Below are 56114 nucleotides of genomic sequence, written 5' to 3' on the forward strand. Positions count from 1 at the left end.
CGAACGCGCCCGCGACGCCATCAAGAACGGCCGCTTCGACAACGAGATCGTCCCCGTCGGCGACTTCTGGATCGACCAGGGCCCGCGCGAGACCAGCCTGGAGAAGATGGCCTCCCTGCCCCCGCTCGCCGAGGGCAGCCCGCTCACCGCGGCGGTGGCCAGCCAGATCTCCGACGGTGCCAGCGCAACCCTGCTCGCCTCGGAATGGGCGGTGCAGGAGTACGGGCTGAAGCCCCGCGCCCGCATCCACCACGTCAGCGCGCGTGGTGCGGACCCGATCTTCATGCTCACCGCGCCGATCCCGGCGACCAAGTGGGCGCTGGAGAAGACCGGACTGAGCATCGACGACATCGACGTGGTGGAGATCAACGAGGCGTTCGCGCCGGTGGTGCTGGCGTGGATCAAGGAGACCGGGGCGGATCCGGAGAAGGTCAACGTCAACGGCGGGGCGATCGCTTTGGGCCACCCGCTCGGCGCGACCGGCGCGAAGCTGTTCGCCACCCTGCTCAACGAGCTCGAGCGCCGCAACGGGCGTTACGGGCTGCTCACCATCTGCGAGGGCGGCGGCACGGCGAATGCGACCATCATCGAGCGCCTGGATCGCTGATCTCGGACGGTGCGGGGCTCGCAGTCGCCGGGTCCCGCACCCGAAGTTGGTGATGTCGGTCCGATCGGCCTCGCGTCAGTGTCATTCGTTATTCGCCGCTGTCCTCGGCGGGGGACATTTATCACTTTCATCCAGGGGACCAAAGCTATTCCTATGCCGGCGGGCGGCGCACCCGTCAGAATCGTTGCTGCGCAACATAAAAGCGCTGACGCTCCAACTGCTACTTGACGTGCCTCCGCACGGATACCGCTCGACATTCGTACCCCCCCTGAGGAACATTCTCGATTTCGGCATCGACCGGATCGCCTTCACTGAGCGTGAAAACGTCCCCCTTATCCACCGTCGACAAGTGGAACCACGCGAGCGAGCCGTCCGTCCGCGTCAGCACGCCGGTGCCGTTGCGGATGTTCCAGCGGTAGACCGTCGCACGCTCCATGACCCGCCCCCTCGCTGCACGGTGTGGTCGACCAGAGGCCTATCGTCGCACAGCCCCAGCTCTCCGCGGCTGGAAAACGGTCTCGAGCTGCGCGCCTGCGCCTACGACGTCAACGCCCGTGGCGCGGTGATTACACTTTGGCCGATCCCGCGCACTGAAGCGGGTCCAGTGTGTAGATCGCAGGGGGAGCCACGTGGTGATCGAGGCGGTCGTGTTCGATGTCGGCGAGACCCTGGTGGATGAGACCCGCGAATATGGCTCCTGGGCCGACTGGCTCGGAGTTCCCCGGCACACCTTCGTCGCCGTACTCGGCGCGACCATCGCTCGGGGGCTGGACTACCGCGAGACCTTCCAGGTGTTTCGCCCCGGCTTCGACCTCACCGCCGAACGGGAGGCTCGCGCCGCCGCAGGTCAGCCCGAATGGTTCGGTGAGGACGACCTGTATGCCGACGTGCGTCCCGCCCTGGCCGAACTCGGGGCAGCGGGAATTTGGGTGGGCGTAGTCGGTAACCAGACGGCGCGCGCCGGTGAGCTGCTCCGTGGACTCGATCTGCCCTGTGACTTCATCGCGACATCCGAGGAGTGGGGTGTGAGCAAGCCCGACACCGCGTTCTTCCATCGAATCATCGAGGAGGCGGACAGGCCGGCCGACGTCATCTTGTATGTCGGTGATCGTCTCGACAACGACATCGCCCCGGCCAAGGCGGTGGGGATGCGGACGGCGTTCATCCAGCGCGGTCCATGGGGGTGGATCCACCGGGACTCGCCTTCGGTGGCCGAACTGGCCGACTTCCGCATCGACTTCCTGACCGAACTCCCCGCCCTTGTTGCCGCCGAGGCCGACGTGCTCCACGCCCACTGATTCCGCAAGAACCGTGGACATTGCTCACACGCACCCGGAACTCATTGCCTGGGGCGTGGAGGGCACGTTGATTCCCGCGCCCGTTCGATGCCACGGTGATTGCCCCTGGCCGCCAGGCAGGTTACGTCCTACCGAGTGATCGGCGCCTTCTTCCGGCTCGCCAGCCAGGGAGTAGGCGCTGGCGCGATCGACGCGGCAGCGCGGCGACGAACGATTCGAATAATTGATCGAGCAGGGCGGTGACACGGCCTCGCCTCGGACGTCGAAGCGAGGCAGGCCCCCTTTGTCGGACGACGCTCCGGTACTCAGGGCCGATCGAACTGGCCGTCCCGCACGCCGGCGAGGAAGGCATCCCATTCCGCCGGGGTGAAGGTCAGCACGGGCCCACTCGGATTCTTGGAGTCGCGCACACCGACCCCACCGTTGTCCAGGTGGGCGATCTCCACGCACTCGCCGCCGCCCTGGCTGAACGTGCTCTTGAACCAGTGTGCGCCCGATAGGTCTGTGCTCACGCTGTGTACTCCTTCGCGATCTGTCCCACCAGTTCCCTGGTGCTCTCTTCGTCCAGCGCTACTCGCTGGATGCTCTCCGCAGCTGCGCGGTGGCGCTCGACCATCGCATCCTCTTCGAGGAACAGTGCGCCGGTGTAGCCCTCCACGTACACGACAGGTGGTTCCGACTCCGCGCGCGCCGACAGCGGGGGAAACTGCATGAGGACAAAGCTCTGGGTGATCAGGCCCGGGTGCGACCCCGCCGTGAAGGGGATGACTCGCACACAGACATTGGACAAGCGGCTGATCTCGATGAGGTGGTGCAACTGCTGCACCATCACATCGACGCCTCCGACCTGATGGCGAAGGGCCGCCTCGGAAAGCAGGACGTTCACCCGGAAGCTGGGTGAATCGGTCAGCCGACGTTGCCGCCGCGCGTGCAGTTCCAGCCGCCGCTCGATGTCCACTGCAGAAATCGCCGGATCGATGGTGGTGTCGGTCCATCGCCGGTAGCTGCTCGTCTGGACGAGGCCGGGCAACAGGGTCAGCTGGAAGGTGGTCAGGCGATCGCTCGCCTGCTCGAGGCTCATGTAGTGATCGAAATGCGGATTGACCACATCGGAGTACGCGCGCCACCACCCCTGCGTCGAAACGCTGTCGTTGATCGCCCGCACCTCCCTGTGCAACTCGAGCACTTCCTCTCGCTCGGCCTCGCTCGCCCCGTAGAGGTCGAGCAGTTCCCGGTACTGCGCGGTGCTGATCCGTGCGGGCCTTCCCACCTCCACGCGGCCGATCGTCTGCTTGGACACCTCGATGCGCGTGCCCGCGGCGAGCTGGCTCTTGTTCGCTCGCTCTCTGAGCTCGCGCAGCCTTCGGCCGAGCGCTCGCCTGGGAAGTGTCGAACCTGTCATCCTCCGTGCCTCCCTACCAGGGTAGGTCCACCACGCACCGGTGCGTGGTGGACCGTGCCTTCGTGGACCGGTCCTTCGTGCACCGCCCCACGATGGACGACCAACGAGTTTCGTGCGAATTGGCTTGCGAGGCACCAATTCTAGGTTGATTCAGTGTGTACTTGAGGGGCTTCGGCGGTGGGGGAAACCGGGGCTCGGCGATATCGCGGCAAATCCAACACCCTTGTGTCCAGAGGATCTGAGATGCCTGTGTACGAATTGTGTCTGCTCCTGGCGGTTCTGCCGCTGGCGGCCCTCGGCGTGCTCGTGCCGTTCCTTGCCGCGTCACGAAAATCTGCGCGACTGCTTCCATTGCAGCCCAACGAGTTACGTCGTCGACGGGCTGATGTGGTCGGTCCTTCGGTTCGGTACGACGGCCGAGTGGGCGTCGGCAACCTCGACAGCCCCAGCGTCCGATACGGCGTGAAACCGGCGGCGCCCTCCCCGTCGATCGGCCCGCACAACAGCATTACCCCCAGCAAATGCCCCATCGGACGCGGCTCGCCACCCGACGCCGACAACACTCCCCGTGTTCCGCTCTACACCGCGCAATTCGCAGCCGACCCGCACTCCGCCTACGCCCGAATGCGAGCACACTTCGGACCGCTGGTGCCGGTCTGGTTGGCACCGGGCGTTCCTGCGACCCTGGTGATCGGTTACTGGACCGCACTGAAGATCCTCAACGACCCAGAGCATTTCCCGGCCGATCCCAGCTCCTGGCAGCGCGGCATCTCCCCGGACTGCCCGGTCCTGCCGATGATGCGGCAGCGTCCGAATGCCCAGCACAGCAGCGGTGATCGGCACGCTCGGTATCGCGCGGCCGGTGTGGACGCTCTGCGCCGCGTGAACACAGCCGCGCTGCGCACCGGGGTCGAGCGCAGCGCCTTGCGGTTGATCGACGGGTTCAGCCGCGCGGGTCGGGCCGATCTGCTCGGAGACTACGCGCGCCCGCTGGTCTTCGAGGTAATCGGTGAGCTGATCGGGTGCGATCCCGATATCGGCGCGCGAGCCGCCGCCGGGATCGCGATGATGTTCGATTCCACGGTCGATGCCCCGCGGGGAGACCGGTTGGCGGTGACGGCGTTGGGCGAGCTCGTCGCCCGCAAGCGCGGCCGGCCGGGAGACGACCTCACGTCCTGGCTGCTCGCGCATCCGGCCGACCTGGACGACGCGGAAGTGATCCACCAGCTGGTCGACCTGTGCGCGGCGGCGGGTGAGCTGTTGACGAATCTGATCGCCAACACGGCGTTGTCGATGATGAGCCGCCCGGATTTCGGGGGCCGGGTCGCCGCGGGTGCGGTCTCGACCCGGGAGGCACTGACCTACGTGTTGTTCCGCGATCCGCCGTTGGCGAACTTCTGCATGTCCTACCCGCGGCAGCCACAGCTCATCGGCGATACCTGGGTGCCCGCCCATCAGCCGATCATGATCAGCCTGGCCGCCTGCAACAACGATCCGACGGTGATGGGCGGCGACCTCTTCGGCAACGAGTCGCATCTGGGTTTCGGCGCGGGTCCGCACCGCTGCCCCGCGCGGGCCCTGGTCGAGCTGATCGCCGGTGCGGCGATCGAACAGCTTCTCGACGTCCTGCCCGAAATCGGATTGGCGGTTCCCGTCGACCGGCTCCGCTGGCGGCCGGGACCGTTCCATCGCTCCCTACGAGCGCTGCCGGTCGTCTTTCCTCCCGTTCCGTCCCCGTCGGCTCCGGCCCTCCGCTGAGCGTTAGGCGATCACTCATGAACGACTCGCACGCAACCCCCGCACCTGGTCGGCCCGACCCGACCCGGCGGAGCGCGCCTACGTCCGCCGGCCTCTCGCCGATCGGCGCCGTCGTCCCGCTCGCTCGGGCATCCATTCTCCGCGCCACCGCCGACGAGCACCGCCACGACAACCCGCGTTGGCCGACGCGCTCACCTCGGGACGCCGCGAACGCACTGGAACTCCACGGCGACTGCGCGTGGCACTGCTCCACCAAGGTCGCCGCTCTCCTGGTGAGCCGGGACGACTACCGGTACTTCCGCGACCGCGACCGGACGGACGGAACCGTACGGTCGCTCCCGGACTGCTGAATCTCGCGGTCGGCGCCGAGGCGACCGGCACACGCTGGTCGAACTCGCCGCCGCGCACGGCTGCCGCGCGGGGAAGCGGCATGCCGACCACCCTCGTCAATTCAGCACCGCGGTCAGGTCGAGGCGGGCCAGACGAGCGGGGTCGGAGAGGATGTCGATCGCGGTGATGCGGTCGTTGGCGACGGTGAAGCCGATGACGGAGAACGGGGCTCCCTCGACGGTATTGACCAGTCCCGTACCGCCGTTGACCACTGCCGGGTGAACAGTGCAGAGGGTGGCCATGCGCTGGAACGTTTCGGCTTGCCCGGCCACGGCGGCCGCGCCGCGGATCACGCGCATCGCTTCGCCGGCGTCGGCGCGCAGCACCACGTCGGGGTCGAGGAGTTGCAGGAGTTCGTCGAAGTCGCCGCCGCGGGCGGCGGTGAGGAAGGCGTCCACGACGCGGCGTTGCCGGGGCAGGTCGGGATCGGGGGCCGGTGTCATGCCCTGGACTCGGCGGCGCGCCTGGCTGGCCAGCTTCTTCGCGGTCTGTGGAGTGCGGTCGACGATGGGGGCGATCTGCTCGTAGGGCATGGCGAACATGTCGTGCAGGACGAACGCGAGTCGTTCGGCCGGGCTCAGTGATTCCAGCACCACCAGCAGCGCCAGCCCCACCGAATCGGCCAGCAGTGCTTCGTGTTCCGGGTCGGAGGTGTTCTCGCCGAGAATCACCGGGTCCGGCAGATGCTCGGTCTCGAGGGGCTCCTCGTGGCGGGTCTTGCGGGCGCGCAGCATATCCAGGCAGACCCGGCCCACCACGGTGGTCAGCCAGCCGCCGAGATTATCGACATCGCCGGTATCGGTGCGGGCCAGCCGCAGCCACGCCTCCTGCACGGCATCGTCGGCATCGGAGAGCGAGCCGAGCATCCGGTAGGCGACCGCCCGCAGATGGGTGCGGTGCTCTTCGAAACGGTCGGCCAGGTACTGCTCATCGTGCACGGGGTCCTCCTCGGTTTCGTCCCGTACCGATGACGAACGGGCGACGGGAAACGTGACCCTAACCGTTTTCGCGTGCAGGCCGCCGGGGTCGTGGGCCGGGAACACGACCGGGCGGCCCCAGACCGGCTTCCCAGCGGGTCTACCTGCTGCTTCTCGTGCTGCGGTCACGTTTACCCACCGCCGTCCGTCAGTGCACCAGAAGTCGAATCGCGGCGAACTCCGGAGCCGAAGACCTCCCGCCGCGTGAACCTCATCAGCTGCTATCGAAGGGAACAGCACAGTGCAAGCGATCGAAGTACACGGCACCGTCGCCGACGGATATGAGCAGGTGCGCGCCGAGTTCGCCGCCGTCGTCGCCGAGGAGGACGGGGAATCGGGTGCGCAGCTGGCCGCGTTCGTGCGGGGCCGGAAGGTGGTGGACCTGTGGGCCGGGCGCGAGGTGTCCGGCACCACCCTCACGGGTCTGCATTCCACGAGCAAGGGCGCGGCCGCACTGGTGGTGGCGTTGCTGATCCAGGACGAGGCCCTCGATGTCGACCGGCCGGTGGCCCACTACTGGCCACGGTTCGCCGCAGCGGGCAAGGACCGCATCACGGTGCGTGACGTGCTGGTCCACCGCTCCGGAGTGGTAGGGGCCGACGGTGGTTTCACCGTCGACGAGCTCGCCGACGAGCGTGTTGTCGCCGAGCGATTGGTGGGCCAGCGACCCTTCTTCGAACCGGGGTCGGTGCACGGCTACGGCGGGTTCGTCACCTACGCCATCATCGGCGAAGTCGTGCGCGCGGTCACCGGAAACACCATCCAGGAGCACTTCGAGCAGCGCATCCGCGCACCGTACGGACTCGATGTGTATCTGGGCCTGCCGGCCGAACTCGATCACCGCTACCTGCCGATCCTGCCCTGGCGGGCCACACCGGAGATGGAGGCGGCCTTCGCCGCGAACTCGCCCAATCCGCACGGGATCGCGGGTGTCTCCTACAACCTCAACGCCCGCGGTTTCACCGCCGCCGACGTCATGGCCCTGCCCAACGACGCGAAACTGCGTCGCCTCGGCCAAGGTTCGGCCGGCGGGGTCGGCAGTGCGCACGGCGTGGCAGCGATGTACGCGGCGGCCACCACCGGCATCGGTGATCGGGAACCGCTGCTGTCGCTGGAGACCATCGCCACCATCTCCGCCATCCATTCCCACGGTCCGGATCTGGTGCGCGGGGATCGCGTCGCCTACACGCTGGGTTTCGAAGCCAAATCCCTGCTGTATCCCTTCCTGGGCGCGCACGCCTTCGGGCACACCGGCTCCGCCGGCTCCGACGGATTCGCCGACCCGCACAGCGGCTTGGCCTACGGCTACACCCGCCGCCGCGCCGCCTTCGCCTTCAACGCCCCCGAAAACGCCCGGCTCGCCGCCGCCCTGCACCGCGCCGCGACCACCACCGGTCTCGCGACCGCCGCCTGACCCCAGCGACCACCCCTCTCACTGTCTGGAGCAACACGACCATGTCCACTCGCACCACCACGATGCTCACCCGCGGCCTCGAACTCGCCCGCTGGGTCCCCGTCACCGCCGTGCTCGCCGAAACCGCCGTGGGCGCCTACTGGGATCTGGCCCGGATCTCCTACGTCCGCGAATCCTTCGACCACCTCGGCTATCCCCTCTACTTCGCCACCATCCTCGGCGTCGCGAAGACCGCCGCACTCGCCGCGATCCTGACCCCCGGGCACCCGCGGACGAAGGAATGGGCCTACGCCGGGCTGGTCTTCGTCTACGGCGGCGCCGCCGCCTCGCACATGGCAGCCGGTGACGGCCCCGACAAGTGGGCGATGCCCGTGTTCTTCGCCGCCGCCACCTTCGCCGCCCGCGCCTGGCTGCCGCGAGGCGGATCCCTCACCGCCGCACTGCGCGCCCTCGGCACCACCGCTCGCCCCCAGACCGCCTGACCACACAGTTTCACCCCAACAGAGAAAGGAAGTATCACCATGAGCATCACCACCCAGCAGCGCGACGGCTCCCGGCTGCCCAACCCCCAGCAGCTCGTCCCCGAACTCGGCGAGATCGGTGCCGCACTGTTCAAAGCCACCGGCAACGGGACGATTCCCCGGACCACCATCGGCCTCGTCCAACTGCGGGCAGGCCAGCTCGTCGGCAGCACCTACCTGGCGATCCTGCACGCCGGGAACCTGCGCGCTGCCGGGGAAACCGAGGAACGGATCGCCGCGGTCGCGACCTGGCGCGACGCTCCCTACTTCAGCGACGCCGAACGCGTCGCGCTCGCCCTGGTGGAAGCGGTGCTGCAACCGACAGCACAGGGTGAGCGGGTCCCCGAGGAGCTCTACGCCCTCGCCACCGAGTACTACGACGACAAGGCCCTTGCCACCCTCGCCATCGCCATCGGGCAGGTGAACTTCTTCGTCCCGCTGGCACTGATCGGACAGCCGCTGCCCGGCCGGGCCCCGGCCGAACAATGGACCCCCGTGTCCGCCTGACACATCGAACGTGGCGACGGGCCGCTCGGCCGTGACGGCCCGTGCCGCCATGCCGTATTCCCGCCGAATCACCGGGACGCCAACCCTGTTCGGCCGCCTTCCACCCGGCCTACCGTCGGTCGGGTGGGAGAGCAGAACACGCGTCGCAGGCCACTGAAGACCGTCACCGGGGTGAGCGGGGGAGAGGACATCTACGCGGCGGCGGTGGACCCGGCCCGATCCACGCTCGCCTCCGCGCTGGACGTCGCGAAGATCGCCGAGGACAACAGAATCGACGCGCTCTTCGCGGCCGACCTGCTCAGCTTCGGTAAGCAGGGGGCCATCGGCGCGCAGGAGCCGTTGATCTATCTGGCGGCGTTGAGCGCGGTCACCTCGCACGTGGGGCTGATCGCCACCGTCACCACCACTTTCCACCACCCCTACAACCTGGCCAGGCTGTTCGGCACGCTCGATCACGTGAGCAACGGGCGGGCGGCCTGGAACGCGGTCACCTCCTCCCTCGGCGAGGAGAACTACGGCGACGAGGGGCTGCCCAGCCCCGAGGAGCGTTATGCCCGCGCCACCGAATCGCTCGAGGTGGTCAACGCGCTGTTCGACTCCTGGCAGCCGGGGGCACTGGTCTCCGACGGCGCGGGCGGCGCGAAGTTGGACCCGGGCCTGGTCCGCCCGATCCACCACCGCGGCCGGTACTTCACCGTCGCCGGCCCGCTCAACATCCCACCGCTGCCGCAGCGCAGGCCGGTGCAGTTCCAAGCCGGACAGTCGGCGGGCGGCGTCGAACTCGGCGCGCGGTTCGCCGAAGTCGTCTTCACCTCGCTGGCCACCCTCGACGACGCCTTGAACTACACCACACGAATCCGCGCCAGAGCCAAGGAACTCGGTCGCCCCGACGGCCTGCCCCTCATCTTCAGCTCGCTGCACGCCACGTTCGGCGCCACCGAAGCCGAGGCGGCCCGCCTGGCCCGCGACCGTGACGAGGCCACCGACTTCGAGGAAGGCCGCCTGCGCCTGGCCGACATGCTCGGCGGCGGCGTCGACCTCACCGACCTGCCCCTCGACAAGCCGCTACCCGAATCCTTGCTCCCCGCCGTCGAATCGGTGAACCGCCGCCGCGGCCGGGTCGAGATCTTCACCGAACTCGCCCGCTCCGGCCGCACCCTGCGCGAACTCATCATCGCTGCCAAGGACACCGGCCACTGGGCGGCCGCAGGCACGCCCGAACAGCTCGCCGACGCGGTCGAGGAACGCTACGCGGCAGGCGTTCTCGACGTCATCGGCCTCGGCGGGCTCGGCGATCCGCGGACCAGGGATTTCGTCACCAACGGACTGCTCCCCGAACTGCGCCGCCGCGGCATCGTCGGCACCGACTACGTCGGCGGAACCTTCCGCGAGAATCTCGAACTCCCCGCCCTGCCGGATCAGCGGCACTGAACACTCGGCGCGCCACGAACCCCGCCGGGTGAGGACCCCACCCGGCGTGTGCTTGCGATTGATCGCTGCGGTCAGCTCCGGCGTTCGCTGCCCGGCAGCGCCAGGGGGACGAGCGGCCGGGTGCCTTCGGCGAGTTCGCGGAAGACCGCCTCGGTGGGTGAGCCGGGATCGGCGCAGTACACGATGATCCGCTGATCGCTGTCCGGTAGGTGCAGCACCTGGCAGTCGAATTCGAGCACGCCCAGGTCCGGATGGGTGACGCACTTGCGGTGGTTGCGGCGTTCGGCGACGTCCTGGGCGGCCCACATCTCGGCGAAACGCGTCGAGGTGCCGAGCAATTCGGTCACCAGGGCGGACAGGCGGGGATTGCCGGGGTAGCGGGCGTAGGCGGCGCGCAGGTCGGCGACGGTGGTCGTGGCGAACTGCAGGGTCTCGGGATCCGACCAGCTCGGGTCGTCGGCCGGGCGGCGGAACGCCCAGCGCACCATGTTGCGGTCGGATTCGGGGGTGTCGGTGAGGTCGGAGATGAAGAACACGGCCATGGCGTTCCAGGCCAGGATGTCGTAGCTCGCGTCGACCACATAGGCGGGCATGGTGGTCAACCCGTCCAGGATGGTGCGGACCGCGGGGGAGACAGTGCGATCGGGGCCGGCCACGACGGGCGGCGGGTGCCCCGCGGTGCGGAACAGATAGTTGCGTTCGTCGGCGGTGAGCATCAACGCCCTGGCGAGCGCGCCGACCACCTGCGCCGAGGGGTGCGGGCCGCGCGCCTGCTCGAGGCGCACGTAGTACTCGACGGAGATGCCCGCCAATTGCGCGACTTCTTGCCGCCGCAGGCCGGGGGTGCGGCGGGGGCCGGTCTGCGGCAGCCCCACATCGGAGGGTTGCAGATCGGCACGGCGCGCCCGCAGGAACGCCGCCAGATCGGTCCGGTTCGCCATGTTCCCAGTGTGCGCGCCCGCGACCGGGTCAGGGTGGTACCGGTGATACCACGCTCGCCCGGCCCTCCCCGGCCGCCGAACGCGCTGCAACCGTGGTGGCCATGACGCACAACGACACCGCCACCATCGCGCTGATCACCGGAGCCAACAAGGGCCTCGGCTACGAAACCGCCCGCGCCCTGGCCGCGCGGGGCTGCACCGTCCTGGTCGGCGCCAGGGATCCCGAGCGCGGGCGCGCCGCCGCCGAGAAGCTGGCCGCCGACGGCGGTGACGTCCGGTTCGTCCGGCTGGACGTCACCGACGCCGCCACGATCGCCGAGACCGCCGCCTACCTCGAGGCGGAGTTCGGCAGGTTGGACATCCTGGTCAACAACGCCGCCATCACCGGGGGCTTCGACACCGGCCTGCTGCCCTCGACCACCTCGATCGACATCATGCGCACCGTCTACGAGACCAACGTGTTCGGACCGGTCGCGGTCACCAACGCGCTGCTGCCGCTGCTGCGCCGCGCCGAGGCCGCGCGCATCGTCAACGTCTCCAGCGAGGTCGGTTCGGTGCAGCTGATGAACGACCAGGACGGCCCGATGTGGCCGATGGTCTCGATCACCTATCCGTCGTCGAAGACGGCGCTGACCATGATCACCACCATGTACGCCAAGGAGCTGTGGGACACCCCGATCAAGGTCAATGCCGCCAACCCCGGGTACTGCGCCACGGATCTGAACCACAACTCCGGGTTCCGGACCCCCGAGCAGGGCGCCGAGCCGATCGTGCACCTGGCCACCCTGCCCGCCGACGGCCCCACCGGTCAGCTGTGGGGCTACCGGTGGGGCGCCACCGACGGGGTGGAATACGGTCCGTTGCCCTGGTGAGGGTGCCTTGGTCGACCTGGGCGCCGGCGCCACCGTTCCCGGCCAGGGATCGGCGCGTCGGCGCTCAGACCAGCGCCGCGGCCGACCGCCCCTGCTGTGCCGAGGCCACCAGGTTGCTCTTGCCCAGCGGCGCACCCGACGCCAGCGCCGACACCCACTCCGCGGTGCCGGCGACGGCGGCGAGATTCGACTGGAACAGCACCATCAACGTCTCGTGCAGGACCTGCGCCGACACCGCGCCCGCTTCGTTGGCCAGGTGGATCGCGCCGGTCGCGTCGGAGAGGATCTCGGCGGCGAAGCCCAGACCCTCCGCCTCCACCACGGTGGCGATGTCGCAGTTGTTGGTCATGTACCCGACGACGGTGATGGTGTCGACGCCGCGTTTCCGCAACCACTCGGCGAGATCGGTGCCCGCGAACACGCTGCCGTACACCTTGTGGATGTGCTTGGTGTCCGGCGTGATCCGCTGCGCCACCTCGGGCCGCAGCGCCCAGCCGGGGGTGCCCTCGACGAACACCGGCGCGCCCTCGGGGGAGCGGTGCTGCACGACGGCGACCGGAATGTTGTGGGCCGCAGCGGCATCCATCGCGGCCACGATATTGGCGAGAGACTCCTCGCGCGGCGGGTACTGGACCTCGAGCGGGCCGCCGAAGTACTCCTGCTGAACATCGACGACGACGAGGGCGCGGTGTGCTGTGGTCATGGCTGCTTGTTCCTCCGTGAGCGTTCCGAGGTGCCGCGCGCCCCGGTGAGGCGCGCCGCTGACCGATTCTTCGGCACCCGCCGCACCGCCACGAGTGGCACGGATGCATACTTGCGATGGAATCGGGCCAACCTCGGGAGTCGCCATGCAGATCGCCGTCTACGCCTTCGACGGGTTCCCCATGTTCCATCTCGCGGTGCCGCTCACGGTGTTCGGTGAGGTCGGCAGGCTCGGGCTGGCGGCGGACTGGCAGACCCGGCTGTGGTCCGACCGCGCCGGTTCCGTGCGCACCGCCGAGGGCTACCCGATCGGGGACGTCGCCGGGCCGGAGATCCTGGCGAGCGCCGACATCGTCGTCGTGCCGTCCTGGCTGCAATCGCTCGCGCCCGCGGGGGACGACCTGAAGAACCAGCTGATCGACGCCCACCGGCGCGGCGCGACGATCGCGGGCCTGTGCTTCGGCGCCTTCCCGCTCGCCGATGCCGGTCTGCTCGACGGACGCGCGGCCGTCACCCACTGGGAGGTGCTGCCGCTGCTCGCCGAACGCCGACCGGACACCTCGGTGGACGCCTCGGTGCTCTACATCGACCACGGCGACGTGCTCACCTCCGCGGGCACCGCCTCGGCCATCGACGCCTGCCTGCACCTGGTCCGCAAGCACCTCGGCGTGGCGGCGGCGACGCGGGTGGCTCGCAGCCTCGTCGTCGCCCCGCATCGCGAGGGCGGCCAGGCCCAGTACATCGAGCGCCCGCTCGCGCGCCCCGCCACCGACGGCGCGATCGGGGAGGTGCTGGACTGGGCCCTGGCCCACCTCGACCACCCGCTCACCGTCGACCTGCTCGCCGAGCGCGCCCGCATGAGCCGCCGCAGCTTCGTCCGCCACTTCCAGCAGGCCACCGGCACCACCCCCGCCCGCTGGATCCTCGACCGCCGCCTCGACGAAGCCCGCGCCCTGCTGGAAACCACCGACTGGCCCGTCGACACCATCGCCTCGGCCTGCGGCTTCGGCAGCCCCGTCACCCTCCGCCAGAACTTCGCCGCCGCCTACGGCACCACCCCCACCACCTACCGCCGCCGCTTCGCCCCCACCCCGGCATAGACCATGCCGACGCGCTCGTGGCCCGTCCCACCTCTCGGGGTCAGCAGGAGCAAGAACGAGTTCGGCCGGGGATGGAAAGGGCCCCGGAACCCAAGGGTTCCGGGGCCGGGGCGATGAGCCCTATTCCGCGGTGGCCGGGGCCGAGGCGCGGAGGGAGGCAAGGGCGTCCAAGCGTTCCTCGGCTTCGGTGACGATCCGTTCGATGAGTTCCTTGCAGGTGGGCAGGTCGTCGATGATGCCGGTGACCTGGCCGGCCGCGAGCACACCCGCCTGGGTGTTGCCCTCGACCAGGCCGGCGCGCAACAGCATGGGGGTGTTGGCGGCCATGATGACCTGAGACCAGGTGAGGTCTTTGGTCTTGCGCATGGCGAGGCCGTCCTTGACGATGGTGGACCACTTCATGCCGGTCATGCTCTTGAACCGGGCCGCGTTGGAGACCGCGGCGGCGAACCCGCGCCACCGGCCCGAATGCTCCAGGCGCTGCACCAGATCGGTGTTGAGCACGCGGTGCGGCATGCCGTCGACCTTGAGGGAGACCACGGTGTCCTGCAGGTGGCGGTTCAGGTACTCCTGCTTCACGGCGTCGGGCACCGAACTGTCCTGGGTCAGCAGGAAGCGGGTACCCATCGCCACGCCCGCGGCGCCGTAGGCCAAGGCGGCGGCCAGGCCGCGGCCGTCGAAGAAGCCGCCCGCCGCGACGACGGGGATGTCCACCGCGTCCAGCACGGAGGGCAGCAGCAGGGTGGTGGCGACCGGGCCGGTGTGCCCGCCGCCCTCGCCGCCCTGCACGATCACCGCGTCGGCGCCCCAGGAGGCCACCTTCACCGCGTGCTTGGCCGCGCCGATCGACGGGATCACCACCACCCCGGCGTCTTTCAGCTTCGCGATGAGGTCCTTCTTGGGCGCGAGCGCGAACGAGGCGACCTTGACGCGCTCGCGGATCAGCAGGTCGATGCGCTCGTTCGCGTCCGAGGCGTCGGCGCGGATGTTCACGCCGAACGGCCGGTCGGTCTGCGCCTTGGTCTTGGCGATCGCGGCCTCGAGTTCCTCGTAGGTCATCGTCGCCGAGGCGAGGATGCCGAGGCCGCCCGCGTTGGCGGTGGCCGAGACCAGGCTCGGCCCGGCCACCCAGCCCATGCCGGTCTGCACGACCGGGTGCTCGATGCGGACCAGATCGGTCAGCGCGGTGCGCAGTCGCGGGGTCGGTGCGTTCACGACGAGGGCACCTCCTTCTCGCGGATCTTCTTGGGATCGAGCACTTCCCGGATGATGCGCAGTTCCTCGGCGGTGGGCTGCCTGGTCTGCGGCGCCTCACCGAGGCCGGCGACCTCGAAGGAGGTGTTCTCCGCGACTTCCTCGGGGGTGACGCCGGGATGCAGGCTGCGCGCCCGCATGGTGTGGCCGGGGCCCTCGAAGTCGAAGACGCCCAGGTTGGTCACCACCCGGTGCAGGTGCAGGAACCGGAAGGCCGGGTTGTCCTGATCCACCTTGTCGTAGCCGACCCCGCACACGATGTCCACGCGGTCGACGAAGACGCGCTTGCTGTGCCGGGCCACCCAGTAACTGGTCGGATGGTTGATGGTGTTGCCGGGCGCGCCACGCACACCGAACATCTGCCTGCTCGGCTGCTGGTGCGCGCCGAACGCCGACAGGTTCTGGTTGCCGTACCGATCGATCTGGTTGGCGCCCATCACCACGTGCCGACGCCCGGAGGCGACCACGTCGAACACCTTGCGGAACGGGATCCAGCCCTCGACCGGCGCCTTGCCGCCCAGCGGGGGAGTCTCGGCCAGCAGCAGCGCCTCGCCGTCGGAGAGCAGCAGGTCAGGCTCGGTGGTGAGCTTGGCCAGCCGGGCGCCGAGAGTCGCCATCGGCGTCATCGGCGAGGCCATGATCTCGCCCGCGCCCGCGAAGATCTCCGCGCAGGCGATCGCGCAGTACTCGGCCCTGGTCACGGTCTCTGTCGTAGTCATCACGCCTCCTGTGTTCTGCGGGACACCCGCACCCGGTCGGCTGCGATGAGTGCTTCGCGATGGTGTCTCATCTACGCCTCCTGGTCGGCGAACCGGCGGACGGCGGCCTGGTACTCGTCCTCCGAGACCGCCAGATAGGTGTCGACGAAGGTCTGCCAGCTCTCCGGCGACTTGGCCGCCTCCACGTAGTGGCGCTGGAACTTCTCGTCGCGGCCGTAGTCCTCACCGGCGAGGGTGAAGTGCGCGCCGCCGGGCGCCTCGACCACGCCGTCGACCATCATCCGGTTGAGCAGCAACTGCTGCGGCGGAACGGTTTTCACCAGTTCCTCGGTCTCCACCACGCGCTCCACCGACAGGTAGCGGCGCTCGGCGGCCAGGCAGTACAGGTCGTCGAAGTAGGGGTCGACGCCGAGATAGGCGGCGTTGCCGTGCTTGTCGCCGAGGTTCAGGTGCACCAGGGCCGCGTCGAGGGTGAGCGCGGGCATGGCGGAGAGGGTTTCGGGCGTGCCGTCGGGGCCCGGGTAGGGCGAGGTGACGGTCTTCAGCTCGCCTTCCCAGAAGGTGAACACGTCCGAGCCGAGTCCGGCGCGGATCGGCAGGAACGGCAGCCGGGCGGCGGCCGCCTCCAGCCCGCACTTGAGCATGCCCTCGTCCATCTCCCGGACCACCAGCTCACCGGAGGTGCGGGCCTTGCCGAACCAGGGGTCGTAGAACGGCGTCGAATCCAGCGAGACGAAGCCGTAGTAGGCCTTGCGCACCTTGCCCGCCGAGCACAGCAACCCCAGGTCCGGCCCGCCGTAGGTGACCACGGTCAGGTCGGTGAGGTCCGAGCGCAGGATGGCACGCACCAGCGCCATCGGCTTGCGCCGCGAACCCCAGCCACCGATGCCGATGGTCATGCCGCTGCGCAGCTCGCCGACCACGTCGTCGAGCGACATTCGTTTGTCTTTCATCACTGCTCCTGGTTTCCGGCCTTGCGTGCGGCGAGGTCGTCGTCGAAACGCGCGCGGATCTCGTCGGCGACGCCCGCCAGGTTGAGCTCGAAGGTGAAGCCCTGCTCGTAGCGGTAGCTGCGGTGCACGTCCTGCACATCGATGCCGTTGAGCGCGCGCTTGGCGGCCCGGATCACCCGGCCGTCCTTGGCGGCGATGTTCTTGGCCACCTCCATCGCGGCGGCGTCGAGTTCGGCGCGCGGCACCACCTGGTACACCGAGCCGTGGTGGTGCAACTGCTGGGCGGTGATCGTGCTCGCGGTGTAGAACAGCGCGCGCATCAGGTGCTGGGGGACCAGCCGGGCCAGATGGGTGGCCGCGCCGAGCGCGCCGCGGTCGACCTCGGGCAGGCCGAAAGTCGCGTCGTCGGAGGCGATCACCACGTCGGCATTGCCCACCAGGCCGATGCCGCCGCCCAGGCAGAAGCCCTGCACCACCGCGATCACCGGCACCGGGCAGTCGTACACGGCGCCGAAGGCCTCGAAGCAGCCGTGGTTGGCGTCGATGAGTGCCTGGTGGCCGGGCTTGCTCTGGATCTCCTTGATGTCCACCCCGGCGTTGAAGCCGCGGTTCTCCGCGCGCAGCACGACCACCTTGGTCTCCGGGTCGCGGCCCGCGGCGCGGACGGCGTCGGCGATGGCGAACCAGCCGTCGGTCGGAATGGCGTTGACCGGCGGATAGTCCACCGTGACCACGGTGATGCCGGTTGATTCGGTGTGACGGTTGATCCCCATCGCGGACCCTTCGTGGTTGGCAAAGCAAGCAGTTGCTTGGTAGGTTAGCACGGTGGGACTCGAAATCGACCTGTCCGATCGCGTCGTCTTGGTGACCGGCGGGGTGCGCGGCGTCGGAGCCGGAATCAGCAGGGCGTTCCTCGCCGCGGGAGCCACCGTCGTGGCCTGCGCCCGCAGGCCGGGTGAGCAGCCGGTGACCTACGAGGGCAGGCAGGCCCACTTCCTGCCCTGCGACGTGCGCGACGCCGCCGCGGTCCGCGCGCTGATCGAGACGCTGGTGGACACCCACGGCAGGCTCGACCACGTGGTCAACAACGCCGGTGGCGCGCCCTTCGCCTCGGCCGCCACCGCGAGCGTCAACTTCCACACCAAGATCATCGAGCTGAATCTGATGTCCGCCCTGTGGGTTTCGCAGGCCGCCAACGCGGTGATGCAGGACCAGCCCGAGGGTGGTTCGATCCTGATGATCTCCAGCCTCAGCGGCCACCGGCCCTCGCCCGGCACCGCCGCCTACGGCGCCGCGAAGGCGGGCGTCGACAGCCTCACGCAATCGCTGTCGATGGAGTGGGCGCCGAAGGTGCGGGTGAACTCCCTGATCGTCGGCCCGGTCGAGACCGAACTGAGCGAACTGCACTACGGCGACCGCGACGGCATCGAGGCCGTCGGCGCCACCATTCCACTGGGCAGGCTGGCCCGCCCCGAGGACGTCGGCCGCGCCGCGGCGTTCCTGGCCTCCCCGCTGGCCGCCTACATCAGCGGCGCGATGTTGCAGGTGCACGGCGGCGGCGAACGACCACCTTTCCTCGCCGCGTCCACCGCGGCCAACGGCGAGCAGCAGCGGGCCTGACTCGCACCGTCGAGCAAACCCGCACCGACCAACGAAAGAGGACAACGGAATGGACGAGCAGATCTGCGCGGGGCGCGTCGTCATCGTCACCGGCGCCGGACGCGGGATCGGCCGCGCGCACGCGCTGGCCTTCGCCGCCGCGGGCGCGCGCGTGGTGGTCAACGACGTCGGCACCTCGCTGCACGGCGACAGCACCGGGGAGACCCCGGCGCAGCAGGTGGTCGGTGAGATCACCGCGGCCGGTGGCGAAGCGGTCGCCAACGGCGACGACGTGGCCGACTGGGACGGTGCGCGCAACCTGATCCGCCAGGCGGTGGACACCTTCGGCCGGCTCGACGTGCTGGTGAACAACGCGGGCTTCGTCCGTGACCGGATGCTCGTCAACCTCAGCGAGGAGGAGTGGGACGCGGTGATCCGGGTCCACCTCAAGGGTCATTTCGCCGCCATGCGGCACGCCGCCGAGTACTGGCGCGGCGAAGCCAAGGCCGGGCGCCCCGTCGACGCGCGAGTGATCAACACCAGTTCGGGCGCGGGCCTGCAGGGCAGCGTCGGCCAGGCCAACTACGGCGCCGCCAAGGCCGGAATCGCCGGACTCACCCTCACCGCCGCGGCCGAGTTCGCCCGCTACGGCGTGACCGTCAACGCCATCGCGCCCTCGGCCCGCACCCGGATGACCGAGACCGTCTTCGCCGACATGATGGCCAAGCCCGAATCCGGCTTCGACGCGATGGCGCCGGAGAACATCTCCCCGCTGGTGGTGTGGCTGGGCAGCACCCAGTCGGCGGGCGTCACGGGGCGCATGTTCGAAGTCGAGGGCGGGAAGGTCGCCCTCGCCGACGGCTGGCGGCACGGTGTCGCGGTGGATCGCGGCGCCCGCTGGAATCCCGCCGAACTCGGCCCGGTCGTGGCCGACCTCATCGCCAAGGCCGCGCCGCCGGAACCGGTGTACGGAGCCTGATCCGGGGTTGCTACCTTTTCCTGCAGTCATGCGGGCGGCACATTAGGATGTGCACCCGTTGCACGAAAAGTCCCGGATGAAGTCGCGACCGGGCAAGATTTGCGCTGTACAGAGGGGAAGGCTGGCGCATGGCCGTTGGTCGCACGTTCCGTGCGTTGGCAGTAGCGAGTGCTGTTGCCGGCATTGCGCTGCTCGGTTCGGGAGGCGCCGCGGCCAAGCCGGACGGTGATCCCCAGGGCGGGCCGCCGGGTCATTCTGCGCCCGCGGCCCCACCCGGGAACGGTGCTTCGTCCGGCGGTCACGGCCCGGGAAGTCCTGACACCCCCACCGGGCCGGGTCGCTCCGCCAACTCGACCGGTGCCGGGAACTCCGCCAACTCCAACGGCGCCGGGAACCAGACGGGAACCGGCCCGAACGGCGATCCCGCACCGGTGTCCGGCGCTGCTCCGGGTGTCCCGTCCACCACGACCTCGCCGACCGGCGCACCCGCTGGCCCGCTGTCGTCCGGTTCGGCCGGTGGCCCCGGCTCGAGCGGTAGCTCGCCGGCCGACGCGGGCCCGGTCGGCCCGTCGCTCTCCCTTCCCCCGGCCACCCAGAGCCCGGCTGCCGAGGAGATCGGCTCCGCCGCGTCCGGCTCGGCCGGTGCCGCGGGTTCCGCGGGCGCGGGTTCGGCCGCGACCGGTTCCGCCGCGGGCGGCATCCTGCTCGGCTCCGGCTCGGCCGGCCTGGCCGCCGTGCTCGGTACCGGTTCGACGGGCCTGGGTGTCGGCCTGGTCACCGGTTCCGCAGGGGTCGGCGCCGTCCTCGGCACCGGGTCGGCCGGGCTGGGCCTCGGCCTCGGCACCGGCTCGGCGGGTCTCGGGCTCGGCCTCGCGACGGGTTCCGCCGGTCTCGGCGCCGCGCTGGGCTCGGCCGGCGTCGGCGGTGCCGCGCTCGGTTCCGCGGCGGTCGGCTCGGCAGGCGTCGGTTCCGCCGCCGTCGGTTCCGCCGGGGTGGGTTCGGCGGGCGTCGGCTCGGCCGGTGTCGGATCCGCGGGTGTCGGTCTCGGCTCGGCCGGTGCCGGTTCGGCCGGACTCGGCTCGGCCGCGGTGGGTTCGGCCGCGCTCGGTTCCGCCTCACCGTTGTTGCTGCTGCTGATCCCGCTCCCCACGCCACCCGCCCCCGAGGCGCCCTCGGTACCGCTGGTCATTCCGCCCGCGCCCGGCGTCCCCGCGGCGCCCGCCGTCCCTGCCGCCCCCGCGCTGCCGTCCGCGCCGGGCCTGCCGCCGATCGCCGTCGCCGCACCGGAGGCGCCCGCACCCGCGCCGGCACCCCAGGCGCCCGCCCCCGCCGCGCCGTCGGCCCCCGCGCCCCAGGCGGCCGCGCCGACTCACGATGTCCGGCCGACCAGTGCCGACGACGGCCTGCCCGCGCCGAACGCGCTGTCGGTGATCGGCGGTCTTGCGGCGATGGCGCTGGCGGCGGCCGGTGCGGGCGCGGTCAGCTTCCAGAGCGCGTCCGCCGCCCAGGCACGGGTGGACGCCGCTCGCGCCGAGTTCTTCGGCCCGAGGTCGTGAGAGGTAGGCCATGAGCCAGAGCAGGACGCAGAGTAGCTCGCGGTCCTACCGCCGGGTCGCCGCCGCGGTCGACGCGGTGTGCGCGGTGGCCGCCGACTTCGACGCCACCACGCTGGACGAGGTGGTGCTCGCCATCGCGGCCGAGCGGCAGCGCATGATCGAGATCGCCGACGCCGAACTGGGCCCGGGCGTGTGCGGGCAGCGCCGCTTCTACCCCGACCGCGACGTGATCGTCCTCGCGACCGCGTTGCCGAGCCGCGAGCACACGCTGGCCCACGAACTCGGCCACATCGTGTTCGACCACGAGGGCGCCCCCGCCACCGAGGTCACCCTGGAGGCGAGCGACGATCTCATCGCGTACATGCTGAGCCAGCGGGCCCATCAGCAGATCGTGGACGACGGCGCCGACGAATTGGCCGAATGGGAGGCGGAGACCTTCGCCGCGATGCTGATGACCCGCTTGCGCGTCTTCAACAACCGGGGCGCAGGCGTCTCGGTCCTTCGATTCGATGAGGCTCTCGGATGACTCTCTGGTTGACGGCCCTGCTGGTCTGGGTTGCCGCCGGGGCCCGGGTGGGCCGGGTGCTGGTGAAGCCCGCCACGACCGCCCGCGTCGCCATCGTCGTCGCGGTCGCCGCGGCGGCGGCCGCCGCCACCCTCGCGGTGCCGGAAATCGCGCTCGCCGTGGACAATCTGCTGCCGGAGGGCGCGCCGCCCGGCATGCTCGCCGACGGCGTGCAGGTCGCGGCCTGGCTGGTCTTCGCCACCGCCACATCGGTGGTGGCCGCGGCGGCCTGGCCGGTCGTCTCCCGGCGCAACCTGCGCCAGATCGCCCTGGTGATCTACGGGGCGGGCACGCTGGTGATCGCCGCGACCCTGGTGTGGTCGTTCACCTTCGGTTGGTGCGCGCTCGCACTGGCCTGTGTGTTCATCGTCGTCACCGGACTGCGCAACCTGGACTGGACCGCGCTCGGCCGCGGCATCGCCATCTACACCACCGGCACCGCGCTGACCGGCCTGCTCGCCGTGCTCGAGGTCCGGCGCGCCTGGGTCGGCGAGCCGGCGGCACCGGCGGGCGAACCGAATTGGGGCTGGCAGGCCTGGGAGATCGCCGCGCTGCTGATCGCGCTGGGCGCGGTGTGGATCGTGGTCGAACTGTGGATGCGGGCCAGGGCGGTGCTGCGCCAGACCCGCGCGCTGCACCGCACCATGATCAAGCGCTTCCCCGAGGTGATCGCGCACGAACAGCCGAGTCCCTCCACCCAGCTGCGTGCTTCGGATCAGGTCGCCCAGATCATGGACGCGCTGTACCTGCAGTCCGGTGGCGGCGTGGAGTTGGCCGCGGCCGGTGCGCCGCCCGCCTCCATTCCCGAGCGGGCCGAGCGGGTCGCGCGCTGGGCCAGGAACCCCCTGGGAGACATCGTCATCGACGCGCGGTGGATCGCGCCGCCGGAGGGTGTGAGTCCCCGTGGCTGGGTCCGGGCCATCGCCCGCGCCTTCGACACCGTGGACACCCCGGTGCTGGAGCACACCGCGTCACGGTGACGAACCGGGGGCGACTGTCCGGAGGCAGTCGCTGTGTGGTCACCCGAGTGCCGACAATCGCGCTTCCACGACATGTCATGGAATCGCGGCTGGGCGCGAGCACATTCCAATTGGTGTAGTCAGGTATCCGTTCGTGAAAATGTACTCGCGCCTGCACTTACATCTGTGACTTACCACGAGGCGGACAATAGGCGAATTGGTTCGCCTCCCATCGCCGCTGCACCGCACCGCCTCTCGTGCGGTGAGCTCGTGCACAACGCAGCGCAGTGCGACCCGAAAGCCGCACTGCGCTGCGCTGTGGGAGAACCCCTATTCCGTTCCGTCCGGAGGAATCTCGGGCAAGCCTTCGCTGGCCCGCAACTTCTCCGCCATGGAGGTCAGCAGGTTCTGTGATTCTTCGGAGAGGTCGAAAGCCCTACTCGACAGCCGTCGCAGTCCGTAGCCCTGCAGCTGGGACAGCAGCTCGAGATCGTGATCGATCTTGGCGGCATAGATGTCGTTGAAGAAGTAGTCCGGCTTGACCTTGAAGAACTTGGCCAGTGCCGCCACCGTTTCATCCGAGGGATTCGTCCGCTGCCCCGACCGCAACTGGGACAGATACGGTTTCGAGATCGGATGCCCGGAGGCAGTCAGCGCAGCCGCAACCTCCGCGTTGGTGTGTGGCTTGCGCCCCGGGGGATGCACGGTTTCGAACAGCTTGTTCAGCCGCGCCGCGAAATCAGCCATTGTGAGCCGCCCAATTCCCTTCGCTGTACTAACAGACGTTATCTCGGATACCTATCATTGATATTAGCGGCTCAGTAACTGAAAACCTACGCCTGATTCAGGTTTTCCTCGAGGAATCCGGCCCTGGGCACGGGGGAGCCGTCGCGACCGCCGCGTTTGCGGGTCATGCCAACGTCTCTAGGAGACCGGCGGTACGCTCCGGTTCTGCCCCGTCGCAAGGCCCTTCCCGATTCATCCGATGATAGCCGACGGATAGCTGACATCTCATCTACCTGCCCGGTCCGTGGGATGTGTGGCGTACGACACGTTTTCGGCTCCCGGGGATGAACGTTCAACCACCGAAGGGGAACTGGGTCCAAAGGCTCTGGCGCGCCGCTAGATCCGTTCGATGATGGTACCGGTGGCCATGGCTCCACCGGCGCACATCAGGATCATCGCCGTGGCGCCGCCGGTCCGCTCCAGCTCGTGCAAAGCGGTTGTGATGAGGCGCGATCCGGTGGAGCCGACGGGGTGGCCGAGGGCGATCGCGCCACCGTTGACGTTGACCCGATCCATGTCCGGCTTGTGCACCGACGCCCACGACAGCGCCACCGAGGCGAAGGCCTCGTTGATCTCGAACAGGTCGATGTCGCCGATGCTCATACCCGAGCGCTCCAGCAGGCGCGAGCAGGCCTGCACGGGTCCGTCCAGGTGGAACTCCGGCTCGCCGCCGACCAGCACCTGGGTGCGGATACGCGCCCGCGGCCGCAAACCCGTTCGCTCGGCGGCCTTCTCGTCCATCAGCAGTACCGCGGCCGCGCCGTCGGAGATCTGCGAGGAGCTCCCCGCGGTGTGCACGCCGCCCTCCAGCACCGGCTTCAGCTTGGCCAGGCCCTCCTTGGTGGTCTCGCGCAGCCCCTGGTCGCGCGTGACGTCGAGCTTCTCGCCGGTGAGGGTGCCCTCCTTGTCGACGGCGGGGGCGGTGACGGGGATGATCTCGCGCTCGAAACGACCCTCCGCCCAGGCCTGGGCGGCCAGGCGCTGGGAGCGCAGGCCGAACTCGTCGACGTCGTCGCGGGTGATGCCGCGCCGCTTGGCGATCCGCTCGGCGGCCTCGAACTGATTCGGCAGATCGATGCTCCACGACGCCGGACGGCGCGGGCCGGCGTTCTCGCCGACGTTGGCGCCCAGCGGAACCCGGCTCATCGCCTCGACACCGCATGCCATGCCGATGTCGATGGCGTCGGCGGCGATCAGGCCGGCGATCAGGTGGTTGGCCTGCTGGGCCGAGCCGCACTGGGCGTCGATGGTGGTGGCGCCGACCTGCCAGGGCAGGCCCGCGTGCAGCCACGCGACCCTGGTGATGTTGTTGGACTGCTCGCCTGCCTGGGTGACGCAGCCGCCGACGACCTGCTCGACCAGGGCCGGATCCAGGTGGGCGCGTTCGAGCAGTCCGCGCTGGGCGAGGCCGAGCAGTTCGGCGGCGTGCAGGCCGGCGAGCCAGCCGCCGCGCTTGCCGATCGGGGTGCGAGCGGCCTCGACGATGACGGGTGTGCCCATCTCGATTCTTCCTCCTGATGCGAACGAACATGAAAAACTGGAACGTGTGCCAGCAGTATGTGCTGCGCTTCTTTACTAGTACAGCCTGCTGTGCTGGAATTGATTGTAGAACGTGTTTCAGTTTGTCGAAGGAGACATCTGGTGGTTGAGACCCGCAGCGCTCGCCCGAATCTTCCGGACGGGTTCGATGTGACGGACCCGGACATCTACGCCGAGCGAGTTCCGGTCGAAGAATTCGCCGAGCTCCGTCGGACCGCTCCCATCTGGTGGAACCCCCAGCCGCCCGAGGTCGGCGGCTTCCACGACGACGGGTTCTGGGTCGTCAGCAAGCACGCCGACATCAAGGAGGTGTCGCGGCGCAGCGATGTGTTCTCCAACTTCGAGAACACCGCCATCCCGCGCTTCAACGACGACATCTCGCGCGAGCAGATCGAGCTGCAGCGCATCGTCCTGCTCAACATGGACGCCCCCGAGCACACCAAGCTGCGCAAGATCATCTCCCGTGGCTTCACCCCGCGCGCCATCAACGGCCTGCGTGCGGAGCTGTCGGCCAAGGCCGAGCAGATCGTCAAGGCGGCGGCCGCGGCGGGCTCGGGCGACTTCGTCACCCAGGTGGCCTGTGAGCTGCCGTTGCAGGCGATCGCCGAGCTGATCGGCATCCCGCAGGAGGACCGCATGAAGGTCTTCAACTGGTCCAACCAGATGACCGGCTACGACGACCCGGACAACGACGCCGATCCGGTCACCGCCTCGGCCGAGGTGCTCGGCTACGCCTACCAGATGGCCGCCGCGCGCAAGGCCTGCCCGGCCGACGACATCGTCACCACGCTGATCGAAGCCGACGTCGACGGCGACAAGCTCACCGAGGAGGAGTTCGGGTTCTTCGTCATCATGCTGGCCGTGGCGGGCAACGAGACCACCCGCAACGCCATCTCGCACGGCATGATCGCCTTCCTGGAGAACCCCGACCAGTGGGAGCTCTACAAGAAGGAGCGCCCCGCCACCGCCGCCGACGAGATCATCCGCTGGGCCACGCCGGTCACGTCCTTCCAGCGCACCGCCCTGGTGGACACCGAGCTCGGCGGCGTGCAGATCAAGAAGGGCCAGCGCCTGGTGCTGCTCTACCGGTCGGCCAACTTCGACGAGGACGTCTTCGAGAACCCCTACAAGTTCGACATCATGCGCGCCGACAACCCGCACCTGTCCTTCGGCGGCACCGGCGCGCACTTCTGCATCGGCGCCAACCTGGCCCGGCTGGAGATCGATCTGATCTTCAACGCCATCGCCGACCACCTGCCCGACATCACCCGCCTCGGCGATCCGAAGCGACTGCGCTCGGGCTGGCTCAACGGCATCAAGGAGTTCCCGGTCGACTACAAGACCGCGGCCCGCTGCCCCGTCTCGCACTGAGCGCGGCAGCCGAACCCACGACAAGGGCCCCCGAACCATGCCGTTCGGGGGCCCTTGCCGTGCCGCCCGAGGGGAGGGGCGGCGAGTCTCTCACTGCGCCGGTCGCGCGGTCCGCATGGCGCGGTCGACCTCCCAGTAGGCGCGCAGCGCCGCGAGCTTGCCCGCGGCGTCGACCCGGTAGGTGAACACGCCTTCGGCGTCGATCACGTGGCCGCCCAGGCGGCTGCGGATGAGGCCGGTGAAGGCCACCTCGTTCCCGCAGGCGAAGGAATCGCCGAAGAGAAATTCGATGGATTCGGTGGGGGCGATGGCCTTGTCCCAGAACGCGGCGATCGCCTCGGTGCCGTGGTGGCCCTTGCCCTCGGGATCGAATCCGGAGGGCCCGATCGGATCCTCCACCACCGCGTCGGGGGCGAACAGGGCCAGCCACGCCTGCTTGTCGCGGGCCCGCACGGCCGCCTGGGAGGCCAGGCCCGCGGTGCGGGCGGGGTGATCGGTGACGGTCGTCATCGTGCGTCCCTTCCGACGATCGGATCGGCGATGTACTTCTCGGCGAACCGGCGCAACGCGTCCTGCTTGGCCACGAGTTCGCCGTCGAAGCCGATGCCCTCGAGCAGCCAGGGCACCACGATCGCGTCGGTCACCCCGGCGTCGGCCAGGTCCTGGTATCCGGCCCGGCCGCCCCTGTCCACGCAGACCGCCTGGATCTCGAACGGTTCCGCCGACCGGCCGAACTCGGCGCGCAGCGCGTCGAGCTTGCCGATGGTGGCGGTGAGCTCGTCGAAGGTCATCATCGCCGAGGTCCACCCGTCGCCCACCCGGGCGGCGCGACGCAGCGCCGCCTCGGTGTGGCCGCCGATGTAGAAGGGCACCGGCGCGCTCGGCGCCGGACTCATCTGCAACGGCTCGAAATCGTAGAACTCGCCGTGGAATTCGACCATGCCGCCGCCCAGGACGAGCTTGATGACCTCGATCATCTCGTCCACCCGGGCACCGCGCCGGGCATAGGGCTGGCCGCACCACTCGAACTCCTCCGGTGCCCAGCCGATGCCGACGCCGAAGCCGAAGCGGTTGTTCGACAGGTTCGCCACCGAGCCGACCTGCCTGGCCAGCAGCAGCGGATTGCGCGAACCCAGCTTCAGCACATTGGTGTAGAAGCGGATGCGGCTGGTCACCGCGGCCATCGCGGTCGCACCGATCAGCGGGTCGACCCACGGGGTGTCCGGGCCCCAGAAGCGGCTGCCGTCGGCGGTGTAGGGGTACTTCGCCGCCTGGGACTGCATGTAGAACAGCGAATCCGGCAGCGCGACCGAGGAGAACCCGCACTCCTCGGCCGTGACGGCCAGCGCGGTGAGCTGGTCGAGCGGGCTCAGCGCGATGCCGACGGTGAACTGCAGCGGCGCCGTCATGACCGCGGACGTTCCGACCCGACAACCCACATGGAGAAGTACTGCGAGCCGCCGCCGTAGGCGTGCCCGAGCGCCTTGCGCGCGCCCTTGACCTGGTAATCGCCCGCCCGTTCCATCACCTGCTTGGCCGCCTCGGCGAACCGGATCAGCCCGGAGGCGCCGATCGGGTTGGACGACAGCACGCCGCCGGAGGGGTTGACGGGAATGCGGCCGCCGATCTCGGTCTCGCCCTTCTCGGTGAGCTTCCAGCCCTCACCGGGGGCGGCGAAGCCCAGATTCTCCAGCCACATCGGCTCGAACCAGGAGAACGGCACGTAGATCTCGGCGGCGTCGATCTCCTCGAGCGGATCGGTGATGCCCGCGGCCTCCCACAGCGCGGCCGCGGCGTGCCTGCCCGCCTCCGGGTTGACCTGGTCGCGACCGGCGTAGGTGGTGGGCTCGGTGCGCATCGCGGTGCCGTGCACCCACGCCACCTTCCGGCCCTCGGCTTCCACGCGCTCGGCGGCCTCGGCATCGCCGAGCACGATCGCGCAGGCGCCGTCGGAGGAGGGGCAGGTCTCGTCGAAGCGGATCGGATCCCACAGCATCTGCGAGGCCAGCACCGACTCCAGGGTGATGTCGGGCTGACGCAGGTGGGCCAGCGGGTTCTTCGCGCCGTTGCGGCGATCCTTCACGGCCACCATCGCGCCGATGTGGCTCGGCGCGTTGGAGCGGCGGATGTAGGAGCGCACGTGCGGGGCGAAGTAGCCGCCCGCGCCCGCGCCGACCGGCATGGTGAAGGGCACCGGGATCGACAACGCCCACATGGCGTTGGACTCCGACTGCTTCTCCCAGGCGACGGCCAGCACGCGCTTGTGCACGCCGGCCTGCACCAGATTGGTGGCGACGATGCCGGTGGAGCCGCCGACCGAGCCCGCGGTGTGCACGCGGATCAGCGGCTTGCCCGAGGCGCCGAGCGCGTCGGCGAGGAAGAGCTCGGGCATCATGACGCCCTCGAACATGTCGGGCGCCTTGCCCACCACGACCGCGTCGATGTCGGCGATGGTGAGCCCGGCGTCGGCGAGCGCGCGATCGATCGCCTCGCGGCACATGCCCGCCATCGACACGTCGTGCCGCTTCGTCACGTGATGGGTCTGTCCGGTGCCGAGCACCGCGGCCGGGAAGCTCATCGGCTCGCCTCCGAATCCAGGACGGTCACAAGGTTCTGCTGCAGTGCCGGGCCGCTGGTGGCGTGCGCGAGCGCGCGTCCCGCGGTGCCGGTCATGATGGCGCGCGCGGCGAAGCCGATCCGTTCCAGACCCGCCGCGAACATCGGGTTGGCGGCCAGCGCGCCGCCGGACGGGTTGATGGTGGTCTCCGGCTTCAGACCGATGGCCTCGGCGAGGATCAGCTGCTGGTGGCTGAACGGCGCGTGCAGTTCGGCGATGTCGAACCCGCTCAGATCACCGCCGGTCGCCTCCTGCGCCGCCTTCGCCGTCGAGGGGGAGACGGTCAGGTCGCGGGCACCGAGCACCGGGGTGTCGATGCGGTGCGCCATCGAGGTGATCCAGGCCGGGCGTTCGCACAACTCCCTGGCCCGGTCGCCGACCGCGAGCACGATCGCCGCGGCGCCGTCGGTGATCGGTGCGACGTCGTGGGCGCGCAGCGGGTCGGCCACATACGGCGCGTCCAGCAGGCTGTCGACGTCGCCGCCCGCGCCCGCGGCCACCGCCGCCATGTCCCGTTCGCTCCAGCGGCCGGCGTCGATGCCCGCCCGCGCCTGCAGGCCCGCGATCGACAGGGCGTCCGGCCACAGCGGCGCGACCAGGTACGGGTCGAGCTGCATGGTGAGCACCTGGCGCAGCGTGCCGGCCGAGGACTTGCCGAAGCCGTACACCAGCGCGGTGCGCGCCTGGCCGGACTTGAGTTTCACGAACGCCTCGTAGAGCGCCCACGCGGCGTCCATCTCCACGTGCGACTCGTTGATCGGCGGCACCGCGCCGATCGAGTCGACCGCGGAGATGAAGGAGAAGGCGCGCCCGGCCAGGTAGTCCGAGGAGCCCGAGCACCAGAAGTCGATGTCGGACTTGGTGATTCCGAGTTCGGTGTAGAGCTGCTGGAAGCAGGGCACCAGCATCTCGACACCGTTGGTGGTGCCGTAGGTCTCCGGCACGTGCGGTGCGTGCGCGAAGCCCACGACCGCGATGTCGGTGGCGTTGTCAGTCAACGTGCATGCCTCTCAGAGGTGGTGCTTGTAGGTCTCGTAGTCGGCGTCGGGCTCCCCGCTCGGCTCGAAGTGGTCCACGTTCTCGAGCCCGTGGCCCCACTGCTCGCGCGGCTTCCAGACCGCCTTCACCCGCATGCCCATGCGCACTTCGCTTGCGTCGCAACCCAGTACGAGGTGCAGCACCGGAATGTCGGCGCCGTCGAGCAGCACATAGGCCGCGACGTAGGGCGGCTTGATCCGCTGCCCGAGGAACGGCACGTTCACGATGCAGAACGTGGTGACGGTGCCGTGGTCGGACAACTCGATGTAGTCCTCGGTGGGCCTGCCGTCGGTCGGATTGGCCCCGCGCGGCGGGAAGTACACCTTGCCCGCGGCGTCGGTGCGCGCGCCGATCAGCTTGCCCTCGGCCAGCCCGCGCAGGTAGACCGTCTCCTGCGGGGAGGCGGTGTGCTTGTAGGACAGGTCGACCGGCGTGGTGATCATGGTGACCGGCTCGCCCTCGTCGACGGGAGCGGCCGGTGCCGTGGAGGTTTCGCCGGGCTCGAAGCAGACGATGTCCTTGATGAACCCCTCGGTCTGCTCCGCCCAGCGGGCCCGCACCCGCATTCCGGTGCGCATCTGGTCGGGCGAGTCCACGTCCACCGCGTGCAGTAGCGCGCTGTCGGCGCCGTCCAGGGTGATCAGCGCCCAGGCGAACGGGCGATCGAAGGGCTGGCCGTGCAGCGGGTCGCGCACCCAGGTCCACGTGCTCACGGTGCCGGTGTCGGCGACGTCGACGAATTCGGTGAGTGCTTCGCTGGTGACCGGATCGTATTCCGGCGGCGGCACCAGTACCCGGCCGTCGGAGCCGCGGACGCCGACGATCTTGCGCGCCCGCAGACCGGTCAGGAATCTTCCGATGGTCGGTCCGACCGACCTGGTGTAGTCGAAGCGCATCCGCAGGGGTGCGCTCAGCACATCGGGTGCCGTGCTGGTGCTCAATTCCGACCCTTTCTCAGCAGTGTCCGTTCCCGCCCCGATCCCCCGGGCTCGCACCGCGCCGGACGCGACCGCGCCGACGCCGCGGTGTTCATTCCCGCCCGCGTCCCGACCCGGCGCATCGGCGGCGTGATTACGCCGGATGCGCTATTCCCCTCGGTCACGCTATCGAGTAGAACAGGTTCTTATTCTGGTGTCTAGTAGTTAGCGCGGGAAAGGGTCGATGATGAAGTTCGGACTGCAACTCGGATATTGGATGGCGCAGCCGCCCGCGAACGCGGGGGAGTTGGTGGTGGCCGCCGAGGCGGCCGGCTTCGACGCCGTGTTCGCCGCCGAATCCTGGGGCTCGGACGCGTTCGGTCCACTCATGTGGTGGGGCTCGCGCACCGAGCGGGTGCGCCTGGGTACCTCGGTGGTGCAGTTGTCGGCGCGCACGCCCGCGGCCACCGCCATGCACGCGCTGACCCTCGACCATCTCAGCGGTGGACGGGCGGTGCTCGGCCTCGGTGTGTCCGGGCCGCAGGTCGTGGAGGGCTGGTACGGCCAGCCGTTCGCCAAGCCGTTGCAGCGCACCAGGGAGTACGTCGGGATCATCCGCACGGTGCTGGCCCGCGAGGCGCCGGTGACCAGCGACGGCCCGCACTACCCGCTGCCCTACACCGGGCCCGGCGCGACCGGCCTCGGTAAGCCGCTCAAGCCGATCGTGCACCCGCTACGTGCGGATCTGCCGATCTGGCTGGGCGCGGAGGGGCCGAAGAACGTCGCGCTGACCGCCGAGATCGCCGACGGCTGGCTGGCGATCTACTTCGCGCCGCGGCTGGCCGACATGTACCACGGGTGGCTGGACGAGGGCTTTGCCCGGCCGGGCGCGCGCCGCACCCGGGAGGACTTCGAGATCGCGGCCAGCTGCCAGGTGGTGATCACCGACGACCCGGCGGCCGAACTGGAGCGGATGCGCTGGATCATGGCGCTCTACATCGGCGGGATGGGCGCGCCCGAGCTCAACTTCCACGCCCAGGTCTACCGCCGGATGGGCTACGACCGCGAGGTCGACGAGATCGGCGCGCTGTTCCAGGCGGGCAAGAAGGCCGAGGCCGCGGCCGCGGTGCCCGACGAGCTGATCCTGGACACCGCGATCATCGGCGACGAGAACCACGTGCGCGAGCAACTGAAGGTCTGGGAGGCCGCCGGGGTCACCATGATGCTGGTGTCGGTGCCCGACGTCGAGCAATTGCATCGGCTCGCACCCCTTGTCGAACAGTAGAACACGTTCTAAATTCGATGGGGTGACGACGCAGGAGTCAGAAATTCTCGGTCTTTGGAACATCGCGGACGCCGAACCCGATCGGATCGCGTTGGTCGATCCGTCGGGACGGGAGGTGACCTATCGCGAACTGGCCACGCTCGCCAACCGGTACGCCACAGGTCTACGTGACCTCGGCCTGCGCACCGGCGACGTGCTGGTGAGCATGGTGCACAACTGCGTCGAGGCCATCGCGGCCTACTTCGCGGCCTACCAGTCCGGCCTCTACATCGTGGCGGTGAACTGGCATCTCACCGGTCCCGAGGTGGCCTACATCCTCTCCGACAGCGAGGCCAAGGCGTTCTTCGCCGACGAGCGCTTCGCCGCCGCGGCCGAGGCGGCCGCGGACGAGGCCGGATTGCCGGCCTCGGCCCGGTTCTCGGTCGGCGAAATCAACGGCTTCACACCGCTTTCCGAGCTCGGCAACGCCGACGCCGGCCGCCCGGACGACCGCACCACCGGCGCGCCGATGCTCTACACCTCCGGAACCACCGGGCGGCCCAAGGGCGTCCGCCGCCCGCTCACCGGGGCCGACCCGGACGTCGTGTCCCCGGCCAACACCTCGTTCTTCGCGCTGTTCGGGCTACAGCCCTACGACGACCACGTGCACATCTGCGGTTCACCGCTGTACCACACGGCGGTGCTGAACTTCGCGACCATCTCGATCCAGTTGGGCCACAAGGTGGTTCTGATGGACAAATGGGACGCCGAGGAGATGTTGCGGCTCATCGAGAAACACCGGGTGACCCACAGCCACATGGTGCCCACCCAGTTCCACCGGCTGCTCGCACTGCCCGACGAGGTGCGCGCCAAGTACGACGTCTCCTCGCTGCGCAGCATGGTGCACGGCGCCGCGCCGTGCCCGGAGGAGACCAAGCGCAGGATGCTCGAGTGGTGGGGGCCGACGGTCACCGAGTACTACGCGGCCACCGAGGGCGGCGGCACCGTCATCAGCGGTGCGGAGTGGTTGCGCAAGCCCGGCTCGGTCGGCAAGGCGTGGCCGTACTCGGTGATCAAGGTGCTCAGCGAGGAGGACGGCTCGGAGCTGCCGCCGGGGGAGACCGGTCTGGTGTACATGAAGATGGGCGCCTCCAGCTTCGAGTACCACCACGACAAGACCAAGACCGAGGAGTCGCGGGTCGGAGACCTGTTCACCGTCGGCGACATCGGCTACCTGGACGAGGACGGCTACCTCTACCTCTGCGACCGGCGCTCGGACCTGATCCTCTCCGGCGGGGTGAACATCTACCCGGCCGAGATCGAAACCGTGCTCATCACCCACCCCAAGGTGGCCGACGTCGCGGTCTTCGGTATCCCGCACGAGGATTGGGGCCAGGAGGTCAAGGCCGTGGTGCAGCCCGCCGAGGGCGTCGAGGCCGACGCGGCACTCACCGAGGAACTGCTCGCCTTCGCCGCCACCCGCCTGGCCAAGTACAAGATGCCCCGCTCCATCGACTACCTCGACGAGCTCCCGCGCGACCCCAACGGCAAGCTCTACAAGCGCAAGCTGCGGGAACGGTACGTCCCCGCCTCCTGACCACCGGCGCCGGAGCGGCCGCCCGCGACCGCGGCCGGCCGGTCCCGCTATGGTCAGGTGCTCGGTGCGCCGCGGTCCCGGAACAGGCCTTCCGCACCTTGCTCGCCGGCTGCCGGCACGAGTTGCCAGCGTTCGAAGACGCCTGTCCCGGTGCGGGCACGGCGGTGCGAGAGCTCGGGCAACCGCGCGGCTGGCTGCGGCACTGTGCCCGCCGGGGCGAGACCCTGGTCTGCTTCCACCGCTGACGGCGCGGCAGCCGTGGCGGTGTCGTTCGCACGCCCCGGGGAGTTCAGGAGGCCGGCTCGCGCAGTTCCATGGGTAGGCCGAACAGCGGGAAGAGGCGTTCGGTGTCGAGGAAGAAGTTCAGGCCGCTGATGACGGGGCCGTCGAACTCGAGCACGGTGATCGACCACGGCGCGTACACCCCGGGGGTGTCGGTGCGCTTGTAGTGGCCGAACGCGGGCAGGCCGTTGGCGCCCTCGAGGCGGACCATGCGCGAGCCTTCGCAGCCGCTGCCGTGACCGCGCATGAAGGCTGCGACGTTCTCCGGGCCGCGCACCCACAGCTCGATCGGCGGCATGGACAGCGCCACATCGGCCTTGAGCAGGGCGGTCAGCGCGTCCATGTCGTAGGCCTCGAACGCGGTGACGAATTCGTCGACGAGCTTGCGCTGGTTCTCGTCGGTCTCGTCGTAGTCGTCGGTGGCGGTGGGCCGCACCTTCGACATCGTCGCCCTGGCCCGCTGCAGCGCGCTGTTGACCGAGGCGGGCGACATCGTGAGCGCCTCCGCCGTCTCGTTGGCCGAGAACCGCAACACCTCGCGCATGATCAGGATGGCCCGCTGGGTGGCCGGCAGATGCTGACAGGCGGCCACGAACGCCAACCGCAGCGAATCCTTGGTGGCCGCGTGTTCGGCCGGGTCGGCGCCGAAGGCCAGCGCGTTGGGGATCGGCTCCACCCACACGTAGTCCGGCTGCGGTGCGGGCAGCGGCGAATCCGGGCGCGAAGGACCGGACAGGTCCATGGGTCTGGCCCGGCGCTGCGGCCCGTCGAGCATGTCCAGACAGACGTTCGTGGCGATGCGGTACAGCCACGAACGCAGGCTGGCGCGGCCCTCGAACGAGCCGTAGGACTTCCAGGCGCGGGTGAAGGTCTCCTGCACCGCGTCCTCGGCCTCGAAGGACGAGCCGAGCATGCGGTAGGCGTAGGCGCACAGTTCACGCCGATGCGCCTCGAACGAGGCCAGCACGTCGGCATCGGCGCCCGGGGCACCGGCGGCGGCCACGGAGGCACCGGGAGTGGCGGGGGAGGCGGCAACGGTCGAGTCGCTCATGGACGTCACCCTGCCACAGCCCACCGACACACGACAGGGTTCTGACGAGGGTGGTATCCGGGCACCGATGAGTTCGTGTCACGGCGGTCGTCTCTACCGGTGACCCCTACGTACCCGAGAGGAAACGGCCATGAGCAGCAAGATGATCTTCATCAATCTCCCGGTCCGCGAGCTGTCCCGGTCCAAGGACTTCTACCAGGCGCTCGGCTGGAAGCTGAACGAGGATTTCACCGACGACAACGCCGCTTGCATCGTCGTCGACGACAACATCTGCCTGATGCTGCTCACCAGGCAGTACTTCCAGACCTTCACCAAGCGTCCGGTGGCCGAGACCACCGGTGCGACCGGTGCGGCCTACGCGCTCTCGCTGGGCAGCGCCGCCGAGGTCGACGCGCTGACCGAAGCCGCCCTGGCCGCGGGCGGGAGCGAGGAGGTCAACGAGGACAAGCGGGCGCAGGAGGCCGAGGTCGGCATGCACGGCCGCACCTTCCTCGACCCCGACGGGCACCAGTGGGAGCCGTTCTGGATGGACTACCCCGGCGGTGCGTGAGCAGCCAGCACGGCACGGCCCCCGACCGCGAAAGCGCCGGGGGCCGAGGCATTTCCGATTCGTTCAGGCGCCGGTGAAGTTCGGCTTGCGCTTCTCGGCGAAGGCGCGCGGGCCCTCCTTGGCGTCGGCGGACTTGAACACCGCGGTGCCCAGCTCGGCGTCGATCTTGAACGCCTCCTCCTCGTGCATGCCCTCGGTCTCCCGGATGGTGCGCAGGATGGCCTGCACCGCGAGCGGTCCGTTCGCGGCGATCTGCGCGGCGAGCTCGAGCGCCTTGTCCAGCGCCGTGCCGTCCGGCACCACGTGCCCGATCAGGCCGATCTCCTTGGCCTCGGCCGCGCTGATGTGGCGTCCGGTGAGCAGGATGTCGGCGGCGACGGTGTAGGGGATCTGGCGGACCAGCCGCACCGCCGAGCCGCCCAGTGGGAACAGGCCCCAACGAGCCTCGGACACACCGAATTTCGCGCTCTCGCCGGCCACCCGGATGTCGGTGCCCTGCAGGATCTCGGTGCCGCCCGCGATGGCGGGGCCCTCGACCGCGGCGATCAGCGGCTTGGTCAACCGCCTGCCCTTGAGCAGCGCCTCGATCCGGCTCAGATCCCAGCCGCCGCCGGAGAACTGGTCGCCGGGATGGGTGCTGGTCATCGCCTTGAGATCGGCGCCCGCGCAGAACGCGCCACCGGCGCCGGTCAGGATCGCCGCTCGGATGTCGGGATCGTTGTCCACCTGATCCCAGGCGTCCTTCATGATCGCCATCATCTCGCCGGAGAGCGCGTTGCGCGCCTCGGGCCGGTTCATGGTGACGATGAGGACGTGGTCCCGCTTCTCGACGAGGCAGTGGGGCATTGCTGATTCTCCTGACTTTCCCGACTCTCGAGCCTTGTCAGAAACAGTAACACGTTCTATTTTGAGGGTGTGAGCTACAACATAGCGGACCTCGTCGAACATGCCATCGATCTCATGCCGGACCGCGTCGCGCTGGTCGACGACGCCCGTGAGGTGACTTACGCACAGCTGGAGGAGCGGACCAACAAACTGGCCCACTACCTGCTCGAACACGGTGTCCAGCCGGGCGACAAGGTGGGCATCTACTCGCGCAACACCATCGAGGCCGTCGAGGCCATGGTCGCGGTGTTCAAGGCGCGCGCGGTGATGATCAACGTCAACTACCGTTACGTCGAGAACGAGTTGCAATACATCTTCGACAATTCGGACATGGTGGCGCTGATCCACGAGCGGCGCTACAGCGACAAGGTGGCCGCGGTCCGCGCCAGGACGCCGAAGCTGCGCACCGTCGTCGTCGTGGACGACGATACGACCGGGACGGTGCCCACCGCAGCGGATTCGGTCGAATACGAGACCGCGCTGGCCCAGTCCTCGCCCGACCGCGATTTCGGCGAGCGCTCGCCCGACGACCTGTACATGCTCTACACCGGCGGCACCACCGGCATGCCCAAGGGCGTGATGTGGCGCCAGGAGGACGTGTGGCGGGTGCTCGGCGGTGGCATCAACTTCCTCACCGGCGAGTACGTCGCCGACGAATGGGATCTGGCCAAGGAGGGCCAGGCCAACGGTGCGCTGACCCGCTACCCGATCCCGCCGATGATCCACGGCGGTTCGCAGTGGGCCACCTTCCAGAGCCTGTTCAGCGGCGGCAAGGTCGTGATGCTGCCGGAGTTCAGCGGGCACGGCGTGTGGCGCACGATCGACCGGCACGGGGTGAACGTCATCTTCATCACCGGCGACGCGATGGCCCGCCCGATGCTGGACGCGCTGCTCGAGGGCAACCCGGAGACCGGCAAGCCCTACGAGCTGGCCAGCCTGTTCGCCATCGCCAGCAGCGCGGCGCTGTTCTCGCCGGCGATCAAGGAGAAGTTCCTCGAGCTGCTGCCCAACCGGGTGATCACCGACTCGATCGGGTCCTCGGAGACCGGCTTCGGTGGCATCAGCATGGTCGCCAAGGGCGCCGAGCACACCGGTGGTCCGCGGGTCAAGATCGATGCCTCCACCGAGGTGCTCGACGAGCAGGGCAACCCGGTGACGCCGGGCTCCGGCCAGATCGGCATCCTGGCCCGCAAGGGCCACATCCCGCTGGGCTACTACAAGGACGAGGCGAAGACGGCCGCGACCTTCAAGGAGTTCAACGGCGTGCGCTACTCGATCCCGGGCGACTACGCGCGGGTGGAGGAGGACGGCACCGTCACGATGCTCGGTCGCGGCTCGGTGAGCATCAACTCCGGCGGCGAGAAGATCTTCCCCGAGGAGGTCGAGGGGGCGCTCAAGGCGCACCCGGACATCTTCGACGCGCTGGTGGTCGGCGTGGAGGACGAGCGCTGGGGTCAGCGCGTGTGCGCGGTGGTGCAGTGCCGCGGCGATAAGCGGCCCACCATCGAGGAACTGCGGCCGGTGCTCACCCAGGAGATCGCCCCGTACAAGCACCCCCGCAGCCTCTGGTTCGTCGAGGAGATCAAGCGCTCGCCCGCGGGCAAGCCGGACTACCGCTGGGCGAAGGAGCAGACCACCGCCCGGGCCGCCGACGTGCACGCCGAGGTGAGCGCCAAGTAGGCAACTGCCACCCGTGACGCCGACCGACCCGTCGCCGACCAGGCGGCGGGTCGGTCGCGGTGGCGCGCACCCTGGCGAACCAACCGTTACGGCAGCACCGTAGCCTCGCAGACATGGATATCCCGTTGGCCTTCTTCGAGCGCACCGAGCGCGGTTTCGAGGCACTGCCGATGGCGGTCAGCGCGTGGTCGCCGGTCATGGTGAACGGTCCGGCGATCTGCGGTCTGCTCGGCGGCGCGCTGGAATCGGCGCACCGGCCCGACGGGTTCATCCCGGCTCGGCTCACCGTGGACCTGTTCCGCCCCACGCTGCGCAAGCCCGTCGAGGTGACCACCACCGAGGTGCGCCGCGGGACACGCATCGCCGTCGCCGACGCCGAACTGCTCCAGGAAGGCCGGGCCGTCGCCCGCGCGACCGCGGTGTTCCTCCGCCCCTCCGCACAGCCGCCGGGCCGGGTGTGGACCCGTCAGGAGCGCCCGGACCTGCCGCCGGCCGAACTGCTCGACGGTTCGATCTCGCATCTGTGGCACACCGACACGACCGGCTGGTCGGCGCGGTTGAGCGAACACCAGAACGCCGAACGCAAACGCAACTTCCAGCAGCCGATCTCGGTGATCCTGGGCGAGCCGCCCAGCCCGCTCGCGGCCGCGGCCACGATCGGCGAATCCACCAGCATGATGAGCCACTGGGGCGACCGCGGCGTCGGCTTCATCAACGCCGACCTCACCCTGACCATGAGCAGGCTGCCGCACGGTGCGATCGGCGTGCAGGCGGAGAACCATTTCAGTACCGACGGTGTCGCGGTGGGCAACGCGACGCTGTTCGACCGGGACGGGTTCTTCGGCGCCTGCGTGGTGACGGCGCTGGCCAATCCCGCGGCGCAGGTCGACTTCTCCGGAGCCTGACCCCCGGCCCACACGAGACGGCCCCCGCCGGTTGTTCCGGTGGGGGCCGAGCCGTGTGTGTGTGGGCGGAGCCGAGGGCTCAGGCCGGATCCGCCAGCAGCGCGCCCAACGCGCGCAGGTGATCGGTGGCCCCGCCGAGCGCGAACTCGTTGTGCTTGGCGGCGGTGAAGTAGTTGTGCACGATGTGGTCGCGGTCGATGCCGACCCCGCCGTGGATGTGCACGACGGTGTGCGCGACCCGATGCCCGGCGTCGGCGGCCCAGAACTTGGCGGTGTGCACGGCCTCGGCGGCGGACAGGCCCTCGGCCAGTCGCCATGCCGCCTGGGTGACGGCCAGCCGCAGACCCTGCACGTCGATGTAGGCGTCGGCCAGGCGCTGCGCGACGGCCTGGAAGCTGCCGATGGCCTTGCCGAACTGCTCGCGTTCGCGCGCGTATCCGGCCACCAGGTCCAGTGCCTGCTCCAGGGTGCCCAGCTGCTGGGCGGCCAGGCCGAACCAGGCGCGGGTGAGCAGCCAGTCCAGGATGTCGCCGCCCTCGGCGAGGGTGCCCACCAACTCCGCGGGGGTGTCGGCGAATTCGACGGCTGATTCGGCGCTGAAGTCGACCACCTCCTGCTGGCTGATCCGCACACCCGCGGCGGCCGGGTCGACCAGGAACACGCCGGTGGCGCCGGAGACGGTGGCGGGCACCAGGATGCGCGCGGCGCGGTCGGCGTAGGCGACGGTGGTCTTGGCGCCGGTCAGCCGCCAGGTGCCGTCGCGTTCCACGGCGACGGTCGCGGGGGCGGTGGGCTCGTAGTTGTGGTCCTCGGCCAGTGCGGCGGTGAGCACGACGCTGCCCGCCCCGGCCCGGCGCGCCCACTCCCGCTGCTCGGCCGAGCCGAAGCGCGCGAGCGCGCCCGCACCGACCACCACCGACCACAGGTAGGGGACCGCGGCCACCGACTTGCCCAGTTCGCGCAGTACCGCCGCCTGCTCCAGCGGGCCGAGGCCGCCACCGTCCACCTCCTCGGGCAGGGTGGCGGCGAGGATGCCGGTTTCGGCCAGCGCCGCCCACAGCGGTTCGTCGAACCGGCCCGCGGTGTCGAGTTCGCGCAACCGGTCCGCGGTGACCAGCTTGCCGCACACCTCGCCGGTCAGCGTGCCCAGATCGAGCTGGCCCTCGGTGGGAGTGAAGTCCATGGTGTCGTCTACCTTTCCGAGTCTCGGCGGGCGGCGGTCAGCGGGCGGCCGCGGGCTGGCGCAGCGCGGTCATGGCGATGATGTCGCGCTGGACCTCGTTGGTGCCGCCGCCGAAGGTCAGGATCAGGGCGGCGCGGTGCAGGCGTTCCAGCCGCCCGCGCAGTTCGGCGCCGACGGAGTCCTGGCGCAGGTAGGCCTGCGGCCCGAGCACCTCCATCAGCAGCCGGTAGGCCTCGGTGGCCAGTTCGGTGCCGTACACCTTGCAGGTGGAGGCGTCCCACGGGCGCGGGGCGGCCGCACCGCCCTGATCGGCGCGGCTGGCGATCTCCCAGTTCAGCAGCTTGAGGTACTCGACCTTGGCGTGCACCTTGGCCAGGTTCACCCGCACCCATTCCCGGTCGATGACCCGGCTGCCGTCGGCGGCCTTGGTGGTCCTGGCCCACTCCACGGTCTGCTGTAGGCCGGTCAGCAGCGACCCCGCCGAGGTCAGCGCGACCCGTTCGTGGTTGAGCTGGTTGGTGATCAGCGCCCAGCCGCCGTTCTCCTGCCCGACCAGCGAGCTCACCGGCACCCGCACGTCCTGGTAGTAGGTCGCGCTGGTGTCGGGGCCCGCCATGGTGTGCACCGGGGTCCAGGAGAAGCCCTCGGCGTCGGTGGGCACGATGAGCATGCTGATGCCCTTGTGCTTCTTGGCATTCGGGTCGGTGCGCACCGCCAGCCACACGTAGTCGGCGTAGGCGATGAGGCTGGTCCACATCTTCTGGCCGTTGATCACGTACTCGTCGCCGTCGCGGACCGCGGTGGTGCGCAGCGAGGCGAGATCGGTGCCCGCCCCCGGCTCGGAGTAGCCGATGGCGAAGTGCAGCTCACCGGCGGCGATCTTGGGCAGGAAGAAGCGTTTCTGCTCCTCGCTGCCGTAGTGCATGATCGTCGGTGCGACCGAGTTGATGGTCAGGAACGGCACCGGCGCGCCGGCGATGGCGGCCTCGTCGGTGAAGATCAGCTGATCCATGGTGGGGCGGTCCTGGCCGCCGAACTCCTTGGGCCAGCCCAGCGCCAGCCAGCCGTCGCGGCCCATCTCGCGCACGACCTCGCGGTAGACGTTGCCCTGGCCGTACTCGCCGGTGGTGGCACTGAGCGCGGCCCGGCGTTCCGGGGTGATCAGGCGCGCGAAGTAGTCGCGCAGCTCCGCGCGGAGCTCCTCTTGTTGCGGCGTGTACGCGATGCGCATGGCGTGACCTCGTGTCGTGGCGGCAGTCGATTGACCCGATGATTGCATATCGACTGAAACATGTTCCAGTATTGGAGGTGAATCCGGCCGATGCGTGCGTTCGCGCCCGCCTCGGCTTGTAGGCTGGCGTCCGAGTCGGGTGTAAAGGAGTTCTCATGAAGGTCAGCGTCGATCTCGACCAGTGCGAAGCGAACGGAATCTGCGTCGGATTCGCCCCCGACGTGTTCGAACTCGACGACGACGACCAGTTGCACATTCTCACCGACGAGGTGCCCGCCGATCGTCGCGCCGAAGTCGAGGACGCCGTGGCGCAATGCCCGAAGGCCGCGCTCAAACTTCTGTGAGCGATGCTTGCCGTTCTGTAGGAACACGTTCTAAAGTCGGCCCGGTGAGCGAAAGTAATCTGAGCTTGGCGGGCCGCGTGGCCCTGGTGACCGGCGCCGGTGCGGGGCTCGGCAAGGCCGAGGCGCTGGCGCTGGCCGCGGCGGGCGCCGCGGTGGTGGTCAACGACCTGGCCGAGAACGACGCGGTGGCCGAGACCATGGCCGAGATCCGTGCCCGCGGCGCCAAGGCCGAGTTCGTCGCGGGCAGCATCGCCGAGCGGGCCACCGCCGATGCGATGATCCGCACCGCGCAGGAATCGTTCGGCAGTGTCGACATCGTGGTCAACAACGCGGGCATCACCCGCGACCGGATGCTGTTCAACATGTCCGACGAGGAATTCGACGCCGTCGTGGCGGTGCACCTGCGCGGGCATTTCCTGCTGACGCGCAACGCCGCCGCCTACTGGCGGGCCAAGTCGAAGGAGGCGGGCGCGCCGGTCTACGGCCGGTTGATCAACACCTCCTCCGAGGCCGGGCTGCTCGGGCCGGAGGGGCAGGCCAACTACGGGGCGGCCAAGGCGGGCATCACCGCGCTGACCCTCTCGGCCGCGCGGGCGCTGAGCCGCTACGGCGTGCGCGCCAACGCGATCGCGCCGCGGGCGCGCACCGCGATGACGGCGGCCGTGTTCAGCGACGCGCCCGAGGGTGGGATCGATCCGCTCTCGCCGGACCATGTCGCGCGGTTGGTCGCCTACCTCGCCTCGCCGGCGGCGGAGGCGGTGAGCGGGCAGTTGTTCGTGGTCTACGGGCCGATGGTCGCCCTGATGGCGGCGCCGGTGGTCGAGCAGCGCTTCGACGCGGCCGGCGAAGCGTGGGACGCAACGGAACTGGCGAGCACGCTGAGCGGCTATTTCGCCGACCGGCCGGCGGGGCGGACGTTCTCGGCGTCCGCGCTGACCGAACTCGGCTGACCGAACTCGGCTGAGCGGATCGGCACCCGCGGCGAGGCGGCGGCGGATGGCCGCGGCGGGCGCTTCGGCCGGTCGGTGGAAACGCCGTCGGGCAGGCGCGCGGCGCCCGCTTCCGCGGGTGTGGGCGGCCGACGTTTCCGGCCGCAACTGATCGGATGTCCAATTGTTGATCATGGGTCCGGCACTTGGTAGACATGTGTGTCCGGCTATGTGTGGCGGCTCACAAAGCTACCGCGCATCAGCTTCTGACACGTGTTCCAAATTTGGCGGACGGGCATTAGAAAAAATGCAGGTAAAAAGTGGTCGAAAGCTCACAATTATCCTGTGAACATGTTCTAATCATGGTGGCGGTGCGGCCACGGCGGTTGGTCGTGCCGTGCGCAGTACGTGCTGAACGACCAAGGAGGATCGCGGATGAACGAGGTCCTTGCTGTCCCGTTACGGGCGGTCGGCGGGTTCTTCGAACTCTCCGCCGACGTCGCCCGGGCGAGCGTCCGCAGGCCCTTCCAAGCGCGTGAGTTCATCGATCAGTCCTGGTTCATCGCACGAGTCTCCATCGTGCCGACCCTGCTGGTCGCGATCCCGTTCACCGTGCTGGTGAGCTTCACGCTGAACATCCTGCTGCGTGAGATCGGCGCCGCCGATCTCAGCGGCGCGGGCGCCGCGTTCGGCGCCGTCACCCAGGTGGGTCCCATCGTCACGGTGCTGATCGTGGCGGGCGCGGGTGCCACCGCGATCTGCGCCGATCTCGGCGCCCGCACCATCCGCGAGGAGATCGACGCGATGCGGGTGCTCGGCATCAACCCGGTCCAGCGCCTGGTGGTGCCGCGCGTGCTCGCCTCGATGTTCGTCGCGCTCATGCTCAACAGCCTGGTGTGCACCATCGGCATCGTCGGCGGCTTCCTGTTCTCGGTGTACCTGCAGGACGTGAACCCCGGCGCCTTCGTCAACGGCATCACGCTGCTCACCCACCTGCCCGAGCTGATCATCTCCGAGGTGAAGGCGGGCTTGTTCGGGCTCATCGCCGGACTGGTGGCCTGCTATCTCGGGCTCAACGTCAAAGGCGGTCCCAAGAGTGTCGGTGATGCGGTGAACCAGACCGTCGTCTTCGCCTTCATGGCCCTGTTCGTGGTGAACGTCGTGGTCACCGCGGTCGGCATCAAGTTCACGGTGCGGTGACGCGATGGCCTTCGTGATCCAGTCCCGCTTCCCCCGGGCGGTGCGCCGGGTCCGGCGCATGTCGGATTCGCTCGACTCGGTGGGCAAGCACGCGGTGTTCTACGCCCAGGCGCTGGCCTCGATCCCCCGGGCACTGATGCACTACCGCACCGAGACCATCCGGCTGATCGCCGAGATCAGCATGGGCACCGGTGCGCTGGCGGTGATCGGCGGCACGGTGGTGATCGTCGGGTTCCTGACGCTGTTCTCCGGCGGCACCATCGCCGTGCAGGGCTACAGCTCGCTGGGCAACATCGGCGTCGAGGCGCTGACCGGCTTCTTCTCCGCCTTCCTCAACGTGCGCATCGCGGCGCCGGTGATCTCCGGCATCGGCCTGGCCGCGACCATCGGGGCGGGTTCGACCGCGCAACTGGGCGCGATGCGGGTCTCCGAGGAGATCGACGCGCTCGAGACGATGGCCATCCGGCCGGTGCCGTACCTCATCGGCACCAGGGTGCTGGCCGGAATGATCGCGATCGTGCCGCTGTACGCGCTGGCGGTGATCGCCTCGTTCTTCGCCGCGCGCTTCGCCACGGTGGTCATCTACGGGCAGTCGGCCGGCGTCTACGACCACTACTTCTCGACGTTCCTCATCCCCAGCGACATCCTGTGGTCCTTCGCGCAGGCGATCCTGATGGCGCTGGCGGTCATGATGATCCACACCTACTACGGCTATTTCGCCGCGGGTGGTCCGGTGGGCGTCGGGGTCGCGGTCGGTAACGCGGTGCGGGCCTCGCTGGTCGCGGTGGTCACCGTGACGCTGCTGATGTCGCTGGCCATCTACGGCACCTCCGGCAACTTCAACCTCTCCGGGTAGACGAGTAGGGACATGGCGGATTCCAAGCAGTTACGCGATGCGCTCGGCCTCAAACTGGCCGGGCTGGCGATGGTGCTCGCGCTGGTCGCGATCGTCGCGGTCGCGTTGACCATGTTCGTCGGCGGTTTCACCAGGACCGCGACGGTGCTGGTGCAGGCACCGCGCAGCGGTCTGGTGCTCGACCCCGACGCCAAGGTGAAGGTGCGTGGCGTGGAGATCGGCAAGGTCGCCGCGGTGCGCCAGGACGAGAACGGCGCCACGCTGGAGCTGGCACTCGACCCCGAGAAACTGAAGCTGGTGCCCGCCAACGCGGGCGTGGACATCAGGTCCACCACGGTGTTCGGCGCCAAGTACGTCAATTTCGTTGTGCCGCAGGTGCCGTCCTCGGATTCGCTGCGGCCCGGCGCGACCGTGGTCGCCGAGCAGGTCACCGTCGAGTTCAACACGCTGTTCCAGCACCTGTCCGATGTGCTGGCCAAACTCGAACCGCAGAAGCTCAACGCCACGCTGGCGGCGCTGGGCCAGGCATTGCAGGGCCGCGGCCAGACCCTGGGCACGCTGCTGGCCGATCTGGACGTGTACCTGCGCGAGATGAACCCCACCCTGCCGACGCTGCGCGAGGATCTGCGCGCGACCGCCGACGTGTCGCACCTGTACGCCGACACCGTCGGTGATCTACTGCGCACCGTGGACAACGCGGTGGTCACCAGCCAGACCCTCGTCGACGAACAGAGCAGCCTGGACGACATGCTCGCCAACCTCACCGGGCTGGCCGACACCACCGGGTCGGTGCTGCGGGAGAACGAGCAGAACCTCGGCACCGCACTGGATCTGCTGCGACCGACCACGGCACTGCTCGACGAATACGCGCCGGGCCTGAACTGCATGATCAACGCGGTCGCGAATCTGCTGCCGGTGGGCGAGGCGGTGTTCGGCGGCAACCAGCCCGGCGTCGCGATGAACACCAACTTCATGTTCGGCGCCGAGCCCTACACCTATCCCGACGACCTGCCGAAGGTGAACGCGACCGGCGGCCCGCGCTGCGAGGGCCTGGTCGACCGGGTACCGGGCAGCCATGCGAACTACGTCGTCACCGACACGAGCGAGGGCGGGCCGTACGTGCCGTCGATGGAGCTGAAGTTCAACGGACCCAAGGTGTTCCAGCTGCTGTTCGCCGGCCTGCCGGGGGTGAGCGCGCCGTGAGGAACACCGCGACCACGGTCAAGCTGGCCATCTTCACGCTGGTGATGACGCTGATCTTCGCCGGTCTCGCCGTCGTGTTCAGCCAGATGCGCTTCGCGCGGGAACACGGCTACCACGCGGTGTTCACCAGTTCCTCGGGCATCCTGCCCGGGGCGAAGGTGCGCATCGCCGGTGTGCCGGTCGGCTCGGTGACCTCGGTGGAGGTGGGCAAGGACTACCTGGCCCACGTCGAGTTCGACGTCGACCGCAAGTACCGGCTGCTCACCAGCACCCGGGCCCAGATCAAGTACGAGAACCTGGTCGGCGACCGCTACCTGGAACTGCTCGACGGGCCGGGCTCGGCCGACGTGCTGAAGGCGGGCGGCACCATTCCCAAGGAGCGCACCGCACCGGCCCTCGATCTGGACATGCTGCTCGGCGGGTTCAAACCGCTGCTGCGCGGTCTCGACCCCGGCCAGGTGAACGACCTGACCGAGGCGCTGTTGCAGGTGTTCCAGGGACAGGGCGGCACGCTGGTGTCGTTGCTCGACAGCGGCGGCTCCTTCGCCAAGACCCTCGGCGAGCGCGACGCGCTGATCGGCAGCGTGATCGACAACCTCAACACCGTGCTGGCCACCATCGACGAGCGCGGCGAGCAGTTCGACACCACCCTGACCGAACTGCAACGCCTGGTCAGCGGGCTGGCACAGGACCGCGACCCGATCGGTGCGGCGATCCCGCGGATCGCGGGCGCCACCGGTGACCTCACCGATCTGCTCGCCCAGGCCCGCCCCGATCTGCGCAACACCGTCGAGCAGACCGGCCGCCTGGCAACCAACCTGAACGCGGGCGAGGACACCATGCAGTGGGTCATCGAGCGGCTGCCCGAGACCTACCGCAAGCTCATCCGCATCGGCTCCTACGGCTCGTTCCTGGCCCTCTACGTCTGTGCCACGAACTTCATCATCGACGGACCCGACGGCAAACCGTTGCTGGTGAACATGCCCGGCGGCCAGGACACGGGAAGGTGTGCGTTCTGATGAACGAGCAGCGATCTCCCGCCGTGACCATCGGCATCGTCGGCATCGTCGTCGCGGTCGCCGTCGCTCTGTCGGCCCTGCAGTTCGACCGGTTGCCGTTCATCCGGGCGGGCGCGGCCTACACCGCCTACTTCGCGGACGCGGGCGGGCTGGTGCCCGGCGACAACGTGCAGGTGGCCGGGGTGCGTTCGGGACGCGTCGACGAGGTGGAGCTGGCCGGCGACAAGGTGCTGGTGCGCTTCACCCTCGACGAGTCGATCGTGTTGGGCGACAAGACGTCCGCAGCGATCAAGACCAACACCGTGCTCGGGCGCAAGTCGCTCGAGGTGGTGCCCGCCGGGGCAGGGGCGCTGCGCCGCGCGGACACCATCCCGCTCGAGCGCACCACCTCGCCGTACTCGCTCAACGACGCGCTCGGCGAGCTGGCCACCACGGTGGACGGGCTGGACATGGACAAGGTCGACCAGACACTGGATGCGCTCTCGGCCACCTTCGCCGACACCCCCGCGCCGCTGCGCGCGGCGCTCGACGGGGTCACCGAGCTCTCCCGCACGATCAACAGCCGCGACCAGGCGCTCTCGCAGCTGCTGGAGCGGGCGCAGAACGTCACCAAGATCCTGTCCGACCGCAGCGCGCAGATCAACGCGCTGCTGCTGGACGGCAACCAACTGCTCGGCGAACTGGACGCCCGCCGCACCGCGATCGGGCAGCTCATCGTGCACGTCAACGGGCTGGCGCAGCAGCTGCGCGGGCTGGTCGCCGACAACGAGGCGCAGCTGCAACCCGCCCTGGACCGGCTGAACTCGGTGCTGGACGTGTTACAGCGCAACCGGCAGAACATCACCGAAGCGCTCGACGGGCTCGGGCCGTTCGCGGCCGCGCTCGGTGAGCAGGTGGGCAACGGCCCGTGGTTCAACGCCTACGTCGTCAACGCCACCAGCGTCGGTCTGCAGCCCCTCGTCGACGCCCTGGTCTGGCCGGAGCATCTGCCCGCCGACCTGCGCAACTTCTTCTTGAACCCGCCGCCCTCGATCGAGCCGGCCGTGCAGGAGCCGCCCCGATGAACAGCTCGAAGATCTTCCGCAAACCGCCGCGCTGGGTGTTGCTGCTCGCGGGCGCCGTGGTGGTGGCGCTCGTCGCCGCGGGCGCCTATCAGGGCATCACCCGCCTGGGCACCACCACGGTCACCGCCTACTTCCCGTCCACCAACGGCCTCTACGCCGGCGACGACGTGCGGGTGCTCGGCGTCAAGGTGGGCCGCATCGACAAGGTCGAGCCGGGCCACGAGCGGGTGAAGGTGACGATGACGGTCGACCGCGGCGTCGACCTGCCCGCCGACGCCCGCGCGGTGATCGTCTCGCCCTCGCTGGTGACCGCCCGCTTCATCCAGCTCGCCCCGGCCTACACCGGTGGGGAGAAGCTCGGCGACGGCGACGAGATCCCGATCGAGCGCACCGCGGTGCCGGTCGAATGGGACGACATCAAGGCCGAGCTGTCCAAGCTGGCCACCACCCTGGGCCCGGTCGGCGACGACCAGCAGGGCTCGTTCGGCCGGTTCGTCGACACCGCGGCGGAGAACCTCGACGGCAACGGCGAGCGCATGCGCGAAACGCTGCGCGAACTGTCGGCCACGTTGAACACGCTCTCCGACGGCCGCACCGACCTGTTCGGCACCATTCGCAACCTGCAGCAGTTCGTCGAGGTGCTCTCGGCGAGCAACGAACAGATCGTGCAGTTCGGCGGCAGGCTGGCCTCGGTGTCGTCGGTGCTGGCCGGGGTCTCGGAGGATCTCGGCGCGGGCCTGGACAACCTGGACCTGGCCGTGGCCGACGTGCAGCGCTTCCTCGACAGCAGCGGCGCCGAGCTCACCGAGAGCACCCAGCGCCTGGCCGAGGTCACCCAGATCCTGGTCGACAAGCGGCCCGAGGTGGAGCGCGTGCTGCACTCCGGGCCGACCGCGCTGGTGAACTTCTACCAGCTCTACAAGCCCGCGCAGGGCACGCTCACCGGCGCCGTCGCCCTGAACAACACCGCCGACCCGCTGAGCTTCCTGTGCGGTTCGGTGCGCGCGCTGGAGGAGAACGACTCCGACCGCAGCGCCGACCTGTGCGCGACCTACCTGGCCCCGGTAATCGACTCGCTGGCGATGAACTACGCGCCGATCATGCTCAACCCGGCCACCGGCGTGCAGGCCTTCCCGAACCAGCTGACCTTCAGCCCACCGAGCCTGGCGAACGAGGTGCCCGACGAGGTGAAGAACCCGCGGCCCGTCCCGGCGGTCACGGTGCCCAACGGCCTGGCCGGGCTGGCGATTCCGGGAGGTGGACGATGAGACGCGCGCGTCGCACCGCGACGGTTCTGGCGCTGGGCGTGTCGCTGACCCTCGGCCTCACCGCCTGCGAATGGGACGGCCTGAACTCGCTGCCCATGCCCGGCGCCGAGGGCACCGGCGAGGGCGCCTATCAGATCCGGATCCAGATGCCGAATGTCACCACGCTGACCGCGAATTCGCCGGTCCGGGTGGACGACGTCGACGTGGGCTCGGTAACCGACATCGAGGTGCAGGACTGGCACGCCCTGGTGACCGTCTCGCTCAACCGGGACGTGCGCCTGCCCGCCAACGCCATCGCCAAGATCGGCCAGACCAGCTTGCTCGGTTCCAACCACGTCGAGCTGAGCCCGCCGACCGACGTCGTCCCCGAAGGGCAGCTGCGGCCGGGTGACGTCATCCCGCTGGACCGGGCCGGCGCCTACCCGACCACCGAGGAAGTGCTGTCCTCGCTGTCGGTGGTGCTCAACGGCGGCGGCATCGCGCAACTCGAGACCATCACCAAGGAGCTCAACGCCGCGCTGACCGGCCGCGAGGACGCCATCCGGGACCTGCTGCCGCAGCTGAACGAGCTGACCACGAACCTGCGCGACCAGACCGGCGACATCATCGCCGCGATGGAGGGCCTGGACCGGTTCGGCGGCCAACTCGCCCAGCAGCGCACCGTGCTCGAGACCGCGCTCGACGGGATCCACCCGGCGCTGACCGTGCTGGCCGACCGCCGCGAGAACATCACCCGCGCCATCACCGCGCTGGGCGAGCTCAGCGACGTCACCCAGCGGGTCATCGACACCAGCGGGGAGAACCTGAAGGCGAACCTGGCCAGCCTCGGCCCGGTGCTGCAACAGCTGGCCGACACCGGCAACAATCTCACCGAGTCGCTGAAGATCCTGCTGACCTTCCCGTTCCCGATGAAGAACCTGGACAACGCGATCAAGGGCGACTACCTCAACCTGTTCATGACCGTCGACATGACCGGCAAGCGGCTGGACACCAACTGGCTGACCGGCACCCCGCTGGGCGGGCGCTTCGGCGGCGTGGAGGGCATCGTCGGCAGCTTCGCCCCGACCACGGCCAGCGACACCGGCAACCCGGCCACCGGCCCGATCGCCGGGCCGACACCCACCCCGTCGCCGACGCCGACCATCCCGGGCCTGCCGCCGATTCCCGGTCTGCCCGCCATCCCCGGGCTCACCGTTCCGCTCGAGGGGGGACAGGGCCGATGAAGCTGACCCGATTCGTCCGCATCCAGCTCGCGATCTTCGCGGTGCTGACGGTCGTCGGCCTGACCGTCATGGCGGGCACCTACGTGCAGCTGCCCGCCATGTTCGGCATCGGGCGCTACGAGGTGACCGTGGAGCTGGCCGCGACCGGCGGGCTGTACGAGCACGCCAACGTCGCCTATCGCGGCACCAATGTCGGCCGGGTGCAAGAGGTTCGGCTCACCCCGGACGGGGTGGCGGCGAAGCTGTCCATCGACTCCAGCCAGAAGATCCCCGCCGACGTCGACGCCTGGGTGCGCAGCGTCTCGGCGATCGGCGAGCAGTACGTCGACCTGATCCCGCCCGAGCAGCCCGGCCGCGGCAACCTCGCCGACGGCGCGGTCATCCCGGTGGAGCGCACCAAGCTGCCGCAGGACGTGGGCACCCTGCTCGACCAGACCGACCGGCTGCTGTCCAGCGTCGCCGACACCCGGCTGCGCCAGGTGATCGACGAGGCGTTCAAGGCGTTCAACGGTGCGGGCCCGGACCTGCAGCGGTTCATCGACTCGGCCTCGCTGCTGGTGCAGGAGGCGCAGAACAGCACCGAGCCGACCAAGAAGCTGATCGAGCAGATCGGGCCGTTGCTGGACACCCAGGTGCGTTCGGATTCGGCCATCCGCTCGTGGACGGCGGATCTGGCGACGGTGACCGATCAGCTGCGCGCGCACGACCCGGCACTGCGCAACCTGCTGCGCGACAGCCCGGCCGCCATGCAGCGGGTCACCCAGCAGTTCAACGAACTGCAACCGACGCTGCCGATCCTGCTGTCGAATCTGGTGAGCATGGGTCAGGTCTCGACGATCTACCACGCGGGCATCGAGCAGATCCTGGTCGTCTACCCGCCGCTGGTCGCGGCGCTGATGACCGCGATCCGCGGCCCGCTGGAGTACGGCGTGCTCGTCGACTTCATGACGACGGTGCACGATCCGCCGGCCTGCACCACCGGCTTCCTGCCGCCCGACCAGCGGCGCTCGCCGAGCGACACCACGTTCGTCGAGACCCCGCCCGGCCTGTACTGCAAGATCCCGCAGGACTCGCCGATCGAGGTGCGCGGCATCCGCAACACGCCGTGCATGGAGTTCCCCGGCGTCCGGGCGCCCACGCCCGAGCTGTGCCGCACGGGGTATGTGCCCGAGGGCGACAACCCGCCGTTCGGTCCGCCCAACCCGGTCGCGCCCGCCGGCGGGCCCGGCACCACCGAGTCGACCGAGGTCGCACCCGCCGCGTACACCGCGCCGGCCGCCGCTCGGTCCTATGATCCGTCGACCGGTGTCTACATCGGCACCGACGGCCGCACCTACCGGCAAGGCGATGTCGGCCCCGGCGGTTCCGGGACGGTACCGGCGAGCTGGCAGGCGATGCTCGAGGAGCAGCAACGATGAGCGACAGCAACGATCAGTCCCGCCGCACGCGCCGCAAGGCGGTCCGCTCGGCCGGTCCACCGGTGGGGGAGCCGGGCGAGGCCCCGGTCACCGAGGCGGCCGCGCCGGGCGAGGGCGCGGGTAGGGCCGAAGTCACGGGTAGAGCCGAGGCGTCGAGTAAGACCGATGCCGCGGGTTCGACCGAGGCTGCGGGTTCGACGGAGGCTGCCGGTTCGACCGAGGCCGTGGGGCAGAGCGAGGCCGCGGGGGAGGCCGAGGCCGCGGAGGCGGTGTCGGCGAAGGACGGCACGCAGCACACGGCGAAGACCAGCCTGGCCAAGTCCGGTCTGTCGAAGTCCGGCCCGTCGAAGTCCGGCCCGTCGAAAGCCGGTCTGTCGAAGGACGGGCCGGACGAGCAGCCCGCCGACGGCGCGGCCGACGACGCTGCCACCGCCGAGCAGACCGACCGCCGTACCGGGACCGGCCGCAGGATCTTCCTCGCGGCCGCCGCGGTGGTGCTGCTCGCCGCGCTGATCACCGGCGCGGTGTTCTCGGTGGTGACGGTCCGCGACATCGACCAGCGCGCCGAGCGCCGCACCGAATACGTGCAGACCGCCAGGCAGGCGATCCTGAACCTCACCACCATCCGCGCCGACTCCGCCAAGGAGGACATCGACCGGATCCTGTCGCTGGCCTCGGGGCAGTTCAAGACCGAGTTCGACGGCCGGGTGGATCCGTTCCTGAGCATCGTGCAGCAGGCCAAGGTCGTCTCCAACGGCGAGATCGTGGAGGCCGCGCTGGAGAGCGACGACGACGACTCGGCGAAGGTGCTCGTCGCCGCCAAGCAGACCCTGACCAATGCGGGCCAGGCCGAGCCGCAGACCAGGTACTACCGGTTCCGGGTCACCGTGACCCGCTCGGACGCCGGCCTCACCGCCTCGAATGTGGAGTTCGTGCCATGAAGCGCACCGACCGACTGATCGCCTCCTTCCTCGCCGGTGCGGTGGTGTTGACCGCGCTGATCGTGATCGGCTTCGGCGGGTGGCGCCATTGGAGTGCCGAACAGGACGAAAAGGCCAGGGAGCAAGCGCTCACCGCCGCCGACCGCGCCGTCTCGGCGATGTTCACCTACGACCACACCACCGTCGACACCGAACTGCCCAAGGCGGCCGACAACCTCTCGCCCAGCTTCCGGGAGGACTACCTGAAGCTCATCACCGCCGCCATCGCCCCCGGCGCCAAGGAGAAACAGCTCACCGTCAAGGCCACCACCCAGGCCGCGGGCATCGTCTCCGCCGACCGCGACAACGCCGTGGTGATGCTGTTCCTCAACCAGGTCACCACCAGCAGCGACAGTCCGCAGGGCACCACCACCGGCAGCCGGGTGCGGGTGAACCTGAACAAGGACGGCGACCGCTGGCTGGTCGACGCCGTCACGCCGATCTGACGTTCCCGGCCGCGCCCCGGTGCGGGGCACGGCGGTCCGCTCGCGGCAGCCGCACGGTGAACGTCGCGCCCGCGCCGGGGGCACTGTCCACCGACACGCTGCCGCCGTGCGCCACCACCAGCGCCTGCACGATCGACAGCCCGAGCCCCGACCCGCCGCTGGCCCGCGCCCGGGAGACGTCGGTGCGATAGAAGCGCTCGAACACCCGCTCGGCGGCCTCCGGCGTGAGCCCGGGGCCGGTGTCGGCGACCGCCAGGATCACCTCGTCGGGCTCCGGGGTGAGCCGGACGGTCACCGCGGCGTCCGGTGGTGTGTGCGTCAGCGCGTTGTTGAGCAGATTCGCCAGCACCTGCCGCAGCCGGTCCTCGTCGCCGGGCACCTCGAGGGTGCCCGTGCCCGCCTGGACGTCGAGTTCGATCCGGCGCCGGGGGCCGGCCGGGTCCGCCGCCGCGGCCACCGCGCGGGCGTTGTGCACCGCGTCGCCCGCGACCGTCAGCAGATCCACGGTGCCGATCTCGAGCGGGCGTTGCGCGTCCAGGCGCGCCAGCATGAGCAGATCCTCCACCAGCAGGCCCATCCGCCGCGCCTCGTGCTCGATGCGGTCCATGAACATCGCGGGATCGGTGGTGGCGCCCTGCCGGTACAGCTCGGCGAAGCCGCGGATCGTCGTCAGCGGGGTGCGCAGTTCGTGGCTGGCGTCGGCGACGAAGCGGCGCATCCTGGCCTCCGATTCCCGCGCCGCCGCCTCCGAGGCCTCCGTCGCGGCGAAGGCCGACTGGATCTGGGCCAGCATCCCGTTCAGCGAGCGGGAGAGCCGGTCCACCTCGGTGTTGGTGCCGCGCACCGGGACACGGCGGAACAGATCGCCGCGCGCGATGGCGGCGGCGATGTTCTCCACCCGCCGCAGCGGGCGCAGACTGCGCCGGATCACGAAATAGGCGGCCAGCGCCAACACCGCCAGCACCGCCAGTCCCACCACCACTTGCAGCATCACCAGCCGCTGCACGGTCTCCTCGTTCTGCGTCATCGGCAGCGCGATCGTGGTGCGGTCGTCGCCGCTGACGACGGTGAGCACCCGCCAGCGCACCGGCGCGTCACCCACCGAGTCGACGGTCACCGGTTCACCCACGGGCGTGTCGGACAGGTCGGGTGCGGCGTCCACGTTGAACGGCCGCAGCACGAGCGTGCCGGTGCCCGAGGTGCTTTCGCTGACGATGTAGAACGGGCTCGGCGGGGTGCGTGGATCGGTGGCAGGCGGCGGCACCGTCGGGCGCACCCGTGGGCGCGTCATCACCGCGTCGCGCAACTGCTGATCGGTGCGGGCCAGCAGTGACTTCTCCAGCGCCGAGGTGACCACCGTGCCGGAGACCAGCAGGCCGAGCCCGGCGAACACCACCAGCGCGAGCACCAGGGTCACCCGCAACGGCACGGCGCCGAGCCGGTGGCCGATCCACTCGCGCGCCTGCCGCAACCGGCCCGGCGCGGTGCGGGCGGCGTCCCGGCTCGGTCGCCCCGTGCTCACCGGCCCGGCGCCCGCATCACGTAGCCGACGCCGCGCAGGGTGTGGATCAGCCTGCGCTCACCGGTGTCCACCTTCTTGCGCAGATACGACACGTAGGTCTCCACCACGCCGACTTCGCCGCCGAAGTCGTAGCGCCACACGTGATCCAAGATCCGCGGCTTGCTCAGCACCGTGCCCGCGTTCACCATGAAGTACCGCAACAGGGTGAACTCGGTGGGCGACAACGACACCGGCACACCGGCTTTCCACACCTCGTGGGTGTCGTCGTCGAGTTCGATGTCCTCGAACCGGATCCGCGAACTCTCCCGCACCGGCGCGCCGTGCCCGGCCCGGCGCAGCACCACCCGCAGCCGCGCCACCACCTCCTCGAGGCTGAACGGCTTGGTGATGTAGTCGTCGGCGCCCAGCGTCAGCCCGGCCACCTTGTCCTGCACGTCGTCGCGGGCGGTGAGGAACAGCACCGGCGCGTCGATGCCGTCGGCGCGCAGCCGCGGCAGCAGGCCGAACCCGTCGATGCCGGGCATCATCACGTCCACGATCATCGCCTGCGGGCGGAACGAGCGCGCCTTGTCCAGCGCTTGCGCGCCGTCGACCGCCGTCTCCACCTCGAAGCCCTGGAAGCGCAGGCTCACCGAGAGCAGCTCGACGATCATCGGCTCGTCGTCGACGACGAGGACGCGCGCCTCGGGCGGCGCGGCAGCGGGCACACCGGTCATGCACCCATCCTGCGCCGCCCGGCTGGGACCGCGCTGGACGGTCCCTGGGAACTCGCTGTGTGTCCGGCGTCACCGGGTGGGCGCGTCGTTGTCCCCGTAGTCGTCGTTCTCGGTGATCAAGGCGCTGCCTGCCACCTGGTCCTGGGCCAGCGCGTCGAGGAAGGCGCGGGCCCAGCGGTCGACGTCGTGAGCGAGCACCTGGCGGCGCAGCGAGCGCATCCGGCGGCGCTTGGTCTCCCGGTCGTCCTCGAGCGCGGAGACGATGGCGTCCTTGACACTGTCCAGGTCGTGCGGGTTGCACAGGTAGGCCTGGCGCAGTTCGGCCGCCGCACCGGTGAACTCGCTGAGCACCAGCGCGCCGTTGAGGCCGCTGTGGCAGGCCACGTACTCCTTGGCCACCAGGTTCATGCCGTCGCGCAGCGGCGTCACCAGCATGACGTCGGCGGCGACGAAGAAGGCGAGCAGTTCGTCACGGGGGATCGGCCGGTGCAGGTAGTGCACCACCGGGTAGCCGACGCGGGCGAAC

56 protein-coding genes (2 of these 56 cut by a window edge) are annotated in these 56114 nt (G+C 69.7%); 32 read left to right on the forward strand and 24 right to left on the reverse strand.

What is annotated here, in order from left to right; genetic code table 11:
* A protein-coding gene (locus tag CRM89_RS24455) for an acetyl-CoA C-acetyltransferase (RefSeq protein ID WP_086838542.1) crosses the window boundary here: on the forward strand, positions 1-607 show its 3' portion. The gene continues 548 nt to the left of window position 1, outside the view; only the last 607 of its 1155 coding nucleotides appear in the window; its start codon lies beyond the left edge, outside the window; its stop codon occupies positions 605-607.
* Between the two features lie 220 nt (positions 608-827).
* Here the strand turns inward: CRM89_RS24455 and CRM89_RS24460 are convergent, their stop codons facing one another.
* Positions 828-1043, reverse strand: coding sequence for a hypothetical protein (locus CRM89_RS24460; protein WP_098086416.1), 216 nt, complete (start codon positions 1041-1043; stop codon positions 828-830).
* A gap of 196 nt (positions 1044-1239) precedes the next feature.
* Here CRM89_RS24460 and CRM89_RS24465 point away from each other — a divergent pair, with 196 nt between their 5' ends.
* Positions 1240-1905, forward strand: coding sequence for an HAD family hydrolase (locus CRM89_RS24465; protein ID WP_305778355.1), 666 nt, complete (start codon positions 1240-1242; stop codon positions 1903-1905).
* Positions 1906-2210: 305 nt separating this feature from the next.
* Here the strand turns inward: CRM89_RS24465 and CRM89_RS24470 are convergent, their stop codons facing one another.
* Both CRM89_RS24470 and CRM89_RS24475 read right to left on the reverse strand, forming a co-directional pair.
* Complete coding sequence (locus tag CRM89_RS24470) at positions 2211-2417, reverse strand: DUF397 domain-containing protein (RefSeq protein ID WP_098086418.1); 207 nt, start codon at positions 2415-2417, stop codon at positions 2211-2213.
* Positions 2414-3307, reverse strand: coding sequence for a helix-turn-helix transcriptional regulator (locus CRM89_RS24475; RefSeq protein ID WP_098086419.1), 894 nt, complete (start codon positions 3305-3307; stop codon positions 2414-2416). Before CRM89_RS24475 ends, CRM89_RS24470 begins: the two co-directional genes overlap by 4 nt.
* A 624-nt stretch (positions 3308-3931) precedes the next feature.
* Here CRM89_RS24475 and CRM89_RS24480 point away from each other — a divergent pair.
* On the forward strand, positions 3932-5065 hold the full coding sequence (locus CRM89_RS24480; RefSeq protein WP_228822277.1) for a cytochrome P450: 1134 nt from the start codon (positions 3932-3934) through the stop codon (positions 5063-5065).
* Between the two features lie 446 nt (positions 5066-5511).
* On the opposite strand, the gene CRM89_RS24485 is transcribed toward CRM89_RS24480, so the two are convergent.
* The gene (locus CRM89_RS24485) at positions 5512-6393 is read right to left on the reverse strand and encodes a sigma-70 family RNA polymerase sigma factor (RefSeq protein ID WP_060593692.1); all 882 of its coding nucleotides are present in this window, start codon (positions 6391-6393) and stop codon (positions 5512-5514) included.
* 280 nt (positions 6394-6673) lie between these two features.
* Here CRM89_RS24485 and CRM89_RS24490 point away from each other — a divergent pair, with 280 nt between their 5' ends.
* The 4 genes from CRM89_RS24490 (at position 6674) to CRM89_RS24505 (ending at position 10305) form a co-directional block, all read left to right on the forward strand.
* Positions 6674-7846 (forward strand): serine hydrolase domain-containing protein, encoded by a 1173-nt coding sequence (locus CRM89_RS24490; protein WP_098086421.1) that lies wholly within the window; start codon positions 6674-6676, stop codon positions 7844-7846.
* A 41-nt stretch (positions 7847-7887) separates the two neighbouring features.
* Positions 7888-8328: a DoxX family protein gene (locus CRM89_RS24495; protein WP_011207029.1), complete on the forward strand. Its 441-nt coding sequence runs from the start codon at positions 7888-7890 to the stop codon at positions 8326-8328.
* A gap of 39 nt (positions 8329-8367) precedes the next feature.
* Entirely contained in the window at positions 8368-8874 is a 507-nt protein-coding gene (locus CRM89_RS24500; protein ID WP_011207030.1) for a carboxymuconolactone decarboxylase family protein, read from the forward strand.
* A 123-nt stretch (positions 8875-8997) separates the two neighbouring features.
* A complete protein-coding gene (locus CRM89_RS24505; RefSeq protein WP_098086422.1) occupies positions 8998-10305 on the forward strand; it encodes an NtaA/DmoA family FMN-dependent monooxygenase in 1308 nt (435 codons plus the stop codon).
* Between the two features lie 71 nt (positions 10306-10376).
* Here the strand turns inward: CRM89_RS24505 and CRM89_RS24510 are convergent, their stop codons facing one another.
* Positions 10377-11246, reverse strand: coding sequence for a helix-turn-helix transcriptional regulator (locus tag CRM89_RS24510; protein ID WP_098086423.1), 870 nt, complete (start codon positions 11244-11246; stop codon positions 10377-10379).
* Positions 11247-11347: 101 nt separating this feature from the next.
* Here CRM89_RS24510 and CRM89_RS24515 point away from each other — a divergent pair, with 101 nt between their 5' ends.
* Positions 11348-12118, forward strand: coding sequence for an SDR family oxidoreductase (locus CRM89_RS24515; protein WP_060595029.1), 771 nt, complete (start codon positions 11348-11350; stop codon positions 12116-12118).
* A 64-nt stretch (positions 12119-12182) separates the two neighbouring features.
* On the opposite strand, the gene CRM89_RS24520 is transcribed toward CRM89_RS24515, so the two are convergent.
* On the reverse strand, positions 12183-12821 hold the full coding sequence (locus CRM89_RS24520) for an isochorismatase family protein (RefSeq protein WP_098086424.1): 639 nt from the start codon (positions 12819-12821) through the stop codon (positions 12183-12185).
* 145 nt (positions 12822-12966) lie between these two features.
* Between CRM89_RS24520 and CRM89_RS24525 the strand changes: the two genes are divergently transcribed.
* Entirely contained in the window at positions 12967-13920 is a 954-nt protein-coding gene (locus CRM89_RS24525) for a GlxA family transcriptional regulator (RefSeq protein ID WP_011207035.1), read from the forward strand.
* Positions 13921-14040: 120 nt separating this feature from the next.
* Here CRM89_RS24525 and CRM89_RS24530 read toward each other — a convergent pair whose 3' ends face one another.
* The 4 genes from CRM89_RS24530 to CRM89_RS24545 all read right to left on the reverse strand — a co-directional run bounded on the left by CRM89_RS24530 (position 14041) and on the right by CRM89_RS24545 (position 17619).
* Positions 14041-15135, reverse strand: coding sequence for a nitronate monooxygenase family protein (locus CRM89_RS24530; RefSeq protein ID WP_098086425.1), 1095 nt, complete (start codon positions 15133-15135; stop codon positions 14041-14043).
* The gene (locus tag CRM89_RS24535; RefSeq protein ID WP_060595028.1) at positions 15132-15893 is read right to left on the reverse strand and encodes a CoA-transferase subunit beta; all 762 of its coding nucleotides are present in this window, start codon (positions 15891-15893) and stop codon (positions 15132-15134) included. The genes CRM89_RS24530 and CRM89_RS24535 overlap by 4 nt, the downstream gene beginning before the upstream one ends.
* Positions 15894-15964: 71 nt before the next feature.
* Positions 15965-16846 (reverse strand): CoA transferase subunit A, encoded by an 882-nt coding sequence (locus tag CRM89_RS24540; protein WP_195039593.1) that lies wholly within the window; start codon positions 16844-16846, stop codon positions 15965-15967.
* A complete protein-coding gene (locus tag CRM89_RS24545) occupies positions 16846-17619 on the reverse strand; it encodes an enoyl-CoA hydratase family protein (protein ID WP_011207042.1) in 774 nt (257 codons plus the stop codon). Before CRM89_RS24545 ends, CRM89_RS24540 begins: the two co-directional genes overlap by 1 nt.
* 52 nt (positions 17620-17671) lie before the next feature.
* On the opposite strand from CRM89_RS24545, the gene CRM89_RS24550 reads away from it, so the two are divergent.
* From CRM89_RS24550 to CRM89_RS24570, 5 genes are all read left to right on the forward strand, one after another.
* Positions 17672-18466: an SDR family oxidoreductase gene (locus tag CRM89_RS24550; protein WP_060593683.1), complete on the forward strand. Its 795-nt coding sequence runs from the start codon at positions 17672-17674 to the stop codon at positions 18464-18466.
* A gap of 49 nt (positions 18467-18515) precedes the next feature.
* Complete coding sequence (locus tag CRM89_RS24555) at positions 18516-19424, forward strand: SDR family oxidoreductase (protein WP_098086427.1); 909 nt, start codon at positions 18516-18518, stop codon at positions 19422-19424.
* Positions 19425-19855: 431 nt separating this feature from the next.
* Positions 19856-20980, forward strand: a complete 1125-nt coding sequence (locus CRM89_RS32140) for a hypothetical protein (RefSeq protein WP_050767942.1) — start codon at positions 19856-19858, stop codon at positions 20978-20980.
* A gap of 10 nt (positions 20981-20990) precedes the next feature.
* On the forward strand, positions 20991-21506 hold the full coding sequence (locus CRM89_RS24565; protein ID WP_011207046.1) for an ImmA/IrrE family metallo-endopeptidase: 516 nt from the start codon (positions 20991-20993) through the stop codon (positions 21504-21506).
* The gene (locus CRM89_RS24570; protein WP_098086428.1) at positions 21503-22525 is read left to right on the forward strand and encodes a hypothetical protein; all 1023 of its coding nucleotides are present in this window, start codon (positions 21503-21505) and stop codon (positions 22523-22525) included. The genes CRM89_RS24565 and CRM89_RS24570 overlap by 4 nt, the downstream gene beginning before the upstream one ends.
* Positions 22526-22834: 309 nt before the next feature.
* Here the strand turns inward: CRM89_RS24570 and CRM89_RS24575 are convergent, their stop codons facing one another.
* Both CRM89_RS24575 and CRM89_RS24580 read right to left on the reverse strand, forming a co-directional pair.
* Positions 22835-23251, reverse strand: a complete 417-nt coding sequence (locus tag CRM89_RS24575) for a helix-turn-helix domain-containing protein (RefSeq protein ID WP_011207048.1) — start codon at positions 23249-23251, stop codon at positions 22835-22837.
* A gap of 375 nt (positions 23252-23626) precedes the next feature.
* Positions 23627-24790: a steroid 3-ketoacyl-CoA thiolase gene (locus CRM89_RS24580; protein WP_011207049.1), complete on the reverse strand. Its 1164-nt coding sequence runs from the start codon at positions 24788-24790 to the stop codon at positions 23627-23629.
* Positions 24791-24931: 141 nt separating this feature from the next.
* On the opposite strand from CRM89_RS24580, the gene CRM89_RS24585 reads away from it, so the two are divergent.
* Positions 24932-26200 (forward strand): cytochrome P450, encoded by a 1269-nt coding sequence (locus tag CRM89_RS24585; protein ID WP_011207050.1) that lies wholly within the window; start codon positions 24932-24934, stop codon positions 26198-26200.
* Positions 26201-26290: 90 nt separating this feature from the next.
* On the opposite strand, the gene CRM89_RS24590 is transcribed toward CRM89_RS24585, so the two are convergent.
* From CRM89_RS24590 to CRM89_RS24610, 5 genes are read right to left on the reverse strand one after another with little or no spacing between them, the layout of a single operon-like run.
* Positions 26291-26710, reverse strand: coding sequence for a nuclear transport factor 2 family protein (locus CRM89_RS24590; protein ID WP_098086430.1), 420 nt, complete (start codon positions 26708-26710; stop codon positions 26291-26293).
* Positions 26707-27597 carry a TIGR03619 family F420-dependent LLM class oxidoreductase gene (locus CRM89_RS24595; protein WP_098087112.1) on the reverse strand — a complete coding sequence of 297 codons (891 nt, stop codon included), beginning with the start codon at positions 27595-27597 and terminating at the stop codon, positions 26707-26709. Before CRM89_RS24595 ends, CRM89_RS24590 begins: the two co-directional genes overlap by 4 nt.
* Before the next feature lie 8 nt (positions 27598-27605).
* On the reverse strand, positions 27606-28778 hold the full coding sequence (locus tag CRM89_RS24600) for a thiolase domain-containing protein (RefSeq protein ID WP_060593678.1): 1173 nt from the start codon (positions 28776-28778) through the stop codon (positions 27606-27608).
* Positions 28775-29815, reverse strand: a complete 1041-nt coding sequence (locus tag CRM89_RS24605) for a thiolase domain-containing protein (RefSeq protein ID WP_098086431.1) — start codon at positions 29813-29815, stop codon at positions 28775-28777. Before CRM89_RS24605 ends, CRM89_RS24600 begins: the two co-directional genes overlap by 4 nt.
* Positions 29816-29827: 12 nt before the next feature.
* Positions 29828-30751 (reverse strand): Zn-ribbon domain-containing OB-fold protein, encoded by a 924-nt coding sequence (locus CRM89_RS24610; protein WP_172964639.1) that lies wholly within the window; start codon positions 30749-30751, stop codon positions 29828-29830.
* A gap of 268 nt (positions 30752-31019) precedes the next feature.
* On the opposite strand from CRM89_RS24610, the gene CRM89_RS24615 reads away from it, so the two are divergent.
* Together CRM89_RS24615 and CRM89_RS24620 are read left to right on the forward strand one after the other, a co-directional pair.
* A complete protein-coding gene (locus CRM89_RS24615) occupies positions 31020-32057 on the forward strand; it encodes an LLM class F420-dependent oxidoreductase (RefSeq protein ID WP_060593675.1) in 1038 nt (345 codons plus the stop codon).
* Between the two features lie 22 nt (positions 32058-32079).
* A complete protein-coding gene (locus tag CRM89_RS24620) occupies positions 32080-33633 on the forward strand; it encodes an acyl-CoA synthetase (RefSeq protein ID WP_060593674.1) in 1554 nt (517 codons plus the stop codon).
* A 289-nt stretch (positions 33634-33922) separates the two neighbouring features.
* Here the strand turns inward: CRM89_RS24620 and CRM89_RS24625 are convergent, their stop codons facing one another.
* Positions 33923-34966, reverse strand: a complete 1044-nt coding sequence (locus CRM89_RS24625; RefSeq protein WP_011207058.1) for a sigma-70 family RNA polymerase sigma factor — start codon at positions 34964-34966, stop codon at positions 33923-33925.
* Positions 34967-35096: 130 nt separating this feature from the next.
* Here CRM89_RS24625 and CRM89_RS24630 point away from each other — a divergent pair, with 130 nt between their 5' ends.
* Complete coding sequence (locus CRM89_RS24630; RefSeq protein ID WP_011207059.1) at positions 35097-35516, forward strand: VOC family protein; 420 nt, start codon at positions 35097-35099, stop codon at positions 35514-35516.
* 63 nt (positions 35517-35579) lie between these two features.
* Here the strand turns inward: CRM89_RS24630 and CRM89_RS24635 are convergent, their stop codons facing one another.
* Positions 35580-36362, reverse strand: a complete 783-nt coding sequence (locus CRM89_RS24635; protein ID WP_060593672.1) for a crotonase/enoyl-CoA hydratase family protein — start codon at positions 36360-36362, stop codon at positions 35580-35582.
* A gap of 69 nt (positions 36363-36431) precedes the next feature.
* On the opposite strand from CRM89_RS24635, the gene CRM89_RS24640 reads away from it, so the two are divergent.
* Both CRM89_RS24640 and CRM89_RS24645 read left to right on the forward strand, forming a co-directional pair.
* Complete coding sequence (locus CRM89_RS24640) at positions 36432-38081, forward strand: acyl-CoA synthetase (RefSeq protein ID WP_098086433.1); 1650 nt, start codon at positions 36432-36434, stop codon at positions 38079-38081.
* 113 nt (positions 38082-38194) lie between these two features.
* A complete protein-coding gene (locus tag CRM89_RS24645; protein ID WP_228821906.1) occupies positions 38195-38986 on the forward strand; it encodes a thioesterase family protein in 792 nt (263 codons plus the stop codon).
* 79 nt (positions 38987-39065) lie between these two features.
* Here the strand turns inward: CRM89_RS24645 and CRM89_RS24650 are convergent, their stop codons facing one another.
* Both CRM89_RS24650 and CRM89_RS24655 read right to left on the reverse strand, forming a co-directional pair.
* Complete coding sequence (locus tag CRM89_RS24650; RefSeq protein ID WP_060593669.1) at positions 39066-40169, reverse strand: acyl-CoA dehydrogenase family protein; 1104 nt, start codon at positions 40167-40169, stop codon at positions 39066-39068.
* Positions 40170-40206: 37 nt separating this feature from the next.
* Positions 40207-41400 (reverse strand): acyl-CoA dehydrogenase family protein, encoded by a 1194-nt coding sequence (locus CRM89_RS24655; protein WP_011207064.1) that lies wholly within the window; start codon positions 41398-41400, stop codon positions 40207-40209.
* Positions 41401-41555: 155 nt separating this feature from the next.
* Between CRM89_RS24655 and CRM89_RS24660 the strand changes: the two genes are divergently transcribed.
* The 12 genes from CRM89_RS24660 to CRM89_RS24715 all read left to right on the forward strand — a co-directional run bounded on the left by CRM89_RS24660 (position 41556) and on the right by CRM89_RS24715 (position 53350).
* Positions 41556-41744 carry a ferredoxin gene (locus tag CRM89_RS24660; RefSeq protein ID WP_011207065.1) on the forward strand — a complete coding sequence of 63 codons (189 nt, stop codon included), beginning with the start codon at positions 41556-41558 and terminating at the stop codon, positions 41742-41744.
* Between the two features lie 44 nt (positions 41745-41788).
* Entirely contained in the window at positions 41789-42694 is a 906-nt protein-coding gene (locus tag CRM89_RS24665; protein ID WP_041559801.1) for a 3-oxoacyl-ACP reductase, read from the forward strand.
* A gap of 414 nt (positions 42695-43108) precedes the next feature.
* Complete coding sequence (locus CRM89_RS24670) at positions 43109-43873, forward strand: ABC transporter permease (protein WP_041559802.1); 765 nt, start codon at positions 43109-43111, stop codon at positions 43871-43873.
* Between the two features lie 4 nt (positions 43874-43877).
* Positions 43878-44729, forward strand: a complete 852-nt coding sequence (locus CRM89_RS24675; RefSeq protein ID WP_060593668.1) for an ABC transporter permease — start codon at positions 43878-43880, stop codon at positions 44727-44729.
* Positions 44730-44741: 12 nt separating this feature from the next.
* Positions 44742-45932: an MCE family protein gene (locus tag CRM89_RS24680; protein WP_060593667.1), complete on the forward strand. Its 1191-nt coding sequence runs from the start codon at positions 44742-44744 to the stop codon at positions 45930-45932.
* Complete coding sequence (locus tag CRM89_RS24685; RefSeq protein ID WP_011207070.1) at positions 45929-46951, forward strand: MCE family protein; 1023 nt, start codon at positions 45929-45931, stop codon at positions 46949-46951. Before CRM89_RS24680 ends, CRM89_RS24685 begins: the two co-directional genes overlap by 4 nt.
* Complete coding sequence (locus tag CRM89_RS24690) at positions 46951-48015, forward strand: MCE family protein (protein WP_011207071.1); 1065 nt, start codon at positions 46951-46953, stop codon at positions 48013-48015. The genes CRM89_RS24685 and CRM89_RS24690 overlap by 1 nt, the downstream gene beginning before the upstream one ends.
* A complete protein-coding gene (locus tag CRM89_RS24695; protein ID WP_011207072.1) occupies positions 48012-49283 on the forward strand; it encodes an MCE family protein in 1272 nt (423 codons plus the stop codon). The genes CRM89_RS24690 and CRM89_RS24695 overlap by 4 nt, the downstream gene beginning before the upstream one ends.
* Entirely contained in the window at positions 49280-50506 is a 1227-nt protein-coding gene (locus CRM89_RS24700) for an MCE family protein (protein ID WP_011207073.1), read from the forward strand. Before CRM89_RS24695 ends, CRM89_RS24700 begins: the two co-directional genes overlap by 4 nt.
* The gene (locus tag CRM89_RS24705) at positions 50503-51924 is read left to right on the forward strand and encodes an MCE family protein (protein WP_011207074.1); all 1422 of its coding nucleotides are present in this window, start codon (positions 50503-50505) and stop codon (positions 51922-51924) included. Before CRM89_RS24700 ends, CRM89_RS24705 begins: the two co-directional genes overlap by 4 nt.
* Complete coding sequence (locus tag CRM89_RS24710; protein WP_098086435.1) at positions 51921-52865, forward strand: hypothetical protein; 945 nt, start codon at positions 51921-51923, stop codon at positions 52863-52865. The genes CRM89_RS24705 and CRM89_RS24710 overlap by 4 nt, the downstream gene beginning before the upstream one ends.
* Positions 52862-53350, forward strand: coding sequence for a h domain protein (locus CRM89_RS24715; protein WP_098086436.1), 489 nt, complete (start codon positions 52862-52864; stop codon positions 53348-53350). Before CRM89_RS24710 ends, CRM89_RS24715 begins: the two co-directional genes overlap by 4 nt.
* Here CRM89_RS24715 and CRM89_RS24720 read toward each other — a convergent pair.
* The 3 genes from CRM89_RS24720 to CRM89_RS24730 form a co-directional block, all read right to left on the reverse strand.
* Positions 53337-54872 carry a HAMP domain-containing sensor histidine kinase gene (locus tag CRM89_RS24720; RefSeq protein WP_305778356.1) on the reverse strand — a complete coding sequence of 512 codons (1536 nt, stop codon included), beginning with the start codon at positions 54870-54872 and terminating at the stop codon, positions 53337-53339. The genes CRM89_RS24715 and CRM89_RS24720 overlap by 14 nt on opposite strands.
* Entirely contained in the window at positions 54869-55588 is a 720-nt protein-coding gene (locus tag CRM89_RS24725; RefSeq protein ID WP_011207078.1) for a response regulator transcription factor, read from the reverse strand. Before CRM89_RS24725 ends, CRM89_RS24720 begins: the two co-directional genes overlap by 4 nt.
* Positions 55589-55657: 69 nt before the next feature.
* Positions 55658-56114: the 3' end of a trehalose-6-phosphate synthase gene (locus tag CRM89_RS24730; protein ID WP_060593663.1), read on the reverse strand. The gene runs 1109 nt beyond the window's last position; 457 of the gene's 1566 nt are visible here — the last part of the coding sequence; its start codon lies off the right edge, out of view; the stop codon is at positions 55658-55660.

Origin of the sequence: Nocardia sp. FDAARGOS_372, from assembly GCF_002554515.1 — a bacterium.
Classification (GTDB): domain Bacteria; phylum Actinomycetota; class Actinomycetes; order Mycobacteriales; family Mycobacteriaceae; genus Nocardia; species Nocardia farcinica.

Coding starts and splice junctions, on each gene's coding strand:
- CRM89_RS24600 (WP_060593678.1), bottom strand. CDS start 28,778: ATGAGCTTCCCGGCCGCGGTGCTCGGCACCGGACAGACCCATCACGTG.
- CRM89_RS24510 (WP_098086423.1), bottom strand. CDS start 11,246: ATGGCGAACCGGACCGATCTGGCGGCGTTCCTGCGGGCGCGCCGTGCC.
- CRM89_RS24615 (WP_060593675.1), top strand. CDS start 31,020: ATGAAGTTCGGACTGCAACTCGGATATTGGATGGCGCAGCCGCCCGCG.
- CRM89_RS24525 (WP_011207035.1), top strand. CDS start 12,967: ATGCAGATCGCCGTCTACGCCTTCGACGGGTTCCCCATGTTCCATCTC.
- CRM89_RS24710 (WP_098086435.1), top strand. CDS start 51,921: ATGAGCGACAGCAACGATCAGTCCCGCCGCACGCGCCGCAAGGCGGTC.
- CRM89_RS24545 (WP_011207042.1), bottom strand. CDS start 17,619: ATGGGGATCAACCGTCACACCGAATCAACCGGCATCACCGTGGTCACG.
- CRM89_RS24570 (WP_098086428.1), top strand. CDS start 21,503: ATGACTCTCTGGTTGACGGCCCTGCTGGTCTGGGTTGCCGCCGGGGCC.
- CRM89_RS24625 (WP_011207058.1), bottom strand. CDS start 34,966: ATGAGCGACTCGACCGTTGCCGCCTCCCCCGCCACTCCCGGTGCCTCC.
- CRM89_RS24495 (WP_011207029.1), top strand. CDS start 7,888: ATGTCCACTCGCACCACCACGATGCTCACCCGCGGCCTCGAACTCGCC.
- CRM89_RS24555 (WP_098086427.1), top strand. CDS start 18,516: ATGGACGAGCAGATCTGCGCGGGGCGCGTCGTCATCGTCACCGGCGCC.
- CRM89_RS24675 (WP_060593668.1), top strand. CDS start 43,878: ATGGCCTTCGTGATCCAGTCCCGCTTCCCCCGGGCGGTGCGCCGGGTC.
- CRM89_RS24535 (WP_060595028.1), bottom strand. CDS start 15,893: ATGACTACGACAGAGACCGTGACCAGGGCCGAGTACTGCGCGATCGCC.
- CRM89_RS24575 (WP_011207048.1), bottom strand. CDS start 23,251: ATGGCTGATTTCGCGGCGCGGCTGAACAAGCTGTTCGAAACCGTGCAT.
- CRM89_RS24540 (WP_195039593.1), bottom strand. CDS start 16,846: ATGAAAGACAAACGAATGTCGCTCGACGACGTGGTCGGCGAGCTGCGC.
- CRM89_RS24635 (WP_060593672.1), bottom strand. CDS start 36,362: ATGCCCCACTGCCTCGTCGAGAAGCGGGACCACGTCCTCATCGTCACC.
- CRM89_RS24655 (WP_011207064.1), bottom strand. CDS start 41,400: ATGCGCATCGCGTACACGCCGCAACAAGAGGAGCTCCGCGCGGAGCTG.
- CRM89_RS24565 (WP_011207046.1), top strand. CDS start 20,991: ATGAGCCAGAGCAGGACGCAGAGTAGCTCGCGGTCCTACCGCCGGGTC.
- CRM89_RS24645 (WP_228821906.1), top strand. CDS start 38,195: ATGGATATCCCGTTGGCCTTCTTCGAGCGCACCGAGCGCGGTTTCGAG.
- CRM89_RS24580 (WP_011207049.1), bottom strand. CDS start 24,790: ATGGGCACACCCGTCATCGTCGAGGCCGCTCGCACCCCGATCGGCAAG.
- CRM89_RS24650 (WP_060593669.1), bottom strand. CDS start 40,169: ATGGACTTCACTCCCACCGAGGGCCAGCTCGATCTGGGCACGCTGACC.
- CRM89_RS24700 (WP_011207073.1), top strand. CDS start 49,280: ATGAGACGCGCGCGTCGCACCGCGACGGTTCTGGCGCTGGGCGTGTCG.
- CRM89_RS24590 (WP_098086430.1), bottom strand. CDS start 26,710: ATGACGACCGTCACCGATCACCCCGCCCGCACCGCGGGCCTGGCCTCC.
- CRM89_RS24660 (WP_011207065.1), top strand. CDS start 41,556: ATGAAGGTCAGCGTCGATCTCGACCAGTGCGAAGCGAACGGAATCTGC.
- CRM89_RS24680 (WP_060593667.1), top strand. CDS start 44,742: ATGGCGGATTCCAAGCAGTTACGCGATGCGCTCGGCCTCAAACTGGCC.
- CRM89_RS24520 (WP_098086424.1), bottom strand. CDS start 12,821: ATGACCACAGCACACCGCGCCCTCGTCGTCGTCGATGTTCAGCAGGAG.
- CRM89_RS24500 (WP_011207030.1), top strand. CDS start 8,368: ATGAGCATCACCACCCAGCAGCGCGACGGCTCCCGGCTGCCCAACCCC.
- CRM89_RS24670 (WP_041559802.1), top strand. CDS start 43,109: ATGAACGAGGTCCTTGCTGTCCCGTTACGGGCGGTCGGCGGGTTCTTC.
- CRM89_RS24460 (WP_098086416.1), bottom strand. CDS start 1,043: ATGGAGCGTGCGACGGTCTACCGCTGGAACATCCGCAACGGCACCGGC.
- CRM89_RS24515 (WP_060595029.1), top strand. CDS start 11,348: ATGACGCACAACGACACCGCCACCATCGCGCTGATCACCGGAGCCAAC.
- CRM89_RS24630 (WP_011207059.1), top strand. CDS start 35,097: ATGAGCAGCAAGATGATCTTCATCAATCTCCCGGTCCGCGAGCTGTCC.
- CRM89_RS24480 (WP_228822277.1), top strand. CDS start 3,932: ATGCGAGCACACTTCGGACCGCTGGTGCCGGTCTGGTTGGCACCGGGC.
- CRM89_RS24690 (WP_011207071.1), top strand. CDS start 46,951: ATGAACGAGCAGCGATCTCCCGCCGTGACCATCGGCATCGTCGGCATC.
- CRM89_RS24725 (WP_011207078.1), bottom strand. CDS start 55,588: ATGACCGGTGTGCCCGCTGCCGCGCCGCCCGAGGCGCGCGTCCTCGTC.
- CRM89_RS24715 (WP_098086436.1), top strand. CDS start 52,862: ATGAAGCGCACCGACCGACTGATCGCCTCCTTCCTCGCCGGTGCGGTG.
- CRM89_RS24705 (WP_011207074.1), top strand. CDS start 50,503: ATGAAGCTGACCCGATTCGTCCGCATCCAGCTCGCGATCTTCGCGGTG.
- CRM89_RS24695 (WP_011207072.1), top strand. CDS start 48,012: ATGAACAGCTCGAAGATCTTCCGCAAACCGCCGCGCTGGGTGTTGCTG.
- CRM89_RS24610 (WP_172964639.1), bottom strand. CDS start 30,751: ATGCGCTTCGACTACACCAGGTCGGTCGGACCGACCATCGGAAGATTC.
- CRM89_RS24475 (WP_098086419.1), bottom strand. CDS start 3,307: ATGACAGGTTCGACACTTCCCAGGCGAGCGCTCGGCCGAAGGCTGCGC.